This is a genomic window from Bacillus sp. CECT 9360, assembly GCF_918741275.1.
Classification (GTDB): Bacteria; Bacillota; Bacilli; order Bacillales; family DSM-1321; genus Peribacillus.
On the sequence record NZ_CAKKNA010000007.1, the window covers coordinates 172,203 to 226,190 of the forward strand.

The following is a 53,988-nucleotide window of genomic DNA, read 5'->3' on the forward strand; positions in this document are numbered from 1 at the left end:
CCCCTTATCTTTATTGTAAAGGAATATAAAATAAAGTAAATACGTGTTTTGCGGACACAAGCCGATTTTCGGGAAATTTAGTGATTTTAGTATAAGCATATGTAATTATTAGAAATTATTCCGTTACTTATATTGGAAAAATGTTTTCAAGGAGAAGAGCCTTGACAGAAGTCGTGGTGAAGGGTTAAATGGATACGTATTCTGTGTGTGTTTGGCGGTAAAATAAAAGCAGCATTGAAAGTAAGGATGTGGAAAAAGTGAAAATTGTATTTTTTGATATAGATGGAACATTGCTTGATGATGATAAAAAGCTTCCATCGTCAACGAAAGAGGGCATCAAGGCATTGCAGGAAAACGGGACTTTCGTTGCGATTTCAACTGGCAGGGCTCCCTTTATGTTTGAATATTTACGGGAAGAACTAGACATTGATACATATGTTAGTTATAACGGACAGTATGTTGTATTTGAAAACGAAGTCATTTATAAAAATCCGCTATCTGAAACTCAGCTGGCGCAGCTCCATAAAGATGCGACCAATCATACTAACACGCCGATGATTTTCATGACAGAAAAGACCATGAAAGCAAGTGTAGATCATCATGAAAGAATAGAAGAAGCAATGGGGAGCCTCCATTTTCCGCACCCGGAAAAGGATGATACGTTTTATCGCAACAGGGAGATTTATCAGTCCTTATTATTCTGTACAGATGAAGAGCAAAAACTGTACGAAGGAAAATATGGACAGTTCCGGTTCATCCGCTGGCATGAATATTCTTTGGATGTTTTGCCAAAAGGCGGTTCTAAGGCACAAGGAATTAAGAAACTCATCGAAAGGGCAGGATTCAAGCTTGAGGATATCTATGCTTTTGGCGACGGTTTAAATGATGTCGAAATGCTTGAGACAGTCGGTCATGGCATTGCGATGGGGAACGCCATGGATGAGGTGAAGAAATTTGCCGATTATGTAACCGATGATGTAAATGACGATGGAATTTATAAGGGGTTAAAGCATTTTAATTTAATCTAAAAACAGGAGCCCGGCACACGCCAGGCTCCTGTTTTTCATCTTTCAATCGCTTTTGCTTCCCTTAAGGTTTCAAAGGGGTCATCTTCATTGATATGATCGTAAAACATTATCCCGTTTAAATGATCAATTTCATGCTGAAAAACGATGGCAGGAAGACCTTTTAGACGCAAGGTGATTTTCTCTCCTTCCAACGTTGTTCCGGTTACGGTAATTCTTGCGTAACGCGGAACAAATCCTGGGACCTGCCGATCGACAGAAAGACATCCCTCACCTGAGGTTAAATAGGCTTTCTCGATGGAATGGCTGATGATTTTAGGGTTAAATAAGGCATAACTGAATGGTTTCTCATCGTCATCGGCAAGATGGACGGCGAGCATCCGTTTAGAAATATTGATTTGCGGAGCAGCGAGGCCAATCCCGGGTCTTAACCCGTATTCTTCAACCATATCGGGATCCTGACTGTTTTTGACATACTCAATCAAGCTGGCAAGGGTCGCTTTATCTTCCTTTGAAGCGGGGAGAGAAACCTCTTCAGCTGTTTTGCGGAGAGTAGGATGCCCCTCTTTAATAATATCTTTCATTGTAATCATGATTGCACCTCAATTTAATTTAAGTATCTATATATAATATGTAGTCTACCAAAACAGTTTGCAAAAGTTAATTAATGCCGATTAAAAGAGGTGATTGAACTTATATGTCTATTCAATCACCTCAGGACAAAAAACAAGAACTTGCTTACCATTCTTAATCATGGGTATATATTAGGGAATGGTCTAGGATTAAAATTTACAGAATGCACCTACTATAATAAGCAAAATGAACAGTACGACGATTAAGGCAAAATGATTGCCACCATCATTGTCGCAATAGCCATATCCTGCAACAGGGTAGCAACAGTCCTGCCCGGAATAAGGTGAAACATTATACATGTCGTTACCGTGACCTCCATGATACATGTGGGATTCCTCCTGAATTTTAGTTAATCATCCCTTTTGGAACGATGTACTACAGCCTATGCTCCCGGTAGGATTTTGTATAGGCCAAAGCCTAGTACATAAATAAATTCCAATGGCATATAATGGTCTGGTATCCTTTAAAAAGGGAATGTTGCGGACTACTTGAAAATTTATCCAGATGGCAGGTGATAGTCTGCTATTGTCAAAGCCTTCGGATATCCAGTATAGTAGAAAATGTGATCAATTGGGGGGATTAGTAGTGTTAAAGGGCTTTAGTAGTATCGCTGTGATATTGTTTTCAACTGTTTTAATTTCCGGATGTAGCGCACCGGAAGAACAAATCCATTCCATCCTTGAGGAAGCGGTGGACAAAGAGATGGGATTTGAAGAGCAGCAAACGCCAATTACAGAATCAGAAAAAAAGGAAAAGCAATTATATGATCAAATTATCAAGCTGGGCATGAAGGAATTCGACCAAATTGTCAAATTGTCCGATGAAGCGTTGAAAAATATTCAAGAACGCGAGAAGCTGATAGAAAAAGAGCATACTAGCATTAAAGATTCTGAGGAAGAGTTCAGTAAAATAGCTGACGAAATTAATGATATCGATGATCAAAAACTCAAGGAGCAGGCTGAAGAGCTTAAAACGACCATGGAAAGCCGCTACGAAGCTCACGAGGACGTGTACAAGTCCTATAAAGAAAGTATTGCTCTTGATAGAGAGCTTTATGAGCTATTCAAAAAAGAAGACTTGAAGATGGACGAGCTCCAGGCGCAAATTGATAAAATCAATGTAGCCTATCAAAAGGTCCTGGAAGCAAGCGAAAAGTTCAATACTGAAACCGAGCAGTACAATCAAGAGAAGAAGGCTTTTTATGAAAACGCCGGAATTGAAACCGAAGATACTAAATAAAAAAGCAGGCTCAAATGAGCTTGCTTCAGACTGTAGACAAACTGGATGAAATCGAGTTTGCCTGCAGTTATTTTTTTATTTGGCCTGTTAATGGGGTCTGTTGATTTCCGTTCCAGGCGCTTCGCGCACCTTAGGGGCGGGCGGTGAGCCTCCTCGTCGCATGCTCCTGCGGGGTCTCACCTGTCCCGCTGCTCCCGCAGGAGTCTTCGCGCCTGGAACGAAGATCAACAGGCTTTTAAACGTTTACTATGGAACGTTCCTAAAATCTATTTTAAAATGGATACATAAAATGATTGGGGTGACGAGGCATATTTGGCAGGATTATGTAGAGGAAACAGATCATTTGCGACACCACAAGGATGTAAAACCAATCTATGCGAAACGCAAAGAAACGATAGAACGCGTATTCGCAGATGCAAAAGAAAAGCATGGCATGCGTTGGACAAAGTTAAGGGGACTTAAAAAATTGTCGATGCAGGGGATGCTTACTTTCGCTGCCATGAATTTGAAGAAGATGGCAAACTGGACATGGCAAGGTCCAGAAGTGGCCTAATAAATAAGGCTAAGTGAGGTCCATTCACACTCAAAATAAGCAAAAATAGAAATAATCACTAAAAAGGGGTTCGAAATGAGACCATTCCGAACCCCTTTTGTCAACAATCTGAAGCAGGCTCAAATGAGCTTGCTTTTTTATTATTAGGCTAATATAGCGTTCTTGATCAATATTATTTTTGGATCATTCGTGTGAACCCATAGTTTCAAAATGACCCGAAAATCTATAAACAAAGCTTATTATTAAAGCGAATAATTCTTTTCCACTTTAATAGTATGGCTGTAGATAATGATTAAAGCAAAATCCGATTGGACACCCTTTATGACGAGAGTTAAAAATTATATAAACTTAATTCTTTGTAGGCCCGGAAGCCTGAAGAAACATTTTTTATATAATACAGACTTAAAAATTATTGTATAACAGTTTCAAAAAAAGGTGATGTGTAATAAGTCATATAAAAACGCTATCAATGTTGTAAAGTTGTAATTCTAACTAATTGACGAATTAAAAGTTGTTCGGTAAAATTAAAACTGAATAAAGCATTGTACTATATTGTTTGTCATTTTAATTGGTACAGTTTATCATTAGAATAGGAATGTTTCACTGCTGTTTATTGTGGAAAATAAACACTGTTATGAACATGGGGGCAAAACGACGACATGAAAAAATGCTTTATGGTAAATATAAAACCTTATATATGGAAGGATGGGGTGATGTAAATGGCTTCTAAGACAAAAAAAGCTCAATTTGATGTAAAAAAACAGAGTGAAGCAGTTACAGAGCAGTTTCAAACGTTACAGATTTTAAATGAACAAGGTGAAATCGTTAATGAAGCGGCAATGCCCGATTTAAGCGATGATCAATTACAAGAATTGATGAGAAGGATGGTATATACGCGAATACTGGACCAACGATCCATCTCTTTGAACCGTCAGGGGAGACTGGGGTTCTATGCTCCTACAGCAGGGCAGGAAGCTTCACAATTGGCTTCTCAATTCGCCTTGGAAAAAGAAGACTTTATTCTTCCAGGATACCGGGATGTACCACAATTGATTTGGCACGGTCTTCCGCTATCACAGGCTTTCTTATTCTCAAGAGGACATTTTAAAGGGAATCAAATTCCAGAAGGCGTCAATGTCATTTCTCCACAAATCATCATCGGTGCGCAATATGTACAAGCTGCCGGTGTTGCGCTGGGCATGAAGAAGCGAGGCGCTAAATCAGTCGCTATTACTTATACAGGCGATGGAGGAGCTTCCCAGGGGGACTTCTATGAAGGCATGAACTTCGCGGGCGCTTTCAAAGCACCTGCAATCTTTGTTGTCCAAAACAACCGTTTTGCCATCTCGACGCCTGTTGAAAAACAGTCAGCAGCACAGACCATTGCTCAAAAAGCAGTCGCGGCTGGTATTCCGGGAATTCAAGTAGACGGAATGGATCCGTTAGCTGTTTATGCAGCTGTTAAGCAAGCGCGTGAACGGGCTGTAAATGGCGAAGGCCCTACGCTTATTGAAACATTGACATACCGATATGGCCCACATACGATGGCGGGTGACGATCCGACACGGTACCGCACATCTGACCTTGATAACGAGTGGGAGCAGAAAGATCCGCTTGTACGTTTCCGCAAGTTCCTTGAAAAGAAAGGGATCTGGAACGAAGAGCTGGAAAACTCCACAATTGAAAAAGCGAAAGAAGATATTAAAGAAGCAATCAAAATTGCTGATGAAACACCAAAACAAAAAGTAACGGATTTAATAGAGAATATGTATGAGGACATGCCTTATAACTTAAAAGAACAATTTGAAATATATAAAGAAAAGGAGTCGAAGTAAGCCATGGCTCAAATGACTATGATACAAGCAATCACGGATGCGTTACGTACAGAGCTTCGCAATAATGAAAACGTGCTTCTATTCGGGGAAGATATTGGCGTAAACGGCGGTGTTTTCCGTGCGACAGAAGGATTGCAGAAAGAATTCGGTGAAGACCGTGTTTTTGATACTCCGCTTGCTGAATCTGGTATAGGTGGGTTAGCTATTGGGTTAGGCCTTCAAGGCTTTCGTCCAGTTATGGAAATCCAATTCTTTGGATTTGTGTTCGAAGTAATGGATTCCATCGTTGGCCAAATGGCTCGTACACGCTACCGTTCAGGTGGCCGTTATAGCCAACCAATAACAGTACGCTCACCATTTGGGGGAGGAGTTCATACTCCGGAAATGCACTCAGATAGCTTAGAAGGGCTTATGACTCAATCACCTGGCCTTAAAGTTGTCGTTCCATCTACTCCATATGATGCCAAAGGGTTACTAATCTCAGCAATCCGGGACAATGATCCGGTTATTTTTCTTGAGCACTTGAAATTATATCGTGCCTTCCGTGCAGAAGTTCCTGAAGAAGAATACACAATTGAAATTGGCAAGGCGGATGTTAAACGTGAGGGATCCGATTTATCAATTATCACTTATGGAGCAATGGTTCATGAATCATTAAAAGCTGCCGAAGAGCTCGAGAAAGAAGGCTATTCAGTTGAGGTAGTCGATTTGCGGACAATTCAGCCGCTTGATATTGAAACAATTATTGCATCTGTTGAAAAAACAGGACGTGTGGTTGTTGTACAGGAAGCTCAAAGGCAGGCTGGTGTAGCGGCAAATGTTGTCGCTGAAATCAATGAACGTGCTATCTTAAGCTTGGAAGCTCCGGTATTGCGTGTAACTGCTGCTGATACTGTTTACCCATTCTCTCAAGCAGAAGGGGCTTGGCTTCCGAACTTTAAGGATATTATCGAAACAGCGAAGAAAGTATTGAACTTCTAAACATGTATAAACTATCTGTTTAGAGGCTCCCAAATCCTTTAGGCAGATTACTTGAATGACTGGTCGGACTAATGACATGATTGAATAATAGGAGGTTGAATTCAGTGGCATTCCAATTTAGACTCCCTGATATCGGAGAAGGTATTCACGAAGGTGAAATTGTTAAGTGGTTTATTAAACCAGGTGATAAGGTCCAAGAAGACGATGTGCTTTGTGAGGTTCAAAACGATAAAGCCGTTGTGGAAATTCCGTCACCTGTTGAAGGTACTGTCGAAGAAATTCTAGTTGAAGAAGGTACAGTGGCAACAGTTGGAGATGTGCTCGTTACATTAGATGCTCCAGGATATGAAAACCTGCAGTTCAAAGGTGATCATGAAGAGGAAGCTAAAGGTGAAAGCAAGACAGAAGCACAAGTCCAGTCAACTGCAGAAGCAGGGCAGGAAGTGAAAAAAGAACAAGCTCCTGGGCAAGCAGCAACCGGTGCAACAGGCGCAGGTGCTCAGCCTCAAGTTGAAGTGGAGGATCCTAACCGTCGCATAATCGCGATGCCTTCTGTTCGTAAATACGCGCGTGAAAAAGGCGTTGAAATCCGCCAGGTAGCAGGAAGTGGAGACAACGGACGTATCATGAAAGATGATATCGATGGCTTCCTTAACGGAGGTGCCGCAATTCCTGCTAATGCCGAGGAAGCGAAGGCTGGACAACCTGCAGAAAAAGCAACGGAAAAAACGGCTGCTACAATTCCTGCTGGACAGTATCCCGAAACTCGTGAGAAAATGAGCGGGATAAGAAAAATGATTGCAAAAGCAATGGTAAATTCTAAGCACACAGCGCCGCATGTGACATTAATGGATGAAATCGATGTAACCAAATTGGTGGCTCACCGTAAGAAGTTCAAGGAAATTGCAGCGCAAAAAGAAATCAAGCTTACATTCCTTCCTTACGTTGTTAAAGCATTGACAAGTGCATTGCGTGAATTCCCTGCTTTAAACACTTCTATTGATGATGAAGCAGGCGAGATCATCCAAAAGCATTATTACAACATTGGGATCGCTGCAGATACGGATAGAGGACTTCTTGTTCCGGTTGTTAAGGATGCAGACCGTAAATCCACCTTTGCTATTTCTAACGAGATCAATGAACTGGCAGGCAAAGCACGTGACGGCAAATTAGCTCCAGATGAAATGAAGGGCGCTTCTTGTACGATCACAAATATCGGTTCCGCAGGCGGCCAATGGTTCACACCTGTAATCAATCATCCTGAAGTGGCCATCCTTGGAATCGGCCGCATCGCTGAGAAGCCAATCGTTCGCGACGGTGAAATCGTTGCCGCTCCAGTATTGGCATTATCATTAAGCTTTGACCACCGAATCATTGACGGTGCGACAGCACAAAATGCATTAAATCACATCAAGAGATTGCTTAACGATCCAGAACTATTGTTAATGGAGGCGTAATAAAATGGTAGTAGGAGATTTCCCAATTGAAACAGATACTATAGTAATTGGTGCAGGCCCCGGCGGTTATGTTGCTGCTATCCGTGCCGCCCAGCTTGGACAAAAAGTTACAGTCGTAGAAAAAGGGACGGTAGGCGGAGTGTGCCTTAACGTTGGCTGCATCCCATCTAAAGCTTTAATTTCTGCGGGACACAGATTTCATGAAGCACAGCATTCAGAGGATATGGGGATTACAGCTGAGAATGTGAAGGTAGACTTTTCTAAAGTCCAGGCTTGGAAAGGCTCTGTCGTTAATAAACTGACTGGCGGTGTTGCCGGACTTCTGAAAGGAAACAAGGTTGAAACGGTCAGCGGAGAGGCTTACTTTGTTGATGGCAATACCCTTCGCGTTATGAGTGAAACTTCCGCTCAAACGTATACATTCAAGAATGCGATCATCGCAACAGGCTCAACTCCTATCGAGTTGCCTGCGTTTAAATATTCTAAGCGCGTCATTAACTCTACCGGCGCTCTTGCTCTGGAAGAAATACCGGCTTCCATGGTTGTAATCGGCGGCGGTTATATTGGAACAGAACTTGGCGGCGCGTTTGCCAACTTCGGAACCAAGGTAACCATTTTGGAAGGCCTCGATGAAATTCTTATGGGCTTTGAAAAGCAAATGTCATCACTTGTAGCAAGAAACCTTAAGAAAAAAGGCGCTGAAATCGTTACGAAAGCGACCGCAAAAGGTGTGGAAGAGACAGAGAACGGCGTTGTTGTCACGTATGAAGCAAAAGGCGAAGAAAAGAAAGTCGAAGCTGATTATGTATTGGTAACTGTTGGACGCCGTCCAAACACTGACGAACTAGGACTTGAGCAAATTGGAGTCAAATTGACTGAAAGAGGCCTTGTTGAAATCGACAAACAAGCCCGTACAAGTGTTAGCAATATCTACGCAATCGGAGACATTGTCCAGGGACCTCCATTGGCCCATAAAGCCTCATATGAAGGTAAGATTGCCGCTGAGGCAATTGCCGGACAAACTTCTGAAATTGACTATCTTGCTATCCCTGCCGTTGTTTTCTCTGAACCGGAACTTGCTTCTGTAGGGTATACGGAAAAGCAAGCGAAGGATGAAGGAATTGAAGCAGCAGGTGCGAAATTCCCATTTGCAGCTAACGGACGTGCTCTTTCTTTAAATAACGCAGATGGTTTCATGAAGCTCGTAACCCGAAAGGAAGACGGGCTGGTAATCGGTGCACAAATTGCCGGGCCTGGAGCAAGTGACATGATTGCAGAACTAGGACTGGCTATTGAAGCTGGCATGACTGCTGAAGATATCGCCATGACGATTCACGCTCACCCGACATTGGGTGAAATCACTATGGAAGCTGCTGAAGTAGCCCTGGGCAGCCCAATCCATATTATTAAGTAAATGCTAAAAAAGCACACTTACCATTTGGTAAGTGTGCTTTTTTTTGTTTTTCAGCCATATAATTGGATATAATGGACAAGTTTGAGCCTTAAAAAAGAGTGGAAGCATGTTTGAAAACATGTAGAAAGGTTATAGAAAAATAAAGGATCTTACTAAAGTGAGGCTGAATACTTTGAAAAATTACATTGTATTCCTCTTTCAAATAATCGTCTGGAGTGGTTATACTGTAGTAGAGTGGTTATCGGATCACGACCGAATGCTTTTCAAAGTGTTGATGTTTTTAGTGTTTTGCTATCTTGCCTCCTATATCGGAAAAGCGATTCTGAAGTCAAATAGAAGCACGATCCTTATTACCTGCACCAGTTTAATCAGCTATGCCTTCTTACAGCTTCTTCTTAAAGAATTTCTGCCATATTGAATCGAGCGGGAGGTACATCATTGAGAAAAAAACGACTACTTCTAAGTACTGTTTTCTTTTGCTTTCTTTTAACTGGGTGCAGCGGGAACCAGGCTTCCTCGGAAGTAGAAAGCAAAGAAAAACTGCAAACTAAAACGGAACAGAAAGAAACGAAGGATGAACAAAAAGAGCCGTCTAAACATGAGAACGAGGAGAAAGGGAACATTGAAGATGAAGAGACGGAGCAGGTGGTGAAAAATGTAACACCGCAATACCGTCTTAATCCGGCTAATTCGTCTGTCAATCCTATTTCTAACGCCAACGCAAAGGTGGTCCTATTAACTTTCGATGATGCGCCGGATAAACATTCGTTAGAGATCGCAAAAACGCTCAAATCACATAATGTGAACGCGATTTTCTTTGTAAATGGACATTTCCTAGACAGTGAAGAAGAAAAGGCAGTTCTGAAACAAATTCATGAGATGGGCTTTGCGATCGGAAACCACACGCAGAGTCATGCTACATTAAAGGACTTGTCCGAATCTGAGCAAAGAAATGAAATCGTGAAACTGAATGATGCGGTTGAAGCGATAATCGGGGAGCGGCCGAAGTTTTTCCGCGCGCCGTTTGGCATGAATACCGATTTTTCCAAGAAACTTGCAACCGAGGAAAAAATGCTGGTCATGAATTGGACGTATGGCTACGACTGGGAGAAGAATTATCAATCAAAAGAGGCACTGACCCAAATTATGGTGAACTCACCATATCTGATAAACGGAGCCAATCTGCTTATGCATGACAGAGCTTGGACTAGCGAGGCAATTTCCGGAATCATTACGGGGCTGCAGGCAAAAGGCTATGAAATGCTCGACCCTGAATTGATAGAAACTCCTTGAAAAGAAAGGCTTCAGGTTAATTTCCTGATGCCTTAAACGTTCCCCTACTTTCGAGGATAATAATACATAATCCTTTTGTTGAATAAGTGCAGCTCGCCCTTTAGCTTTTTTGCGAGAAATTTGCAAAACTCATTTGCTTTTCCTTTATCCCCGTATGTTGCTGATTCAGGAAGTGTCACTTGTATGTAAGATTGTATTCTTTCATGGTTTGAATCATCGGTGATTTTCTCTTGATCGATTCCAAGTAAAATGACATTATAACGATCTGAAGCAGATTGAAGATACATCCATTCCCCTTTTGAATCAAGCGTTTCTTTCATTTCATATGGAAAAGCCTGGTTTTCATAGTTCCATGCTAACTGAGCACCAGTCTTTGATGTAATCTCCTTATAATAACTAAATAATTCTTTTACCTCGTCAAGTGTTATCGTTTCTTTGTCTGAACCGGGAACCAGTTTTATATAGGCATTTTCGGTCATTCTCATTCCCCCTATAAAATGAGTCTTTATGTATTCGTTTTCATTCTAGCATTCTTTTACAGCTTTATACAATAGTATTAGCAAGGGTTTTCACTTGAATAATATGGTTATCTGAATTATAATAATATTCTAATAATTGTTTAAAAAGGAGGTAAATATGGAACTTTTCGAAAAACTATATGATGAGAACGAAACTGTCAAGGTCAGGTTTGTTGGATTTACCGCAAGTGAAACCAGATTTGATTTTGGAATCGTCTATACGAATATGTTTTTTGGAAAGCCGTTGGTAATATGTATGCAAACAGGTCGTTCTACCCTCCTGGAATTAAATGACAGTCAGGACTTGGAATATTTACAGGCTGCTTTTAAAATTGAACGCGCACATGCTGTTGAATTAGCGGAATTTTTTAAAGAAACCTTGCCGGAGATCCCGTTTCAATCCCAATATGAATAATAATCGAAAGAGCCATAATTGGCTCTTTTTCCTTTCTGCATAAGGGCAACTACGTCTAAACTCCGCCTTACGACTCGTCAGTCGACGAATTTTCTTTAAATAATCTGCCAAAAAGAATCATTCTGATATACCTTATTTGGATTAAATTTGAAAAAGATCCAAAATAAACACCGAAAACATTTAATGTGACATACAATTAAAGCTTGAAAAAGTAATTGTGTTATATTATTATAGATTTATAAAGATAAAGCGTTTTCATTTAATTTCTACTAAAACTAATCATTAGGAAGGGGATTGAAAAATGGGAACAATCGTTTGTCAACAATGCAATGTCACAATGGATCATTATGAGGATGAAAAAGTGAACGTGCTTTACTCAAATTGCGGCTGCGGGTCAGAGGATCATACGGAAGAATAATTATAAGAAGAGCCGGCTTCTCGAATGCCGGCTCTTTTGGATAAAAGGAAGTAAAAACAAAGGTTCCAATCTGAGATAAGTAAACTCCGCCTTTGCTTCCGCCTTAAAAAGCGAAGGCGGAGGCGAGTTTTCTTTATCATGATTAATTCATTATCGTATTGCTTTGAATTCCTTAATGACCCGGAGGAATTTTAGCTCGCTGTCTTCAGGTCCCTGAACAGGTAAGCCGACTTCGATATTTTTCTTAATGTATTCGACGTTTTCTTTTGTGATAATTTCCCCTGGAATAAAAATCGGAATTCCTGGGGGATATACCATGATAAACTCGGCACTGGTCCGGCCGATGGACTCGTCGATTGGTACGATTTCGGTGTCGGCATAAAAAGCGTCCCGTGGTGTTACCGTAAGGGTGGGAATATTAGGCAGCAACACTTCGGTTTCCGTTTTGCCTTCCTTTGCTGTATATTTTCGGAACTCTTCAGAAATATCCTTGAGGGCATTGATTAATAGGTCTGCCTCTTTCTTCGTATCCCCAGGTGTAATAATACAGAGGATGTTGTATAAATCGGACATCTCCACTTCGATATTATGCTTTTCGCGAAGCCATTTCTCCACATCATAACCGGAAATACCAAGATCTTTCACCGAAATAATCAGCTTGGTAGGGTCTAGGTCAAAAGTTGCTTTGCTGCCGAGAATTTCCTTGCCAATACAATGCAGGTCTGAAATTTTGTTGATTTCTCCGCGTATATAGTCAGCAAGAGAAATCGTTTGAGCAATCAATTCCTTGCCGCCGGTGGCGAGCTGTTTTCTGGCTACATCCAGAGAAGCCAGCAACAAATATGATGTAGATGTTGTTGTGAGCATGCTCAGGATCGATTGCACTCGATTTGCTGAAACAAGGCCTTCCCGGACGTTCAAGATCGAGCTTTGTGTCAGGGAGCCTCCGAGTTTATGAACGCTCGTGGCTGCCATATCCGCACCCGCCTGCATGGCTGACAGTGGCAAATCATCATGAAAATGGATATGAACCCCATGGGCTTCGTCCACAAGTACGGGAACGTCATAGGAATGGGCAATTTCGACGATTTTCTTTAAGTCTGCTGAAATCCCGAAATACGTTGGATTAATGACAAGCAATCCTTTTGCATCAGGATGTTGCTCTAGTGCGTGTTCCACAGATTCAGTCGTAATCCCATGGGAGATCCCGAGGTTTTTGTCAATTTCCGGATGGATAAATATCGGCACGGCTCCCGAAAAAACGATAGCAGACATAACCGATTTATGAACGTTTCTTGGAACAATAATCTTGTCTCCAGGGCCGCAAACCGCCATCACCATCGTCATGATCGCGCCGCTTGTCCCTTGAACGGAAAAAAAAGTATGATCTGCTCCAAAGGCTTCTGCCGCCAGATCTTGGGCTTGCTTAATCATTCCTTTTGGTTGATGGAGATCGTCTAATGGAGCGATATTGATCAAGTCGATCGATAGCGCATTTTCACCTATGAATTCGCGAAAATCCGGATCAATGCCCGCCCCTTTCTTATGTCCGGGTATATGAAATTGGACTGGATTTTTTTTTGCGTGCTGGATTAAACCTGTGAATAAGGGTGTATCATATTGTGACAATTCTTCATAACACCTCTTCTGAAAAAAAATTAGCATAAAACAAATGAATTATAGCATCTATTATAGTGTTTGCAAAGAAATTACATTCTACTTTAAAAAATGTGCGAAAGGATAGTTCTGGTTTTCTTGACAGAATTTCTTTAAACTGAAAAAAGGAATGATACACGAATGGAAGGGGAGTTTTCATGGACTGGAATACGAGGGTAACAGAATTGCTGGGCATTACATATCCGATTATACAAGGCGGGCTTGCCCATTTGGCTTATGCCGATCTTGCTGCAGCTGTTTCGAATGCGGGAGGGCTTGGGCAGGTCACCGCGATGAGCCTACAGACGCCCGAGGATCTCCGCGCGGAAATTCGTAAGACAAAAAGCATGACTGACAAACCGTTTGGAGTTAATTTTGCAATCGGACAGCATGGGAGAACGTTTGAGAACTTTCTCGAAGCGGCAATGGAGGAAGGAATTTCTGTAGTTTCCATTACTGGCGGCAACCCGGCTCCTTTTTTTGATTTATTAAAAGGGACAAATGTGAAGAAGCTCGTTCTCGTTGCAGCAAAAAGGCAGGCAGTCAAGGCAGAAGAATTGGGTGCGGATGCCGTAATGGTTGTCGGGCAGGAAGGCGGCGGCCATTTAGGCAGGGATGATATTGGCACAACCGTACTGATTCCCCAGGTGGCCGATTCGGTGTCGATACCGGTTATTGCTTCAGGGGGCCTCGGCGACGGACGCGGGTTAATGGCCGGTCTCTCACTTGGAGCAGAAGGAATTGAGATGGGTACGAGATTTATCGCGACGAAAGAATGTGTGCACGCTCACACTCTTTATAAACAAGCCCTCTTAGAAGGAGATGAAAATGGAACGGTTGTCATCAAACGCTCCATTGGTGCACCTGCAAGGGTAATCTCCAATAGCTGGACTGACAGAATCCTTGAAATTGAAAAAGAACGCGGCGAGTACGAAGTGTTAAAGGATTACATAAGCGGGCAGGCAAACAAACGCTACATTCATGATGGAGTTCTTGATGAAGGATTCGCCTGGGCAGGACAGGTAATGGGGTTAATCCACGATGTACCGACAGTTTCCGAGCTATTTGACAGAATGATCAAGGAAGCGGGAGCAATCAGGCAAAAATGGGCAACATAATCAAACGGACACTTTGGGAAGGTGTACTACTATTCTTAAGCAGGTGGCACAAATGGATTATCAATATCCAATGGATATGGACTGGACAACTGAGGAAATCGTTGATGTCATTCACTTTTTTGAAGCGGTGGAAAAGGCATACGAAAGCAAAGTCCTGAAAGAAGAAATCATGTCCGCTTATCGCAGGTTCAAAGAAATCGTTCCCGGTAAGGCGGATGAAAAAAACTACACCGACGAATTTGAGTTAGTCAGCGGTTATTCAGCTTATTTGGTAATGAAGAAGGCCAAAGAAGTACAAGATGGTGAATGGATTTCGATGAAATAGTTTACACAAAAAATTCAAAATCTTTCGAGATAATTCTTGACTTAGTATGTTCAGACGTTTTATTATGTTTAATAAGAATTATTTATAAACGGCATTGACGAAGAAGAGTAGCTTAATGGATGCATTTTAGAGAGCCGGTGGCAGGTGTGAACCGGTATGTATCGTTTAGTGAATGGACTTTCGAGCCCCAAACCGAAACCGCTCGCGGAAGTAGGCCTTGGCGAACGCGCCTTATCGTTACAAAAGGCAGGCAAATTATTATTGCCGTAAAGTGAGCTTTTAAAGCTAATAAAGGTGGTACCACGGGTTCCTCGTCCTTTTGGATGAGGGCCCTTTTTGTGTTTTTTAAACTGAATACGCAAATCGTTGAGTAAGAGTAGTAGCCATTTTAGATGCGATACAGAGAGCCGGGAAAGGTGGAAACCGGTACGCTAAAAAGTGGTGAATGGACTTATGAGAGGCGCCTTGAATGAATAGTAGGGGAGCCCGGATTCCACCGTTACAGGGATAGGGTATAAATAAAGATGTACCCGAAAAGCGGGAAGGCGATAAAAAGCCTTCCAAGCTGAGGTGGCACCGCGGTCAATAATCGTCCTCTGCAAACAGGAATTTTCTGTTTGCAGAGGACTTTTTTTTTAGAAAAAGAGGGGACGTGATGATGTGAACAATAAGCTTAACTGCAAGCTGGAGACATTAGACGGGGACACACATACTCCGGTTTCCTTATTTCAGAAGTTAGCCGGAAAGAAGAAATTCTTGCTGGAAAGCTCTAACAAGCATGAGGGTGATGGCCGTTATTCATACTTAGGAAGCAACCCGGCCTTCGAAATTATCTCTTTGGATAACGAGATAACTCTTACGGATTTGCGGAATAACTCGGTGGAAAGCCATAAAGGCAGGATCCTCGACTTTTTAAAAACAGAGTTGTTAACAGAAACAGGTGCTGAATTGCCATTTCCGTTTTATGGCGGGGCGATTGGTTATCTTGGATACGATGTCATCCGCCAGTATGAAGAAATCGGTGAGGTTCCTGATGATGAACTGAATATGCCTGAAGCTCATTTCATGATTTATAAGGAAGTGATTGTTTTCGATCATGCCTTGCAAAAAGTCCATCTCGTCGCTCTTGATGAATCTGAAACTGTGTTACAGGATCGAATCGATAAGATGAAGGAGCTCCTAATACAGGAAAAACCCGTTATCGGTCGGGTTAAAACAGCACTTAAGTTCCGTCCATCCATACCTAAAGAGAAATTCGAATCACTTGTGAAGGAAGCGAAAGAATCAATCATTGCCGGCAAAATTTTTCAAATTGTGCTTTCCCAGCGTTTCACATCAGGATTTGACGGAGATCCATTCGAGGTCTACCGCAAGCTGCGTGTTAAAAACCCTTCTCCATATATGTTCTATCTTGATTTTGAAGACTATGCCGTCCTCGGCTCATCACCGGAAAGCATGATGAAAGTGAGCGGAAGAAAGGTTGCTTTAAATCCAATTGCCGGCACAAGGCCAAGGGGAGACAGCGAGGAAGAAGACAGTCGGTTGGAGAAAACCTTGCTCTCAGATGAGAAAGAAATCGCTGAACACATGATGCTTGTTGATCTGGGCAGAAATGACCTTGGCAGGGTCAGCAAGATCGGTTCGATTGACATTACGGCATCGATGCTGATTGAACGCTATCAATATGTGATGCATCTTGTTTCCGAAGTGTCCGGTGAACTGGAGGATGGCATCTCCGGATTGGATGCATTGGCCGTCTGTCTGCCGGCGGGAACAGTTTCAGGCGCCCCGAAAATAGAAGCGATGAAAATCATTAATGAACTGGAGAACGTAAAGCGCGGCCTTTATTCGGGAGCAATCGGTTATATCTCATTTAACGGTAATCTCGATATGGCACTCGCGATCCGAACGATGATTATTAAAGATAAAACGGCATATGTCCAGGCGGGAGCGGGAATTGTCTATGATTCAATCCCCGAAAAAGAATATGAGGAAACGATGAATAAAGCAAAATCACTAATGGAGGAAAAAGAACATGATTTTGTTAATTGATAATTATGATTCATTCACCTATAACTTGTACCAGTATCTTGCCGAACTCGGTGAAACTATTGTCGTCAAGCGGAACGACGCGATTACGCTTGAAGAAATAGACGCCCTTAAGCCAGAAACGATCGTAATTTCACCCGGACCTGGCCGTCCAGAGGAAGCGGGGATCTGCATCCCTTTGGTCAACCGTTTTTATCAATCGATTCCGATTCTTGGCGTGTGCCTCGGGCACCAGGCAATTGCTGCCGCATTCGGGGCGGAAATCATCACAGCTAAACGGATTTGCCATGGTAAGACCTCGCTTATTACGCATAATGGGAAAGGGTTTTTTGAATATCAATCACAGCCGATCGAGGTGATGAGGTATCACTCCCTTGTCATCGACAGGGAGACCCTGCCTTACGAATTTGAAGTAATGGCTAGCGATATGAACGATGGAGAAATCATGGCCATCCGACATGTTACGTTTCCAGTTTATGGCGTGCAGTTTCATCCGGAATCGATCGGGACGAAGACAGGCAAAAAAATGTTACATGAATTTATTCTTCAAGCTAGGAGGGAAAAAAAGAATGAAATTGATTCTTGAAAAGTTATCTGAGCAAAAAACTTTATCAGAGGAGGAAATGAAACTAGCGGCGGAATCTTTGTTTTCAGAAGAAATAACCGATAGCGAAATTGCAGCTTTCCTTGTCTCCTTGAAATCAAAAGGGGAAACAGCAGATGAAATCGCTAGTCTTGTCCAGGTTTTACGTAATAAAGCGTTGCGCATTACCCATAACCTGGAGAATGTGATGGACAATTGTGGGACGGGAGGAGATGGTTCACAAAGCTTTAATGTCAGCACAGCTTCCGCTTTCGTAATCGCGGGAGCTGGTATTACAATCGCGAAACACGGGAACAGGAGTGTTTCGAGCAAGACAGGAAGCGCTGACGTACTGGAAAAGCTGGGCGTGGATTTACAAGCCGCACCGTCTCAGATTGAAGAAATGTTGATGGAGAATGGGATTGCCTTCTTGTTTGCTCCGCATATCCATCCAAAAATGGCCCGGATTATGAAGATAAGGAGAGAATTGAAAATCTCGACGGTCTTCAATTTAATCGGTCCATTAACGAATCCGGTGGAATTGACTTCACAGTTGCTTGGTGTTTATCGGAACGATATGCTGGAGCCGTTTGCGAAAGTGCTGGATTCACTCGGAAGAAAACGGGCAATCATTGTAAATGGAGCAGGCAGTATGGATGAAGCAAGCCTTCAGGGATCAAACAGCCTTATCTTACTTGAAAATGGCGAGATTACCAGCTTTACTCTCCACCCGGAAGAAGTGGATCTTCCGATTTATGATAATACGGCAATTAGAGGCGGAGATGCGATGGAAAACAGTGAAATTCTTTTAGATGTATTAAAAGGGAAAAAGGGCGCTCACCGAGATACGGTCCTGCTTAATGCCGGACTCGGCATCTATGCGAACGGCAAGGCCTCCACTATAAAGGAAGGGATTGCGTTAGCGCATGAGAGCATCGATAGCGGCAACGCTCTTAGAAAATTAGAAACACTCATATCCTATAATCAATCCAAAAGCGGGGTGGTGTAAATGCAGGATATTTTATCGAAAATATTGGCGCGCAAAAAGGAAGAGGTAAGCGAACTAAAGAGGAGCGGCTATGTCATGAGCAAGGAATTCTTGACCCCTTGCCGTTCGCTGTATACAGACATTAAAAATAAAGACTCCATTGGCATCATAGCGGAAATTAAGCGGGCATCCCCTTCCAAAGGAGATATCCATCCCGATGTGATTCCTGCCCAGCAGGCTGACATTTATGAAGCTCATGGCGCTTCAGGTATTTCCGTTTTGACAGATACGGATTTCTTTAAAGGCTCTTTTTCTGATTTAGAAGCAGTCCGGGCGAAAGTTATGGTACCGCTCCTTTGCAAAGATTTCATGATTGACGAAATCCAGATAGACCGGGCGAGAAGGGCAGGTGCTGATGTCATTTTATTGATTGCTGCGGCTCTTTCTGTACAGCGCCATCAGGAATTGTACCGTTTTGCCAAATCATTAGGTCTTGAAGTGTTAACGGAAGTGCATGATGAACATGAATTGGATCGGGCGGTCAGCTTAGGCGCGGAAATGATTGGCATCAATAATCGGGATTTAAAAACATTTCAAGTTGATTTGGCTGTTACAGAAAGGCTGGCGAAGGAACTTGGAAAATCTTCAAGCGCGCTGATAAGCGAGAGCGGGATCAAGACAAAGGAAGACGTGCTGCGTGTAAAAGCAGCCGGGGCAGACGCGATTTTGGTGGGCGAGACCTTCATGAAAAGTGAAGACCTGCCGAATAAACTAGCTGAATTTCAACTATAGATTTGGGGTTTTTACATGTTAGTTAAAATCTGCGGAATTACGACTAGTGATGCAGCACATGCGGCAGTGGATGCCGGCGCTGATTTAATCGGCTTCGTCTTTGCCGAAAGCAAGCGCCGCATTGTTCCTGAACAGGCGGCGGAGATCATGAAAAGGGTCAAAGGCAAGGTCAGGGCTGTTGGAGTTTTTGTTAATGAAGATGTGGAAGAAATAAAGAGAATCGGTTCCATCGTTGGCCTTGATTACATTCAGCTCCACGGTGATGAAAATCTGGAATATATAGAGGATATCCCGTTTCCCGTCATTAAAGCATTTGGAATTGGAGTTCACGAAGACCTTGAGCAAATCTCTTCTTTTCAGTCGGATTTTTACTTGCTTGATAGCCCAAAAGGCCAGTATCATGGCGGAAATGGTGTAGCCATTAATTTGGATTTATTAACAAATAACAACCTACCCGAAGATAAGGTCATCCTTGCCGGAGGACTTACACCGGAAAATGTCGCTTGGGCGATTCAAACCGTCAATCCGGGCGGCGTTGATGTCTCAAGCGGTGTCGAAACAAACGGTTCAAAGGATCTTGAAAAAATTTATCGATTTGTACGCAATGCAAGATTATCTTAAAGGAGATGGAGTCTAATGAACAGCTATGTTCAACCAGACAAAAACGGCCATTTTGGACCATACGGTGGTAGGTTTGTGCCTGAGACATTAATGACCGCTGTCATTGAATTAGAAAATGCTTATGAAGAAGCACGTAAGGACGAGAGCTTTCAGAAGGAATTGGAATATTATTTAACTCAATACATCGGGCGTGAAAACCCGCTCTACTATGCAAGCAATCTAACCAAAAAAGCAGGCGGGGCGAAGATATATCTTAAACGTGAAGATCTGAACCATACAGGTGCCCATAAGATAAACAACACAATTGGCCAGGGACTTTTGACAGTGAGAATGGGCAAGAAAAAGGTGGTTGCCGAGACAGGGGCAGGCCAGCATGGAGTTGCCACGGCGACCGTTTGTGCACTGTTGAATTTAGAATGTGTTATTTTTATGGGAAAAGAGGATATCGCTCGCCAGAAGCTTAACGTTTTTCGTATGGAGCTGTTGGGAGCCAAGGTAGTTTCTGTGGACCAAGGGAGCGGCACACTTAAGGATGCCGTTAATGAGGCGCTCCGATACTGGGTCGCCAATGTAGATGATACCCATTACATAATGGGATCAGTACTGGGACCCCATCCTTTTCCAAAAATTGTCCGAGATTTCCAAAGTGTCATCGGCACGGAAACAAAAAGGCAATTTGACAAAGTGGAAGGCGGGCTTCCTGAGGCAATCGTAGCTTGTATCGGCGGCGGCAGTAACGCGATGGGGATATTCTATCCGTTCATTGAGGATAAAGAGGTTTCCTTGATTGGCGTGGAAGCGGCAGGCAGCGGAGTAGATACAGAAGAGCACGCTGCGACCCTGACAAAAGGAAAACAAGGGATTCTTCACGGAGCGTTAATGTATGTATTGCAGGATGAGGATGGCCAAATTCAGGAAGCTCATTCCATATCAGCGGGACTTGATTATCCGGGAGTGGGGCCCGAGCATAGCTTCTTAAAGGACAGCAACAGAGTTCAATATACTTCTGTGACTGATGATGAAGCAATAGGTGCCCTCGTGTTGCTGTCACAGACAGAAGGAATCATTCCGGCTTTGGAAAGCTCACATGCGATTGCGCACGCGGTGAAGCTTGCAAAAAAAATGAAGTCAGATGAGAGCCTGGTTATTTGCCTATCAGGCAGAGGCGATAAAGATGTCGAAACGATACAAAAGCGGATGGGAGAGCTTTCGAATGGGTAAACAGCGAATTGATGAAACATTGCAAAAGTGCGCCGAAAAGGGCGAAAAAGCTTTCATTCCTTATATTATGGCCGGTGATGGCGGACTTGATCAATTAAAGCAGCATTTGCTGTTTTTTGAAAAAGCAGGTGCTGATGCCGTAGAATTAGGAATTCCGTTTTCCGATCCTGTCGCTGACGGTCCGGTCATTCAGCGTGCAGGGAAGCGGGCGCTTGACTCCGGTGTATCATTGAGAAACATCATGGGAAAATTAATCGAAATCCGCAATGAAATAAACATTCCGATTATCTTAATGACCTATCTCAATCCGGTTTTTGCATATGGGATTGACCGTTTCTCCCGAGATTGCCAGAAAGCTGGAGTCGATGGCTGTATCTTTCCGGACATGCCGTTGGAAGAAGAACAAATGGTTTCCAAACATATGAAACAGTCAGAAATCGCCATCATCAGGCTCGTAACTTTAACAAGCCCGGAAGCAAGACTCAGAAAAATCGCCGATGGAGCGGAAGGCTTTCTCTATGCGGTTACCGTAAAAGGGATAACGGGAGCGAGAGATCATTTTGCAGAAGATACAGGTCGTTTTTTAGAGCGTGTTAAGGCATTAAGCTCGGTTCCGGTTATGGCCGGGTTTGGTATTTCCACACCGGAGCATGTGAAGGAAGCCGGCAGATATTGCGATGGGACTGTCGTGGGAAGCAAGGTGATCCAATTCCTGGAGAATGGGGACTATGAAGGGATTTCCAATCTGATTGAAGCAGCAAAAAGCAAGGTACTCGCCTGAAAAATGAAATAGATTGCTTAAGATAAATAAAAGAAGGGTTGGAATGTCATTTCCAATCCTTCTTTTATTAGTAGCTTTAGCTAACGTTCATTTAACGGAGTTTATGTTTAAGCCAATTTATATAGGGGTAATAAATGGTCAAACGCATCACTAATTGCTTGCACGAATACTTCATCTGATAATTTGATGGCATCTTCCCGGGGAATCTGGATTCCGCAAAGAATTTCAGCCTTTTTGACAGTTTGCAGCCGCTGGAACATTGCCTTCAAATCAGTGACAGAAAGATCATTATGAGGAATGACATCAGGTTTTGTATGATCGGTCGACCAAACAAATTCATTCGGAATCATATCTTTCAATTTTTTAGCATTTCGTTCCAAGGCTTTTCCGAAGTCAGCCTTATTGGGAGCTTCATAAATGACTGCAAACCAAATGAATACGTGAGTTTCCCATAACCCGATTTGGAAATGAGGCATCATCTTGTATCCTCTGCTGTTGCTGGCAAAAGCAACCCAAGTGTCTTTTGGAGGATTGATTGTTCTTCTGGCGTGTTTTGCGACATGAGCGAACATTTCATCCCCGGTTTTAACTGAAAGTTCTGCCGAGAAGCTTTCACCGAGTTGACTCAGCTTTGGTTGAATCCGGTCTTTTAAAGCTTCCATACGCTGGTCGAGACCATCTATTTTAAACACATTAAAGTCACTTGCACTAAAGGTTGTATGTACCATTTGTTTCCTCCTACAATTCTAAATCTAAGATTATTGTAGCATAGCGGAACAAAAAACTGAAAAGTTTTGCTAACAATGTCTACCACTAACTTCCTGCTGGGTTTTCACACAAATTTGTTGCGGTTTTAGGGTGGACGACATAATATATATTAAAAATAAAACTGAAAATTTAGTCACTTACTTGAGAGGGGAAGATTACCATGAAACAAGTTATGAATCAAGCCTTAAAAGCGAAAGAAGTAGAAAAACATAGGGCAGCAGTATTAAGAATGGAAATGGATTATGAGCTAGCCACTTTATTCGAAGCAATAGGGGAAAACAATGAAAAGAAGCAGACACAATGCAAACAAAAGCTTGAAAGAATCCGACTTGAGCTATTAAGGCTTAAAGCACTATAAGTTTGAAGGAGAAAAACAGCTGTCAAATGAAGGTATATAATTATAGAGTCGTATATAGGGTTTAAGGCGGACATTTTTCGGATACGAAAAAAATGTCCGCCTTTTATATAAGGAAGACACCAAGCTTGTAGAATGAGGGAGCTTGCAGTAATCTTTAATAATAAATATGGATTTTTGCAAAACTATCAGTGTGTTCATTAAATGAGCGGAGGATTCAGGAATGACAAATTGGGAGAAAATCGATACATATGCAAAAGAGTGGATAAAGGAAGCAGGGGAAAGGCTAAAGACTTCATTTGAAGAAAAGCTAAACATTGAAACAAAAACAAATCCTAATGATTTAGTAACGAACATGGATCGCGAAACGGAACAGTTTTTCATGGGCAAAATAACAGAGCACTTTCCGGAGCATAGGATTTTTGGAGAAGAAGGAATGGGTCATCATGTCAAAGATTTGACAGGGATTGTCTGGGTTGTCGATCCGATCGATGGGACGATGAATTTTATTCATCAGCAGCGGAATTTTGCGATATCTATCGGGATTCTTGAAGAGGGCAAAGGGAAAATCGGGCTTGTCTATGATGTCGTCCATGGTGAACTGTATCATACTTTTCGCGGCAAGGGAGCTTTTATGAATGATAAGGAGTTGCCGACGCTTAAACCTGTGCCCATTAATGAAACCATTCTTTCATTAAATGCCACATGGGTTACCGAGAACAAAAGAATTGATCCTTCTATACTTGGAGCGCTTGTACGGGATGTCCGTGGAACCCGTTCATACGGTTCGGCGGCTTTGGAAATGGCTTTTGTCGCAGCAGGCAGGCTGGATGCTTATATATCACTAAGGCTTGCCCCTTGGGATTTTGCGGGCGGTGCGATTTTAATCGAAGAGGTTGGCGGAGAAGTAAGCGACTTGCATGGCAACCCGCTCGACTACTTAAAGGGCGGCCCTCTATTTGTGTCGAAGCCGGGCTTGCATAAGGAAATTCAGGAAAAATACTTAAAGAGCCTTTAAAAAAATCGCCGCAGAAAGTAGCGGCAATTTTTTAAAGCTTTCCTTTTTCCCGCTTTTTCTTCTTTGTGGCAAAGCCGAAGCCCATAATTACAAAGAGTGCGACTATACTAAGTACGATGCCAATTATGCTCCTTTCGGCAATTGCGATGCCTGTCCAGGCCAGGCTAGCCGTCGCTAATAATGCAAGAATTAAGAAATTCCATTGTACGTTTTTCATTGTCTTCACCCCATATTTTCTTATTGTACAGAATTTCTTGCTTTGTTTCTACTATGTTTGTGATATAATATGTAAGTTAATGGCATAGACCAATTTATACTAGGAGTGAATTTATTGAAATCTCGTAATGATATTCGCAACATAGCGATCATTGCCCACGTTGACCATGGGAAAACGACGCTTGTAGACGAACTGTTGAAACAATCAGGTACATTCCGTGCGAATGAGCACGTTGAAGAACGCGCAATGGATTCCAACGACCTTGAAAGAGAACGTGGAATAACGATCTTAGCGAAAAATACAGCTGTTCAATATAAAGAAACAAGAATCAACATTCTTGATACACCGGGACATGCCGATTTTGGCGGCGAAGTGGAGCGTATCATGAAAATGGTTGACGGTGTTTTGCTTGTTGTTGATGCTTATGAAGGTACAATGCCCCAAACACGCTTTGTATTAAAAAAAGCACTTGAACAAAAAATCACCCCGATTGTGGTTGTAAACAAAATTGACAAAGACTCAGCCCGTCCAGAGGAAGTTATTGATGAAGTCCTTGACTTATTCATCGAACTTGGTGCCAGTGAGGAACAGCTAGAGTTTCCTGTTATTTATGCATCGGCCATTCAAGGCACTGCAAGTCCGGATCCGGATCCTTCTAAACAGGAAGAAAACATGGAGTCGTTGTTTGAAGCAATTGTTGAAAACATACCTGCTCCAATTGATAACAGGGAAGACCCGCTTCAATTCCAAGTTGCTTTGCTTGATTATAATGATTATGTGGGACGTATCGGAATTGGACGCGTATTCCGCGGAACGATGAAAGTAGGCCAACAGGTTGCTCTTATGAAGCTGGACGGCTCAGTTAAACAGTTCAGGGTTACGAAGATCTTTGGCTTTATTGGCTTGAAACGAGTAGAAATTGAAGAGGCAGTTGCAGGTGATCTTATTGCTGTTTCCGGAATGGAAGACATTAACGTAGGGGAGACAGTTACACCAGTAGAGCACCAGGAAGCACTTCCGGTACTCCGTATCGATGAGCCTACTCTGCAAATGACTTTCCTTGTTAATAACAGCCCTTTTGCCGGCCGTGAAGGTAAATTTGTTACTTCAAGAAAAATTGAAGAAAGACTGAAAAGCCAACTGGAAACAGATGTCAGCTTGCGTGTGGAAGATACGGATTCACCGGATGTGTGGGTTGTTTCCGGACGCGGCGAGCTTCATTTATCCATCTTAATTGAAAATATGCGCCGTGAAGGCTTCGAACTTCAGGTATCCAAGCCTGAAGTAATCGTTAAGGTCATTGACGGTGTTCGCTGTGAGCCTGTGGAACGCGTGCAAATTGATGTCCCGGAAGAACATACAGGATCGATCATGGAATCCATTGGTGCGCGTAAAGGCGAACTGCTTGATATGATTAATAACGGAAGCGGCCAGGTTCGCCTGATCTTTAATGTGCCTGCCCGCGGCTTAATTGGTTATTCAACTGAATTCCTGACCATTACACGTGGATATGGGATCATGAACCATACTTTCGACAGCTACCAGCCGATGCAACAAGGACAGGTTGGCGGAAGAAGACAAGGTGTCCTCGTTTCCATGGAAACAGGAAAATCAACTCAATACGGAACTATGGGCGTAGAAGACCGCGGTGTCATTTTTATTGAACCAGGTACTGATATCTATGAAGGCATGATTGTCGGTGAACATAACCGTGAAAACGATTTGACCGTCAATATCGTAAAGGCAAAACAAATGACCAACATGCGTTCGGCGAACAAAGACCAGACAACTACCATGAAAAAACCAAGAATCATGTCTCTTGAGGAGTCTTTAGAGTATCTGAACGATGATGAATATTGCGAAGTTACCCCGGAATCCATCCGCCTTCGTAAAAAAGTACTTGATAAGAACGAACGTGAAAAATCGGCTAAAAAGAAAAAATACGTCGAAACAAACTAAGTTTGGTCCAGGGGAGGAACAGGAATGATCCAGGAGCGATTGTCCTTTTTTGCGGCATTGTTTAATGTGGATAAAAATCCCGAGGCAGGAATGTGGTATTTATATATCGCTGTATTTTTGCTTTGTATAATCGTGTATCAGCTCGGTTTTGCAAAAAAGTTGCCGGTTTTAAAAAATGTCATTATCTATGCGGTGATGGCATTTGGGTGCACGCTTCTTTCATTCCTCGCCGTCTTCCTGCCGGTTGCGGAAGGACTTGTAATTGCCGTGTTCGTTCTCGGGATCTACAAACTGCGCCTCCACAACCATAAGAAAGAAGAACAGGCCTAACATGCAGTCTGTACAGGATGCGTTATATAACTGGCTTACGATCAAAGTTGTTTGCGATGCAAGGCCTAATGATACGGCTGCCCGTGACACGAGGGAATTGTTTGAAAACCTGCTTCATGATGAACATCAACTGGAAATCATCGAAGTGCGGAAAGAAGATCCGTTCTATTTCGTTGAATACAGTGTACATTTGGAAAAAAAGACCCAGCGTTTTCCGATTGAACTGATCGACGTGATGTTACACCAAATAAACGCCGAACCGGAAAAATATAAAAACTACCAAGATTAAAAAACCGTGCGCTTCTCTATAGCGCACGGTTTTTTAGGTATTAATCAAAGGGGAAGAATCAGGGCGTAGACAACATGTGCAGCGCTCCATAGCAAAAAGGAGAATAGATCTGCCGCAGAAGTTATTTCTGATCGGGATATGTAAGAAAGTGGGAAGTAAAGCAAGATTGCCGGAAGAATAAGCAAGAACGTTAAGACCCTTTTATTTGCAAATTTAGGTTTAAGCAGAACAAAAAAGACACCAAACCCTGAGGAAACGAGCAAGTGAAGTACGAGTTCGATTGGTTCGTTTCCTTGGATCCGTTCTGTAAGCGGGATGAAATCAATATTAAGGAGCAGCGAGTAGATTTTCTTTTCTGTATACAGTTCCACATACTTCATGATAATTGCCAAAAGGATGCCGGACCCCAGCCCCGCCAACATTCCCTTAAGAATCGGTTTTACCATTCATCATCCTTTGTCACACTGCGGTATAAGCGAAAGTTGCCTGAATCAATTCGAGCTTTTGTTTTTTCTTCGATTCTTTGGTTGCATGACTGACACATGAATGTATGGATCGGCCGGTTGCGAAGCTTTTTGGCTTCAGGGGAAAAATCCGGAATGGATTCAATGTTATCGCAAATTACACATTTAACCCTCATTAAAATGAACCTCTTTTCTTCTATACGAATCAGTTGATATATGTAAGTTAGTATATCATTTTTATCTTTATTAGGCGAGAATACCTCCTACTTCAACCGAGTTTAACTATTATTAAGCCAACGATATGTGGAAGCTACCTTTCAGTACACGCATAAGTCAAAAATATGATAATCAACATGATCCTTAAACAGAACCTTTAATATAAGGAAATAGAAAAGCTCGCCGATTGGCGAGTTTTTCTATTGCTTATCATTCGACTGTTTCTTTTGTTCTCTTTCCAGTGTCTTTCTTTCCTTCTGATTATCGATGCTACTTTTTTCTTCATCTGAAGCTCTTGTTGGTGTTGGCGTTAGTGCATCACCGGGTATATCTGGAATGATTCTGCCTGTGATATCAGCTAGCTCATTCATGATCCCTCGTACAGGCTGTCCGTTTTGGATATCCTGTGCCACCTCCCGGATTCTCTCGTTCATATCCGGATCAGCGACTATTGCGGCATTTGCGCCGTATGGATCGTCCTTTAACGCTTCCCCTACAGAATATTTAATCGTCCCTACCTCTGAACGGTCAACATTACCATCGATATCAATTCCTACTACGGCATAATCGCCAAGGACTGCAGCTGTTGCATCATTTACATGGGGGACCTTTTCGGCGAGATCGACGAGCCTTCTTGCGATTTGCTGGCTGCTTTGCCTGTCACTTTCCTCAATTGTCGAGTCCTTTACCTGCGTAACATTGTTATTGTTGTTCTCCCGATTTTCCCCGGCGTTGTCATTCGCGTTGCAGCCGGCAATAAACAAAAATGCCGCTGCCATAAACAAAAGTCTTTTCATTGTACAGCCTCCATTCCTGACATTTTGTTTATAGTCTGCAATTGTTCTTCTATCTTTATGCAAAGATACATATATTTTAGCAACAGTCTCGTCCACGACATAAGCTATATTAGCAACGACGCAGGCATTTTCCAGAATGAACAGGCAGGAGGCGCAATTTTGAGCAAAATCTATGTGTTGGATACCAATGTCTTGCTCCAGGACCCATATTCAATTTTCTCTTTCGAAGAAAATGAAGTAGTCATCCCGGCTGTTGTACTGGAAGAAGTGGATTCGAAGAAAAGATACATGGATGAAATCGGGAGGAATGCAAGGCAAGTATCAAAATTGATTGATGGCTTCCGGGAAATTGGGAAGCTTCATGAGAAAATTCCTCTGCACAATGGCGGTGTGCTCAGGATTGAATTAAACCATAGGTCTTTTCATGAGCTTCAGGAAATCTTTGTTGAAAAAACAAATGATAATAGAATTTTAGCCGTTGCCAAAAACCTTGCCCTAGAAGAACAGACAAAGGAAAAGGGAAGAAAGGTAATCCTTGTAAGCAAGGACACGCTCGTCAGGGTCAAGGCAGACGCAATCGGCCTGAACGCACAGGATTTCCTGAATGACCGGGTAGTAGAGATGGATCATATCTACAGTGGCATTCAGGAGCTATTTGTCCAAAAGGAAATCCTGGATAGGTATTATGAGAAAGGAAGTCTTCCACTTTCGGACATCACAATCAATAAGCTCTTTCCAAACCAGTTTGTCTTGATGAAAGATGTGTTGGGAGGTTCTTCATCAGCGATTGGTATCGTTGATCAGTCGGCGACAATCGTAAAAAAGCTGATTTTTGACCAGGAACATATTTGGGGAATTAAAGCGCGAAATGTCCAGCAGACGATGGCGATGGAGATATTACTGCGATCAGACCTGCCGCTCGTTACATTAATCGGGAAAGCAGGAACAGGTAAAACCTTGCTTGCCCTGGCTTCGGGGTTAATGCAGACTGAAGATCTGGGTCTGTATAAAAAATTGCTGGTTGCAAGACCGATTGTACCCGTGGGAAAGGATATTGGCTACTTGCCGGGAGAAAAGGGAGAAAAATTAAGGCCCTGGATGCAGCCGATTTTCGATAACCTGGAGTATCTTTTTAACACAAAAAAACCGGGGGAACTGGATGCGATTTTAGCGGGGATGAATTCTATAGAAGTGGAAGCATTAACATACATCAGGGGAAGAAGCATACCGGATCAATTTATCATCATTGACGAGGCGCAAAACCTAACAAAGCACGAAGTAAAAACGATTCTGACCCGGGTAGGGGATCGGAGCAAGATTGTCTTGATGGGCGATCCGGAACAAATCGATCACCCTTATCTCGATGAGTATAATAACGGATTAACTTATGTTGTGGAAAAATTCAAGGATCAAAGCATAGCGGGGCATGTAAAGCTTGTAAAGGGAGAACGGTCAGGGCTTGCTCAATTAGCGGCTAATTTATTGTAAGAAAGGCAGCCATTGTCCTTGATAAGGGCTGCCTATCACCTAATTATAAATGGCCATTATTCAATTCGAAATGCTTTCACTTTCTTAATCGGATTTTTAAGATTGGAGCCGTCTCCGAAATAAATGTGCACGGGTCCGTCTTCACTCAAAGGTTTACCGTTAATGGAGAAGCCAAGAATGAACGTCTGGGCATCCGTCAAAGGAAAAGCCTGCTCTCCGTTTTCCGTTTCAATGACTATTGTGGCGGCATCTTCATAGGGCTCCGCGTTTCTGAGAAAGCTTTCGAATGGGATACCGAATGTACCCGTCAAGATTTTTTGTTTCTCGTATTTTTTTTCGGTTTTAAGTGTAGGCGGGGAAACCGAACCTTCCTGGATTTCCCTGTCCCAATGCTTCGAAGCAGCTTTCGTATATTCCTCTAGCTCGTCTGTCTGCTGTTGTTCCGACTGAAAATATGTTTCCAAATCGACTTTACGGTCATCGAAAATCCATACACCCGGATCGAGTGTGATTAAGTATTTTACCTTCCCTTTAATGAATACGATCGATTCCAAACCTTTCATCCCTTCCTGTCTTACACTATGATACAAGTATAGCTGTAAAGGTAGGTATATAACAATAAGTTCGCCTTGCTTTTTTAAACAAGTAAGGGTAAAATTTATAGATAAGATTTAATCGCTTCTTGAGCGGGGGGATTTAATATGGCATCTGAAATGCTTGTCAATCATCGAGAAAAAGCCTTTGCTTTATTAAAAGCTGATGCTGACAAGATATTAAAACTCATTAAAGTGCAAATGGATAATCTTACTATGCCTCAATGTCCTCTATATGAAGAGGTTCTTGATACACAAATGTTCGGCTTATCTCGTGAAATAGATTTTGCTGTTCGTTTAGGTTTAGTGGAAGAAACAGAAGGAAAGTCCCTTGTGGGAACATTAGAGAGGGAGCTATCAGCTTTGCACGAAGCTTCTCTGCGTAAATGATACAGGCAGCATAATGAACCAACTCAAACAATTCAGTACGATTGTTTGGGTTTTTTTTATATCATTCATAGGTATAAAAAAAGAGTATAACACTTTTATAAATAGTATGACATATTAAAAGGTTTGTGCTATTATTTATATATACATTCAGTAAATAGAGTGACTTTCTTGGTTTTATAGGATAGTATATAAGAATATTTACAAAATTGCGATAATTGGGTACTATCGTTAGATAAAAACTGCCTTTATTTGTCTGGTCCTGATAAGGTTTTTTTAAAAAAATAAGAAAGTATAAAATTTTCAACATGTATTGATGTCTAGCGTAAGCAGCCCAGCTTCTCGAGGTCATAAGAGGCAGGTGTTCTTCCTGCCCCTCTCCGGACTTCCACAGGATGTGGTGACGTCAGCGTTCGTCACAGGACGTGACGGATTTTAGCTGATGGTCCTTACTAGGCCCTCCTACGAGGTGCGCCTTATGCTTGTCGGAGGCCCACAGGATGTGGGTCAGAACGACGAAGACATAACGATGTGGCGGTCTTAGTCGTTCTTCCTTACTTGCAGGGCGCTTGCGCTTTTCTCGCTGTCATTTCGGGTACATATCTTCAAGTATTATAGGTAGACAGGAAAAGGATTTTTGTACTATCTTTGAATGAAACTACTAAAGCTGATACTTTGCTCAAAAATTAATCTGTGAAAGAAAAGCAGTGAGAGTAGTCTCACTCTTTTTTCAATAAAAATGAAAATACATAAAAGTAGGTGTAGGGAATGGGACGACGTATTAAAAAGGTTCTTGCCGCAAACCGCGGAGAAATTGCCATCCGTATTTTCCGCGCGTGTACGGAACTCGGAATACGCACAGTAGCGGTATATTCTAAGGAAGATTACGGCTCTTATCACCGTTATAAAGCAGATGAAGCATACCTGGTCGGGGAAGGCAAGAAACCGATAGACGCTTATTTAGACATCGAAGGAATCATTGAAATTGCTAAAACAAGCGGTGTGGACGCAATCCATCCCGGTTATGGTTTCCTCTCCGAAAATATTGAATTCGCCCGCCGCTGTGAGGAAGAAGGCCTGATTTTTATCGGTCCGGAAACCAAACATCTCGATATGTTTGGTGACAAAGTAAAAGCACGCCAGCAGGCAATGCTTGCGGACATTCCGGTTATCCCCGGAAGTGATGGTCCAGTTCAGGAGCTTGAGGAAATCATCTCATTCGGGAAAACACATGGCTTTCCGGTCATTATAAAAGCGTCTCTTGGAGGCGGAGGACGAGGCATGCGAATCGTCCATAAGCTTGAAGAGGTGCGTGAAGCTTATGACAGGGCAAAATCAGAAGCAAAAGCGGCTTTTGGAAACGATGAAGTGTACGTCGAAAAGTTCGTCCAAAATCCGAAGCATATCGAGGTACAGATTCTTGGAGACAAGCACGGAAATATTGTCCACTTGTACGAACGCGACTGCTCTGTCCAAAGAAGGCATCAAAAGGTCGTCGAAGTGGCTCCTTCCGTTTCATTATCTGAAGAACTGCGTCTTCGCATTTGTGAAGCGGCCGTTCATTTGATGAAAAATGTCGACTATGTCAATGCGGGCACAGTTGAATTTCTCGTTGCGAACGATGAATTTTACTTTATCGAAGTCAACCCGCGGGTTCAGGTTGAACATACGATCACGGAAATGATTACCGGCATCGATATCGTCCAATCACAAATATTGATCGCCGAAGGAAACCGGCTGCACGAAGCTCCACTGGATATTCCCGCCCAGGAAAACATCCATACAATCGGATATGCGATACAATCAAGGGTAACAACAGAGGATCCTTTAAATAACTTCATGCCTGATACCGGAAAACTCATGGCCTACCGCTCAGGGGGCGGGTTTGGGGTCCGCTTGGATGCCGGGAACGGCTTTCAGGGAGCCGTCATAACCCCCTATTATGATTCGTTGCTTGTAAAGCTTTCGACACAAGCCCATACGTTCAAACAGGCTGCCTCGAAGATGGAAAGAAACTTGAAAGAATTCCGGATCCGCGGCATCAAAACGAATATCCCGTTTCTTGAAAATGTCGTAAAGCATGAGAAGTTTCTAACGGGAAAATACGATACATCGTTCATTGACACCACACCTGAGCTGTTTACTTTCCCTGTCCGTAAAGACCGGGGAACGAAGATGCTCAGCTATATTGGCAATATCACGGTAAATGGTTTCCCGGGCATCGAAAAAAAGAAAAAACCTGTTTTTGATCAGCCTGCCATCCCGAAAATCGACCATGAAGTGAAGGTGCAGGACGGCACGAAGCAAATTCTTGACAATAAGGGAGCCGAAGGACTTGCAGGATGGGTCAAAGAGCAGAAAGAAGTACTGCTGACAGATACGACTTTCCGTGACGCCCATCAATCTTTGCTGGCAACGAGGGTCCGCACAACGGATTTGCTGCATATTGCCGAGCCTACATCTAAACTTATGCCTAACCTGTTTTCCCTGGAAATGTGGGGAGGGGCAACGTTTGACGTGTCCTACCGCTTCTTGAAGGAAGATCCATGGGACAGGCTGTTATCGATGCGTGAAAAGGTCCCGAACGTATTATTTCAGATGCTTTTGCGCGCATCTAACGCGGTAGGCTACAAAAACTATCCGGACAATGTCATTCAAGAGTTCGTCGAAAAATCCGCCTATGCAGGTATTGATGTATTCCGTATCTTTGACAGTTTGAACTGGGTAAAGGGGATGGAGGTAGCCATCGATGCAGTCCGGCGTTCAGGGAAGCTTGCGGAAGCAGCGATTTGCTACACGGGTGACATCAATGATCCGGCCAGAGGAAAATATGACATCCAATATTATAAAAATCTCGCCAGGGAGCTGGAAAACCAAGGGGCGCACATCCTCGGCATAAAAGATATGGCCGGTTTATTAAAACCGGAAGCAGCCTACCGTTTAATTTCTGAACTGAAGGAAACAATCAATATTCCAATTCATCTGCACACACACGATACGAGCGGTAACGGTATTTATATGTATGCCAAGGCGATTGAAGCGGGAGTCGATATTGTAGATACGGCTTTAGGCTCCATGGCCGGATTGACGTCCCAGCCAAGCTCACAAACGCTGTATTATGCGCTTGAAGGAACATCCAGGCAACCCAAGGCCGATATTCATTCCCTTGAGCAGCTTTCCCATTACTGGGAAGGCGTCCGAAAATACTATAAAGATTTCGAAAGCGGTATGAATTCCCCTCACACGGAAGTATATAAGCACGAAATGCCGGGAGGGCAATACAGCAATCTGCAGCAGCAGGCAAAAGCGGTAGGTCTTGGCGAACGCTGGGGAGAGGTCAAGGAAATGTACGAGCGGGTAAATGCGATGTTCGGTGACATCGTAAAAGTGACCCCTTCTTCAAAAGTGGTCGGGGATATGGCTTTATTCATGGTCCAGAATGAATTAGATGAAGAGTCCGTGTTAACGAAAGGCAAATCGATCGATTTCCCTGACTCGGTGATCGAGTTATTTGAGGGATACTTAGGCCAGCCGTATGGCGGATTCCCAAAGGAGTTACAGACTGTTATCTTAAAGGGCAGAGCACCAATCACTGTGCGCCCTGGAGAACTTCTTGATAATGTCGACTTTTCGAGTTTGAAGGAAGAATTATTCAAAGAAATCGGGCGGCCTGTAACAAGCTTTGATGCATTGGCATACGCGCTTTATCCAAAAGTATTCTTAGACTATGAGAAAACCATCGAGCAATTTGGGAAGATTTCGAATCTTGATACGCCTACTTTCCATTACGGGATGAGACTGGGTGAGGAGATTGAAGTTGAAATCGAGACAGGGAAAACCCTGATAGTCAAATTGGTTTCAATCGGTCAGCCTCAGCCTAATGGGACAAGAGTTGTTTATTTTGAATTGAATGGACAGCCCCGTGAGGTGGAAGTGAAAGACGAAAGCATCAAGTCGAGCGTTCAGGCTAAAGTAAAGGCTGACTCGAAAAATCAATCCCATATTGGCGCGACCATGCCGGGAACGGTCATCAGGGTCGTTGCAGAAAAAGGGGAAAAGGTAAATCAAGGAGACCATTTAATCATTACCGAAGCGATGAAAATGGAGACGACTGTACAGGCGCCATTCTCGGGCACGGTGAAAGAGATACATGTTTCAAACGGTGAAGCGATCAGCACCGGTGATTTACTGATCGAAATCGAAAAATAATAAATTTGCCGAAGTAGACAATCAATAGATTTGAACATGAAAAAAATAGGCTGACTCCAAAGGTTTCAAGAGAATACCTTTGGGTCAGCCTATTTTTTACGCAATTATTTGGGGGTCTTTGTAATCAGTCTCGTTTCTTTTTAACGTCGCCGAATTTTTCTTGCTTCTGGATGATAATAGAAGCAGATAGCTCATCACACCGAAAAAGCAAGATATGAACAATGCATGACTTAACGCGATTAAGAGATTAAGCCGAGAAAAAATAATCAAAGCTCCGGCGATTACTTGGAGAGAGACAAGGATCAGCGATGCAACCCATCCCCAATACAAAACCTTTTGATGCTTATAATGCCTGGTAGCGATAATCGCCGCATAGAGAACCCAAATGAAAATGAGGCCGGCAGCGGCTCTGTGTCCCATTTGTATCCATTCATACAAGTTACCGGGAAGACCGGGACTGGAATTGACACAAAGAGGCCAATCTTTACAAACGAGGCTTGCGTTCGTATGCCTCACCAATGCTCCCGTATAAACGACGAGAAAAGAGTAAATCATAATTCCTTTAATATGGAATTTCATTCTCGTATCAACGATCAACTTCTCCGCCTCAAACTTCTTGTCTACTTCAAAAATGAGTAGTGTTAACAGAAGTACCGATGCAAAAGAAATTAAAGAAATTCCAAAATGCAAGGCAAGTACAAAATCAGATTGGCCCCAGATAACCGCAGCCGCTCCGATCAATCCCTGTGCTACCAAAAATAAAAAAGATAAAAGCGAAAGAAATTTCGTTTCTCTTATATGTCCGATCTTACGCCAAGACCAAACAGAAAGGATTAGAACCATCAAGCCGACAATGCCTGATACGAGACGGTGTGCAAATTCGATAATAAGTTCCGGGGTTATATCCGTTGGAACAAACTCGCCGTTGCATAAAGGCCATGACCTGCCGCAACCCATTCCTGAATCTGTTTTTGTGACAAGGGCTCCGCCAAGCAGGATAAAAAGCATGCCGATTGTAGTCAAAACTGCAAACCATTTCAATGCCCGATGCAAAGTGTTTTCACCTTCTTTGTTAAATTGCCAAATATAATATTTTCCGCGCAATAAAAACGCTCTATTTTCCTTCTAGATATTACACAACTTGTTGCTAATTGACAAGGTGTTTAACGTTAGGGTTCTAAGTTTTTATGATAAACGGTTTTTCTCTTAAATACACAAACCGGAATGATCACAACAGGGTACAGAAAGGTGATTATTAAGAAACCGCTTCACAAATAAGACAAAAATTATACGAAAAAAGTTCACAAAATCTCATTAAAGTGTGATTTAATATACAGGAGAAGGATAGTTTATGGCATCTATTATCTAATAAACACTATTCTTAGCATATTTAAGGGGAGCATCTTGGTTTAGCCGGTAAGGTTCTTAATGTTCTATCACACATGTTTACCGCTTTAATAGAAAAGCAGCCCAAAATGCTTTATAGTATAGATTGTATGGTTTAGTGGGGATTTTTGAAGGAGGAATAAATATGTCTAATCCAAGGGCTTTGTCTGAACCTGTCATTCAAGGCAGTAAAGCAAGCCTTCAAGCAGGCATACCGGAGACGACGGCCTGGAAAGATTTCATGGCATTAATCAAAGTCGGTATTGTCAATTCAAACATGATTACTACCTTCACAGGTTTGTGGTTGGCGCTGTATTTTTCTGAAGAGCATTTCTTTTCAAACCTTGATACGCTGTTTTTTACGCTTGCCGGGTCAGCACTTATTGTAGCGGGATCTTGCAGCTTAAATAATTATATTGATCGCGACATTGATCATCTCATGGAAAGAACGAAGAGTAGACCGACTGTCACGGGAAAGGCGAATCCAGCGAAGGTTCTTACATTAAGTTTGGTGCTGATTGCCTTAGGGACTGTTCTACTGGCATTAACAAACATTACAGCTGCAATCATCGGTCTCATCGGTGTTTTTACGTATGTTGTTCTGTATACGCTCGTTTCAAAGCGAAGATACGTCTCCAATACCATTGTAGGGAGTGTTTCGGGCGCAGTGCCGCCGCTTATCGGCTGGGCCGCTGTTGACCCTGATTTAAGCGTCATGGCATGGATGCTGTTTCTCATCATGTTTATCTGGCAGCCGCCTCATTTTTACGCAATCGCGATGAAACGCTGTGAAGAATACAGGGCGGCCGGCATTCCGATGCTTCCGGTTGTTAAAGGATTTAAAAGAACGAAAAGGTCGATGACTTTATGGGTGGCATGCTTGCTTCCTATACCAATCTTCCTGACACAACTTGGCATGCCGCTTGTTGTCCTCGCCACAATTTTGAATGTTGGATGGCTTATTCTTGCCATAAGTGGGTATAAAATGAAGGATGACTTGAAATGGGCAAAGCTGATGTTTGTTTATTCTTTGAATTATATGACGATTTTATATGTAGGAATGGTAATTGTTACGTTAATATAATTGCAATCTCTGAATGAAATAGCTGCCGTCTGTGCCGTTTGCCAAAATAGGCACAGACGTTCATCTTAGCAAGGGCGTTTTCGGAGCAATAATGCTTCGCATGGCCAGATTTATCGATACATATTAGATTGTTTATAAAATGAAATTGATTAGCAACCAGTATTCCTACTTAATTAAGGAATTCTTTCTTTTAATAGAAATTAATATAGAGAGAATTTTTCACAGCCAGCGACATTATTTGACTTGTGAGAAAATTTTTACGAAAGCGGGGTTTCTAAAGCTATGAAAAAAAGGCTGCACAAATGGCGTCTGCTATCATTGTTTGCAATGCTGGCGCTTGTATTAGCGGGTTGTGGAGAACCGTTCTTATCCACTTTGAAGCCTGCTGGAGAAGTGGCGCAAACTCAATATGACTTAATGATCCTAAGTACTTTGATTATGGTATTGGTCATTGTTGTGGTTGTTGTTATCTTCTTGTATGTAATTTTCCGTTTCCGCCGTAAAAAAGGCGACGAAAACAAAATACCAAAACAAATTGAAGGAAGCCACAAACTTGAACTTATCTGGACTGTTATCCCTATCCTTCTTTTGTTGGTTTTAGCAGTACCGACTATTGCCGCTACTTTTGATTTAGCTGACACTAAAGCTATGGAAAAGAAAGACAAAGACGGAAAAACAGAAGATGTACTTGTCATCAATGTACGTGCAAATCTTTACTGGTGGGAATTTGAATACCCGGACCTTGGGATTGTAACCAGCCAGGATTTAATAGTACCTACTGATGAAAAGGTTTACTTTAATTTAATTGCTTCTGATGTGAAGCACTCATTCTGGATTCCGTCTGCTGGCGGTAAGATGGATACGAATACTGAGGGTGAAAACCAGTTCTTCCTTGAATTCGACAGCAAAAAAGCTGCCGAGGTGCAAGACGTATTTTACGGTAAGTGTGCCGAGCTTTGCGGACCTTCCCATGCTTTGATGGATTTCAAGGTGAATACAAAATCCCGTGCTGAATTCGATCAATGGGCCGCCGATATGAAAGCTGTTAAAGAACCTGCGGCAGAAGGCGCTTTGGCTCAGCAAGGGGAAGAGGTTTTCAACCAAAGCTGTATCGGATGTCATGCTGTAACACCTAATGACAGCAGACCTGAACAGGCTCGCCAGGCTCCAAACCTTGCAACATTTGGTGAACGCGAACGTATTGCAGGGGTGTTGGACCATAACGAAGAGAACCTAAAAAATTGGATCAAAGACCCTGAAAAATACAAGCCAGGCAACACAATGACAGGTACTTATAAAGTGACTGACGAGCAAGTTGACGCACTGGCTGCTTATTTAATGGGCTTAAAAGTTGAAGAAAAATAAGAGATAGATTGATTGATTAGGGAGGTTTGATCGTGAGTACCCACGCTACGAAAAAAGGATTTGGCGCTACAATTTGGGATTATCTTACAACAGTAGACCATAAGAAAATCGCCATTCTTTATCTAATCGCAGGCGGATTTTTCTTTGTTGTCGGCGGCCTGGAAGCGATGTTCATTAGAATTCAGCTTGCAGTACCGAACAATGACTTTCTCAGTGCCGGATTGTTTAACGAAATGATTACGATGCATGGTACGACCATGATTTTCTTGGCGGCAATGCCTTTGGTTTTTGCCTTTATGAATGCGGTTGTTCCATTACAAATAGGGGCGCGCGACGTTGCGTTTCCATTTCTTAACTCACTGGGATTCTGGTTGTTTTTCTTTGGTGGGGTTTTCTTGAACCTATCATGGTTTTTAGGAGGGGCTCCAGATGCGGGCTGGACGAACTATGCATCCCTTGCGATGAGTTCCCCGGGCCACGGTGTCGATTTCTATATCCTGGGGCTTCAGATTTCAGGATTGGGTACATTAATAGCAGGCATTAACTTCCTGGCGACGATTATCAATATGCGTGCACCTGGGATGACTTATATGCGTATGCCATTATTTACTTGGTCAACATTTGTCGCATCCGCACTTATTTTGTTTGCCTTTCCGCCATTAACCGTAGGACTTGTTCTTGCGATGTTCGACCGTATGTTCGGTTCGAATTTCTTTGATGTGGCGGCAGGAGGTAATACGATTATCTGGGAGCATATGTTCTGGATATTCGGACATCCTGAAGTATATATTCTAATATTACCGGCCTTCGGTATTTTCTCAGAGATTTTTGCTACATTCTCTAGAAAAAGGCTTTTTGGTTATTCTTCCATGGTATTTGCAACGGTACTGATTGGTTTCTTAGGTTTCATGGTGTGGGCTCACCATATGTTTACGGTTGGTTTAGGTCCGATAGCCAATGCGATTTTCGCAGTAGCTACAATGGCAATTGCTGTCCCTACGGGTATAAAAATCTTTAACTGGCTCTTTACGATGTGGGGAGGAAGCGTGAAATTCACCACTCCGATGCTTTATGCCGTTTCCTTCATCCCGTCTTTCGTTGCCGGTGGTGTAACAGGAATCATGTTAGCTGCAGCGCCTGCGGATTATCAGTACCATGATTCTTATTTCGTGGTTGCGCATTTCCACTATGTTATTGTCGGTGGAGTCGTTCTAGGCTTATTGGCAGCAACACATTTCTACTGGCCAAAGATGTTTGGAACCTTGTTAAATGAAACATTAGGCAAAATCACTTTTTGGTTATTCCTAATCGGCTTCCATTTAACATTCTTTATCCAGCATTTCCTTGGGTTAATGGGTATGCCTCGCCGTGTATTCACTTTCCTTCCGGGACAGGGCTTGGAAACAGGTAACCTTGTGAGTTCGATAGGTGCAGCCTTTATGGGCGTTGCAGTCATCATATTGCTCATTAACATTATTATGACTTCGGTTAAGAATGTGAAGGTTGGAAATGATCCTTGGGGAGACGGACGTACTCTTGAATGGGCAATCGCTTCACCACCGCCGTTCTATAATTTCAAGCAGCTTCCGCTTGTCCGTGGTTTGGACGCTTACTGGGTAGAAAAGATGGATGGCAAAAAAGGGATGACTCCTGCGGAACCGCTAGGCGACATCCATATGCCGAATTCGTCCATTATCCCTTTTGTTATCTCATTCGGATTGTTCGTTGCGGCGTTCGGTGCGTTGTACAATACTGATAATAAAGACTGGACTCTACCGGTAATGATTATCGGATTACTTATTGCTTTTGGAGCAATGTTTGTTCGCTCAGTTAAAGATGACCATGGTTTCCATATTCATAAAGAAGATCTTTTAGAGGATGAAGATAAAGGAGGGAAGGCATAATGCAAGCAGAAGAAAAATTCACCGATGCTACATGGCCTGCTTCTCCCGAGAAGGCTACCCTCGAAGGAAAGAATAAATTTATAGGGTTTTGGTTATTTCTAGGAGGAGAGACCGTATTATTCGCATCCCTCTTTGCGACTTACCTTGCTTTAAAAGATAAAGTGCCAAACGGGGAGCATAAGCTCGCCCAAGACATGTTTGAGCTTCCGTTGACGTTTGTCATGACCATGCTGCTTTTAACGAGCTCTTTAACTAGCGTCTATGCCATGTATCATATGAAAAATAACCATTTCCAGAAGATGCAGGCATGGCTGTTAATCACTGTTTTGCTTGGTGCGGCCTTCCTTGGGCTGGAAGTGTATGAATTCAATCACTATGTCCATGAATTTCATCATACATTTACAAGCAGTGCATTTGGTTCCGCATTTTATACTTTAGTAGGTTTCCACGGAGCCCACGTTGCTTTTGGGCTAGTTTGGATCCTTACGCTGATGGTGCGAAATGCTAAACGTGGTTTAAACTTGTATAATGCACCAAAGTTCTATTTGGCCAGCCTTTATTGGCACTTTATTGACGTAGTATGGGTATTCATCTTTACTGTAGTATATTTAATGGGAATGGTGGGATAAACTGATGGCGAACAATCAATCAAATTCAGCTAACCCAAATGTGGATCTTAAATATCGACGCAAAAAAAATGCTGAGGAGATGAGACATCAGGTCGTCTCTTTCACCTTGATGATTCTCCTTACGCTTATCGCTTTTTTTGCGGTTGGGTATGATGGATTTTCACACTGGTTCATTAAACCTTTCATTTTGTTGCTTGCTGTAGTTCAGGTTATTTTCCAGCTATACTATTTTATGCATATGAAGCATAAAGGACATGATACAATTTCGTTGTTCCTCTACTCGGGATTATTGGTTGGGGCAATAACGGTGCTAACGTTTGTAACAATTATTTGGATTTAATCAGTAAGAAGAAAATCGGCTATCAGATAGCCGATTTTCTGTTTATTAAGAGGTTTCCATTTCAATTTATACATAAAACGCTTTGGATTGTCCCTTACAGCCGCCATCGGGTATAATGAAAACGATATAAACGTAAAAATTCAGAGGTGATATCTCATGTCAATCGATATTTTTGGCTTCCGAGCGTTATGGAGTCCTTACTACTTTGTCGCCCTGGTTTTGATAACTTTTGCTTATTTTTTACTGGTAACCAAGTTTCGAAACAAATTTGCAGGGAGTGAACGGTTAACAACGAGACAAAGTGCATTGTTTATAACTTTCATGGTTTCATTGTACGCAATAAAAGGATCGCCTTTGGATTTATTGGGACACATCATGTTTAGCGCCCATATGATTCAAATGGCTCTCTTATATTTGGTATTGCCTCCTTTGTTGATCCTAAGCATACCTAACTGGCTGTGGAGACAATTATTTTCCGTGAAATTTATTGATATGGTCTTTAAGGCTTTTACAAAGCCTTTGATAGGTCTGGTCATATTTAATGGAATGTTTTCTTTTTATCACATTCCTCTCATCTTCGACTTTGTCAAAACTGGTATGTGGATTCATGCATCTTATACAGTTGTGCTATTTTTTACGGCGATATTCATGTGGTTTCCACTCGTTAACCAGCTTCCTGAGAAGGAGAGCCTTTCCGGTTTATACAAGGTAGGCTATATTTTCGGGAACGGCATTTTGCTGACACCTGCATGTGCCTTGATTATTTTTGCGAGTAACCCGCTGTATACTACTTTCACCGATGCGACAGCCTGGGCACAGGCCATGGAATTATGTGTGCCCGCATCCGCTCTTTCCGGACTTAACTTAAGCGGTCCCGAGTTATTTAATGGGATGCCGCCCCTTGAGGATCAGCGGACCGGTGGAGTGCTAATGAAGATTATCCAGGAAATTGTATACGGCATTGTGTTAGGCTATGTATTCTTTGCATGGTATCGTAAGGAAAGCGGAGGACCTAATAAAATCGATCCGCTGCCGACGGAGATTCAAACGGCAGAATGAACTTCGTCTAATTCCCGCCTTAAAAGGCTCGTCAATCGACGAGTTTTCTATAAAGAAGGCTCTGTTAAACGATAATGTTGTTTTTGGGAAGGGAATCTGCGAGACTCCTGCGGAAAAACGGGCTGGCAAGACCCCGCAGCGAGGTACGAGTGAGGAGGCTTGCCAGTTCGTCCGCGGAAAGCGAGTAGATTCCATGACCATTTGAAAATCAACAATGGAATTTAACAGAGCCTTAAAGAAAAGAAAGTATATTATTTTCAACATGTATTGATGTCTAGCGTAAGCAGCCATGCCCCGACGCACAGGGCGTGACGGATTTTAGCTGACGGTCCTTATTTGGCCCTCCTTCGAGGTGCGCCTTATGCTGGTCGGAGGCCCACAGGATGTGGGGCAGAACGACGAAGACATAACGATGGCGGTCTAAGTTGTTCTTCATTACTTGAGGGTGCTTGCGCTTTTCTGATATGAATGGTGTGGAAAAATCAGGGGAATATTTGATCATTCTGTTAATAATAAAGAATTTCATTGTAATTTCTTTCTTCCTTATAATAAAATGGGGAGATGATATACATATAATAGAGAGGGCGTTCTAATCGATTATGTCTTTACCACTTCTTCCAACAATAAGTACAGCATTTATTGTATTAAGCGCGATAACTGTTGCGATCGGCTGGTATCAAATTAAGCAGCGAAAAATAGAGACGCACAAAAAAACGATGATTACGGCAGCTGTTTTTGCTTTGATTTTCTTTGTGATCTATGTTTCCCGGACCATATTTATCGGAAACACCTCCTTTGGCGGGCCGGACGATTTGAAAATCTATTACACTGTCTTTTTAGTCTTCCATATTACGTTGGCAACGACCGGGGCTGTATTTGGAATTGTCACTCTTTTGGCTGGATTCAAGAACAATTTAGTCAGGCACAGGAAGCTCGGACCGATCACAAGTGTCATCTGGTTTTTTACCGCTATTACAGGTGTCGCTGTTTATCTTTTGCTTTATGTATTTTATCACGGCGGGGAGACAACTTCAGTCATACGAGCTATCCTAGGTTATTAGGATCGAAGAAGCAGCGGATTTGGGAAAATCCCCTGCTTTTTTTTATGGATAGGAAAATATAAAACTTTCTGCCCGCACAATCGACGAGTTTTCTTTATATGAAAAAAAGCAAAATAAAAAACGCATGAATACTCATGCGCCTTTCGCGTTTCGCTTAAAGACCGGAAAATTGTTCAAGCTCTGCCTTTACTTCAGCGAGAATTTGTTCACATTGCTTAACAAGGGAAGCAGGGAAAGTTTCACCCTCTCCATATTCAACACCAAATGGATAATAATGTTTACCAAGAGTTGGTGTCATAAGTTCGATAACCGCTTTGTGTGCGCCGACATCGCCTTCAACCGCAAAGCCCTGGACACGAAGATAAAAGATGCCATCTTTCAATTCAAATTTACGATCATAGTTTACTCTTTCATAATCCCATTGTTCACCGCGAAATAAACCATGCTCCGGCATAACTTGATCAAGTCGGTTTAAATCGGCTGAAAAATTTTCAAAACGATAGTCTTCAAATTTCACGAATATACCCTCCTATTTTGCAAATCCCATGGAGAAGTAGTCCGAATGACTCCCTGAATCCTCCAAGTATGTTACATATAGATAAATTTCCCTCATATTTTATAATAGTACGAAATTATACAAGTTGCAATGAAAGTTTGATATATATAAATGCGATACAAACAATGATATAATTGATATGTAACATGATTAAGGAAAAAAATCAATATTTTTCTATATAGATTGAGAGAGGGGGAGTCTTCCTCTGCGGACATTTCTAAAGGTTATTGTGCTTTCAACTATTTTTTTCATCATCGGCATATACTTTAATGTTGGCCTGAATAACGATGAAAACTCGATTCTTTTTGGAGAAAAGGGGATTAAGCCGGAAAATCAGGAAGACATACAACAAAACGATAAGGAAGATGATGAAAACGCAGGGATACTTTCCGCAAAAGGTGGAATTGCAGCCTCTATCGGGAAAAAAACGTCTGAGGTTGAAAAAATATATGGGAAACCGGTTAGAATCGATCCATCCTCTTATGGCTATGACTGGTGGATTTACAACCACGATAAGAACAAATATTTTCAACTGGCGGTTGAAAACGGAAGAGTCGTTTCATCTTATGGAATCGGCAAGGATATAAATATAGCGCCATTCAAAATTGGACAGACAATTGATGAGATTTATTCAAGTGTATTTGTTGAGACATCGGTTGATATTGAATTGGAAGGCAGCTCTTATCGATTCGAACTGTCTGAAGAGGATATGAACATGAGACCTTTGATAAAGCTGGGGAAGGTATATGTCCAACTTTACTTAGATAAGTTTACAGGAAAGGTTTCCAGTGTGCGATTTCTTAATGAAGAAACCCTTCTCAAGCAGAGGCCGTATGAAATAACATACAGTGGCGAAATGCTCGAAGAAGAGCCTCTCAGCGATGAGGAATGGACGGAGATCGAAATCGGGAACAGACAGCAAATTTTTGATATTTCCAATATTATGAGGGACCGCTTTAATTTACGAAAATTGAAATGGGATGAACCAATGGCTGAGGTAGCTTACCTTCATAGCATGGATATGTCGGAAGGCAGCTTTTTTTCCCATACATCTCCAACAAAAGGTGAATTGAAGGACAGGCTCGAAAAAGGCGAGATAACATATACTCTCGCCGGGGAGAACATTGCAGCAAAGTATTCTGATGCCATTTCGGTCATGGAAGGCTGGATGAACAGCAAAGTACACCGGGAAGCGCTGCTAAACGAAGAATTTACTCATTTGGGCGTAGGCGTACATCAGAAATACTACACGCAAAACTTTATTGCTAAATCAGAATGAAAAAAGCAACCGTCACACTTTCGCTTGATAAGCATATGCTGGAATAGGTGTATGTCATGGTGTGAGGTGAACAATTGTGGCTCAAAAAAAAGTCCGTCCGTCGGTTGAGGAATTTAAGCGGTTTGTAAAGAAGCACCCGACGCTAAGACAGGAAGTTAAAAAGGGTAACTATTCCTGGCAAGAATTATTTGAGGAATGGCACATGTTAGGCGGCAACCATGAACAATGGGATGCGTATAAAGGGGAAATGGCGAAAGCTAAAGAATCCAATCAATCGAACGAAGTGAACAAGAGCGATTTTGTATCTGTCCTTCTACAATCCTTTAAAGATATGGATATGAATCAAATTCAGCAATATATTTCAAGTGCTAATCAGGCTCTCGGTGCCATTCAAGGTGTCATTTCTTCTTTTCAAGGGGATAAGCCGACAGAAGAGGTACCAGAAGTAGACGAAACGGTACGGAGACCACGGCCCAATCCATTTGCTTTTAGAAAAGATTAAAGGATTTTCTTCGGGAGGGACTATGAGACAGGATGTATTCGAGATAATAGAAGCCAACGAGGATTTGAAAATGTTTATCCGGCTCCAACCATACTGGTACAGGGAACTAATGAGAAATCCTTATCAACTGGAGAAAATGGAGACGGAAGCAACCTTTTTCTTTAAGAAATCCATTCAGCATCGAGTTACAAAGTTTTCAGATGGAGTACAAATGACCTACATGTTGCTTCATATGGTTCAAGCAATGAATTCTGAGCCTTAAGCTGATTTTTTTTCGATATGGCTAATCTCTGCTAAATTAGACGTAAGAGTAAAATGTTTCTCTTTGCAAATAATAATGGCAAAAGGAGGCAGAACTCATGAAATTGTTGATCAGCTTATGTGCCTTGTTTATGATCGTTTCAGCTTGTGGTCAAAAAATACCTGAACCGGAAAACGGGAGTAAGAAAATGGGGTTTATTGAACATCCTGCTGCTCAAGTTGCTTCGTTCAAGATAAAAAGTCTTGAAGAATTCGAAGTTAAACACTTTATAAAAGGCAACTCTCTCTATGTAGAATGCTTTTTGAAGAATTACGCCTTTTCTCAATCGTCCAAGAAACGAAGGGCTTCCACCCGCATGTTTTTGGACGGGAGAAAGATCAATGATTATCATACAGCTGCGTTTGTTGTAAAGGGAATACCGTCCGGCAAGCATGAAGTGAAATTGGAAATCTACGATGACAACGGAAAGCCGGCAGGATTGGTGAAAAAATTCATCGTTGAAATCCACTCTACCATCTAAGAAAAAGTTAGCATCTGTTTTTCAAAAATGATAAAATGATGGTGGAGGTGAGCTACTTCATGCTTGCTACTATGGAAAGTGTGTCGATTATTCAATTCGCCGATAAACTGGCAGAGATGGTATTACAATCTGATGCGGGAGATAATTACCTGCTAAGCTTATATAAAATGCAGAACGATCGGGAGGCCCAGCAAAAAATCCGCGCATTTGCTTCTCTTAAGGATCTTTATGAAGAGGTCCAGCGTTTCGGAAAGTATCATCCGGAATACAAACGGGTAAACCTTGAGATAAGAGAATTAAAACGGGCAATGGATCTTCATCCCACTATCGCAGATTTCAAGAGGGCAGAAACAGAAATCCAAGGTATCCTTGATGAAATTAGCAGTAAAATCGGACATGCTGTTTCTCCGAACATTAAAGTACCTTCCGGAAATCCGTTTTTCGACTCGCTTTCGAGCTGTAGTGGAGGATGTGGCTCCGGCGGTGGCTGCAGCTGCTCTGCATAATATAAGAGGAGTTAACGCCTGGTCCATGGACCAGGCGTTTTCTTATTTATCTTCAAATCTGATGCAGTCCAGACACAAATTCCCGCAGCAAAACATTTTGCGTTGAGGCACATAAAACCGGTGCCGAAAAACCATCATATTCCTCTCGGACCTGACGAAGACTGTCTCACTTTGCAGCTGCTTGCCACGCATCGATTTCGCCGAAGCTATTTTTATCGAAGCTATCACTTCATCCATTTCCGTAATATCGCTAAGCTGGACGTAAAGAAAGGGAATACCCGCTGACTTCTTATATGAAACGTCTTCAATTCCCTCATAAGCAGCCAGTTTATAGATAAATGAAGACCAAATGCTTTCCAAATCCATTGGCTTTACACCACCCATTCTCTAATCCAAAATATCTCTGCTTGAAAGAAAAGTTTAAGCTGTGCTACACTTAATAAAACACTTACGCTTATACGGGCATAATGCGGTCGGAGCGAAGTTTTTAAAAAGGGAGTTACATTATGTTTGGAGCGAGACAAGGAGTCATCGTATATTTACATACATTGAAGCAAGCGAAGATGCTCAGGAAATTCGGTAATATTCATTACGTTTCCAAAAAGCTGAAATATGTCGTTATTTATACGGACATGGAGGACGTGGAAACACTTTCTGAGAAACTAAGAAGCTATTCTTTCGTTAAAAAGGTGGAGCTTTCCTATAAGCCTTTTATAAAAATGGAGTATGAAAACTCCAAGCCTGACAAAGCGAAGGAATATGATTATAAGATGGGTATTTAAGAGGGAGGGGCCTGACTTACATAAGTCCAGGCCCTTTTTTCTTTAAAAGATAAAAAAGTATATAATTTTCAACATGTATTGATGTCTAGCGTAAGCAGCCATGCCTCGACGCACAGGACGTGCTAGTGCCGACGAAGACATAAGGATGTGGCGATTTTAGTCGTTCTTCTATACTTCCAGGGCGCTTCCGCTTTTCTTATTTTAAAGGTGCTAGATAACGGTTCACCCGTAATATTCCGATTAGATACTGATAATAGAGCTGTTTTTCCTTGAATGACACCGATGGCTTAACATCCAATTCGATGATGGGTTTATCCAGTTCACGTGCCAGCTGCTCAAAAAGTTCAGAGCGCTTATTCGGTGTGACCCGGGGATTCGGAATGCCCTCCCGGCAAATATACAAAGGCTGAAAATCGCCAGGGCTGGTTGGCTCAAGGACAATCACCGGAGATGTCAGTTCTTTTTCATTTATCAGAGTATGAAAAGAAAGCAGGCGGGCAACTCGATGACGGTTTGACTTGCCGATTTCAATCAGTTCATATATATCTGTATAACCTTCCCCTAATTCGATAAAACGCTGAATCAAAAAAATCTCTCCTTCTTTGTTAGATACTCCTACTTTATCATTTCCAAGATGCAAATAGAAAGTAAAGAAAACCGTCGAGTGACGAGCCGTAAGGTGGAGATTAGACGTAGTTAGGCCCACTACTGGATGTGGGTCACAAAGGCGGACGTGGCGCACTTAGCCTTTGTTCTGCAAAAAAAAGCCCCGCAGATTATTCTGCAGGGTCCTTCTACGTACCTTAAATAAGGCTAGAAGGCAAAGGGAGAGGAGAAACCGGAGGAAGAACTTATGGGGAAACGTAAGTCTTCTCCGCGGTTGGCAACAACACCTACGATAGTGATGTTGTTACTAGTATTATGGCCAAAATTATCCTTATTATTCAAAAACCGGCTACTTTTTTGTGCTCTATCTAAAAAGAAAAGGACTGCCTGGTAGCAGCATGAATATGTCCGGGTAACAGGAATATACGCTCCATTAGACGGTTATCAGGATTGTAGGGCGAAAAGTTTTTTAAAATGTTGGCTGCCTATATGGATTATGGTAGGATTATTGGGTAACAGAAATTTGTCAAAAAATGTGGTGAGAAATATGCGGGTCGTTTCCGGTTCATGCAAAGGTAGGCCTTTAAAATCAGTCCCGGGTACAGGAACCAGACCCACGACTGATAAAGTAAAGGAATCTGTGTTTAATATCATCGGACCTTACTTCGATGGAGGTGCCGTGCTCGACCTTTTCGCGGGGAGCGGAGGACTTGGAATCGAAGCGCTGAGCCGCGGAGTCGAAAACGCTATTTTTGTAGACAGGGAGCACCAGGCAATCCAAACCGTGAAAGCGAACCTAAAAGCGTGTGGATTTACGGAACAAGCAGAGGTATATAGAAATGACTCCGAACGAGCGCTAAAGGCAATCATAAAAAGAGAGCTCACTTTCCGGTTAATCATGCTGGATCCACCATATAAAAAACAGAGACTTGTTTCTTTGCTGGAGCAAATACATAACGCAAGGCTGCTTGACTTGCAGGGGTATATCGTTTGTGAACATGGCAGTGAGGATGTTCTTCCAGATAAAGTGGCTGATTTTAAAAAGATACGAAATGAAGTATATGGGACTATCGCCATATCGATTTATCAATGGGATCAGCTGGATTTTGAATAGAGGGGGTTTATGATGTCTAAGATCGCCGTTTGCCCGGGTAGTTTTGACCCGGTTACCTATGGTCACCTGGATATTATCCAAAGAGGTGCAAAGGTTTTCGATGAAGTATATGTAACCGTTTTAAACAATTCGTCCAAAAATTCGTTATTTACGGTAGAAGAGCGTTTAGCGTTGATTAAAGACGTAACGGCCCATATTCCCAATGTGAAAATAGATTCCTTTCAGGGATTGCTTGCGGACTATGCCAACCGTATTAATGCGGACGCGATCATTCGCGGACTTCGTGCGGTATCGGATTTTGAATATGAAATGCAGATCACTTCCATGAACAGATTGCTGAACGAAAAGGTGGAAACCTTTTTCATCATGACCAACAATCAATATTCTTTCTTAAGCTCAAGCATCGTTAAGGAAGTTGCCAAATACGGCGGCGATATATCTGAACTGGTACCGGAAAAAGTGAGGCAAGCATTGCTCGTAAAATACCAACAGCAAGAAGGTAAATGAAACAAAAAGGAGCACATCAAATAAGATGGGCTTCCTTTTTATTTTAAAAGATAAGTATAAATCTTCAACATGTTTTGATGTCGAGGGGCTGAACAGGGCGCTTGCGCTTTTCATAATCTGAAACATTTAATTTCTATTCGTGTAGATTCTTGAAGCGTAGATGAAAATGTACAACATTAAAGAGGCGATAGTGATGATCGGTCCGTATGACACGAGATATTCATAAATGTTTATATTCCAGCCGGAGTCCCATGGAGCAAACACTGGGTAGGAATTTGAATTGCGTTCCATCCAATCAATTCTTTCATATACGGGCTTCCACAGAAGCAGGGTAAAACCCGCAGAAAAAAAACCTTGCATCACTCTTGAAATAAAGAATGGAAGGAAACGGATGTCCGTTTCGGCCAGAATACTGGCAACCTGCGCCTGTATGCTGAGTCCGCTGAAGGCAAGAAGGAACGAAATCATCACAGCTTGCTCAAGCAGTGTTACACTTGGGATTTGGCTCGTCATTTGGGCGCCCATCGTCATTTCAAATATTCCGGAAATAAAAGGGACGCTTAAAGATTCAGGAAACTGAATGGCTGAAAGAATATATTTAATTCCCGCTGCCAGAATCTCGGTGACATTTAAATGATAAAGCATTTTATTGATCACTGAAAAAAGAATGATAAAACCACCGATCATCAATAAAGTATGGATGGAAGAAGTAACGGCGTCCCCTAGCTGTTTGCCTAAGGGCCTTTTTTCTTTTAACCTTGCCCGGTGCATTTCGGCGAGGGCTGCTCGAATCGAGACTGGCGTCGTTTTTTCAAATACGGTTACAGCTTCTGATTTTCCGTGAAACCTCATGATCAGGCCAACACAAATATTCCCTAGATAGTGGCACAGGGCTAGCATGATTCCTAAATGTTGATTATGGAAAAAGCCTACTGAGACAGCGCCAAAAATAAATAAAGGGTTTGCGGAGCTTGTGAAAGAAACGAGCCGCTCCGCTTCAATTTTTGTGATTTGTTTTTCCTGTCTCAATCTTGCGGTATACTTTGCTCCAGCAGGATTCCCCGAAGCCATGCCCATTGCCCAGACAAATCCGCCGACGCCGGGCACCCTGAATAAAGGTCTCATCAGTGGCTCCAACAAAATGCCGATGAATTTAACGACCCCGAACCCGATTAGTAATTCGGACAGGATAAAAAAAGGCAGTAAAGAAGGAAAAACAATTTCCCACCATATATTTAATCCCCTGATGGAAGCTTCAAAGGATTCTTCGGGCAAGGAGATGAGCGCTCCTGCCATCACTGTAACCGAGGCAGCAAGCAAAATTGATTTGATTTTAGATTTTAACAAGAACTAGTCCTCCTCATGAAAGGAATCTGCTGGGCATCTCTCTTCTTAAATGATAAAATGGGAATACTATGAATGAGTGGAGAATGTATATCGTACTTCAAGTGGCGGATTTAGCCGGCCTTGTCCTGTTATACACAATATGCTTATACAAAAGCACTTTAGACCATAAGATTGGAAGAGCGTTATTTAGGTAGGGAGGGATTCCGTTGCAGGAGCCGAAAATAGGGCTAGCACTCGGCTCTGGAGGAGCAAGGGGCTTTGCCCATTTAGGTGTCATCAAGGTTTTAATGGAAGAGGGAATCCCGGTCGATATGATTGCCGGAAGCAGCATGGGTGCCCTCGTAGGTACTTTTTTTGCGGCCGGAACGGATGATATAGAAAGGCTATATAAATTATCCCGTGTATTTAAAAGAAGATATTATTTGGACTTTACCGTACCTAAGATGGGTTTTATTTCTGGAAAGAGGGCAAAGGAACTCATCAGGGTTTTTACCTATGGGAAAAATCTCGAGGATCTTGATATTCCTGTAGCCGTCGTGGCCACGGATATTAAGGCTGGTGAAAAGGTCGTTTTTAAAGAAGGACCAACTGCCGATGCAGTAAGGGCGAGCATTTCGATACCGGGAATATTTGTCCCGGAAAAGATCGGAGGGCGCTTATTGGTTGACGGGGGAGTCGTTGACCGGGTGCCCGTTTCGGTCGCCAGGGAAATGGGTGCTGACATCATTATTGCTGTTGATGTCGCGCATGTGAAACAGGATCAGGAAATATCATCGATTTATGATGTGATCATGCAAAGCCTGGATATTATGCAGATGGAACTAGTGGAAAGCAGAAAAATTGCTTCTGATGTGATGATCCGCCCGCGTGTCGAGCAGTACAATTCTAAATCGTTTACAAACATTCTGGAGATTATTAGTATTGGAGAAGAAGAAGCTAGACGAAATATTAAGCAGATCAAAGAATCAATCGAGAAATGGAAGGAGTCTCACCGAGATGAGCCGTAAAACTTACATTCGCTCTTTCCTTATCGTTGTTGTCCTTCTCATTGCATCATCTTTCTACTATTTGCCTTACTACGTATCCAAACCCGGAATGGCAAAAAATTTGGAACCCCTTGTTGAAGTTGAGGGGGGCGATGATGCTTCCGGAAACTTTATGCTGACAACCGTAAGAATGGGCAAGGCGAATATCTATTCATATGCCATGGCGAAATTCAACAAATACCATGAGATTTATCCCGAGGCTGCGATTCGGGGTGAAGGTGAAACGGATAAGGAATTTAATGTCCGACAGCTTCACCTGATGGATGGATCCAAAAACAATGCGATTCAGATTGCTTATGAAAAAGCCGGGAAGCCGATATCGTTTGAATATTTGGGTGTGTACGTACTTAATGTGCTTAAAGGAATGCCGGCAGATGGAAAATTACAGCCGGGAGACCAGATTATAGAGGTGGACGATCTCAAATTCAAATCGTCTAAGCAGTTTATTGATTATGTAAGTGGAAAGAAAGCGGGCGACACCGTCACCCTTGTATATAAAAGAGAATCAGAAACGGAAACGGTGGTTTTGAAGCTTAAACAGTTTGAAGAGGATAACAAAAAGGTCGGAATCGGCATTTCTCTGGATGATGACAAAAAGGTGATTACAGATCCTGTTGTTTCTATGGATACCGATCAAATTGGCGGTCCATCCGCTGGCTTGATGTTTACCCTTGAAATATACAATCAGCTTACTGAAGGAGATATTACAAAAGGCTACCAGATAGCCGGTACAGGAACGATGTCCGAGGATGGGACGATCGGCCCGATCGGCGGCATCCAGCAAAAGATTGTCGCAGCTGATAAGGCCGGTGCTGATATTTTCTTTGCCCCAAATGAAAATGGCGCTGAGCGGTCCAACTATCGGGAGGTACTTATTGCGGCAAAGGATATAAAGACGGATATGGAAATTGTCCCTGTCGATACTGTAGATGATGCCTTGAAATATCTTGAGAAATTAAAGTAAAAGATTGAAGGACTAAAAAAGCCGCTCCTGGCGAATCTGAACTGTGACCTATAAAGTGGACAGTGTAAAAAAGCACCTAGTAATTTACGCTGTTAATAGATGGCTCCGGTATTGTACCGGAGTCATTTTATTTAGCGTCCATTGATAACGATAGTTATTGTATT

General features: G+C 42.4%; 59 protein-coding genes, 1 pseudogene and 2 other annotated features. Of the genes and pseudogenes, 44 read left to right on the forward strand and 16 right to left on the reverse strand.

Annotation, left to right across the window (positions count from 1 at the left end):
- Positions 1–248: 248 nt before the first annotated feature.
- Complete coding sequence (locus LQ216_RS10705) at positions 249–1,028, forward strand: Cof-type HAD-IIB family hydrolase (protein WP_230129297.1); 780 nt, start codon at positions 249–251, stop codon at positions 1,026–1,028.
- A 35-nt stretch (positions 1,029–1,063) separates the two neighbouring features.
- On the opposite strand, the gene def is transcribed toward LQ216_RS10705, so the two are convergent.
- Positions 1,064–1,618, reverse strand: coding sequence for a peptide deformylase (def, locus tag LQ216_RS10710; protein ID WP_230129298.1), 555 nt, complete (start codon positions 1,616–1,618; stop codon positions 1,064–1,066).
- Between the two features lie 189 nt (positions 1,619–1,807).
- Positions 1,808–1,984 (reverse strand): YjcZ family sporulation protein, encoded by a 177-nt coding sequence (locus LQ216_RS10715; protein WP_354958858.1) that lies wholly within the window; start codon positions 1,982–1,984, stop codon positions 1,808–1,810.
- A gap of 259 nt (positions 1,985–2,243) precedes the next feature.
- On the opposite strand from LQ216_RS10715, the gene LQ216_RS10720 reads away from it, so the two are divergent.
- The 7 genes and pseudogenes from LQ216_RS10720 to LQ216_RS10755 all read left to right on the forward strand — a co-directional run bounded on the left by LQ216_RS10720 (position 2,244) and on the right by LQ216_RS10755 (position 10,430).
- Complete coding sequence (locus tag LQ216_RS10720; RefSeq protein WP_230129299.1) at positions 2,244–2,897, forward strand: YkyA family protein; 654 nt, start codon at positions 2,244–2,246, stop codon at positions 2,895–2,897.
- Positions 2,898–3,195: 298 nt separating this feature from the next.
- Positions 3,196–3,450 (forward strand): annotated as a pseudogene (locus LQ216_RS10725) (transposase); the annotation flags it as partial.
- A gap of 719 nt (positions 3,451–4,169) precedes the next feature.
- A complete protein-coding gene (gene pdhA / locus LQ216_RS10730; protein WP_230129300.1) occupies positions 4,170–5,285 on the forward strand; it encodes a pyruvate dehydrogenase (acetyl-transferring) E1 component subunit alpha in 1,116 nt (371 codons plus the stop codon).
- Positions 5,286–5,288: 3 nt separating this feature from the next.
- Positions 5,289–6,266 (forward strand): alpha-ketoacid dehydrogenase subunit beta, encoded by a 978-nt coding sequence (locus LQ216_RS10735; RefSeq protein WP_230129301.1) that lies wholly within the window; start codon positions 5,289–5,291, stop codon positions 6,264–6,266.
- 104 nt (positions 6,267–6,370) lie between these two features.
- Positions 6,371–7,723 carry a dihydrolipoamide acetyltransferase family protein gene (locus LQ216_RS10740; RefSeq protein WP_230129302.1) on the forward strand — a complete coding sequence of 451 codons (1,353 nt, stop codon included), beginning with the start codon at positions 6,371–6,373 and terminating at the stop codon, positions 7,721–7,723.
- Positions 7,724–7,727: 4 nt separating this feature from the next.
- Positions 7,728–9,137, forward strand: a complete 1,410-nt coding sequence (lpdA, locus tag LQ216_RS10745; RefSeq protein WP_230129303.1) for a dihydrolipoyl dehydrogenase — start codon at positions 7,728–7,730, stop codon at positions 9,135–9,137.
- Between the two features lie 438 nt (positions 9,138–9,575).
- On the forward strand, positions 9,576–10,430 hold the full coding sequence (locus tag LQ216_RS10755; protein ID WP_230129304.1) for a polysaccharide deacetylase family protein: 855 nt from the start codon (positions 9,576–9,578) through the stop codon (positions 10,428–10,430).
- 44 nt (positions 10,431–10,474) lie between these two features.
- Here LQ216_RS10755 and LQ216_RS10760 read toward each other — a convergent pair whose 3' ends face one another.
- On the reverse strand, positions 10,475–10,909 hold the full coding sequence (locus LQ216_RS10760; protein WP_230129305.1) for a DUF1885 family protein: 435 nt from the start codon (positions 10,907–10,909) through the stop codon (positions 10,475–10,477).
- 157 nt (positions 10,910–11,066) lie between these two features.
- Here LQ216_RS10760 and LQ216_RS10765 point away from each other — a divergent pair, with 157 nt between their 5' ends.
- Together LQ216_RS10765 and LQ216_RS10770 are read left to right on the forward strand one after the other, a co-directional pair.
- Positions 11,067–11,363: a DUF3055 domain-containing protein gene (locus tag LQ216_RS10765; RefSeq protein WP_230129306.1), complete on the forward strand. Its 297-nt coding sequence runs from the start codon at positions 11,067–11,069 to the stop codon at positions 11,361–11,363.
- A gap of 301 nt (positions 11,364–11,664) precedes the next feature.
- Positions 11,665–11,781 (forward strand): GapA-binding peptide SR1P, encoded by a 117-nt coding sequence (locus LQ216_RS10770; protein WP_230129307.1) that lies wholly within the window; start codon positions 11,665–11,667, stop codon positions 11,779–11,781.
- A 150-nt stretch (positions 11,782–11,931) separates the two neighbouring features.
- Here LQ216_RS10770 and LQ216_RS10775 read toward each other — a convergent pair whose 3' ends face one another.
- Positions 11,932–13,410, reverse strand: coding sequence for an aminotransferase class I/II-fold pyridoxal phosphate-dependent enzyme (locus tag LQ216_RS10775; RefSeq protein ID WP_230129308.1), 1,479 nt, complete (start codon positions 13,408–13,410; stop codon positions 11,932–11,934).
- Between the two features lie 185 nt (positions 13,411–13,595).
- On the opposite strand from LQ216_RS10775, the gene LQ216_RS10780 reads away from it, so the two are divergent.
- From LQ216_RS10780 to trpA, 9 genes are all read left to right on the forward strand, one after another.
- Positions 13,596–14,555, forward strand: a complete 960-nt coding sequence (locus LQ216_RS10780; protein ID WP_230129309.1) for a nitronate monooxygenase family protein — start codon at positions 13,596–13,598, stop codon at positions 14,553–14,555.
- 52 nt (positions 14,556–14,607) lie between these two features.
- On the forward strand, positions 14,608–14,880 hold the full coding sequence (locus LQ216_RS10785) for a UPF0223 family protein (RefSeq protein WP_230129310.1): 273 nt from the start codon (positions 14,608–14,610) through the stop codon (positions 14,878–14,880).
- Between the two features lie 85 nt (positions 14,881–14,965).
- Positions 14,966–15,202, forward strand: a binding site (T-box leader).
- 35 nt (positions 15,203–15,237) lie between these two features.
- Positions 15,238–15,480, forward strand: a binding site (T-box leader).
- 60 nt (positions 15,481–15,540) lie between these two features.
- Positions 15,541–16,932, forward strand: coding sequence for an anthranilate synthase component I (gene trpE, locus LQ216_RS10790; RefSeq protein WP_230129311.1), 1,392 nt, complete (start codon positions 15,541–15,543; stop codon positions 16,930–16,932).
- Positions 16,916–17,515, forward strand: coding sequence for an aminodeoxychorismate/anthranilate synthase component II (locus tag LQ216_RS10795; protein ID WP_230129312.1), 600 nt, complete (start codon positions 16,916–16,918; stop codon positions 17,513–17,515). The genes trpE and LQ216_RS10795 overlap by 17 nt, the downstream gene beginning before the upstream one ends.
- Positions 17,499–18,521, forward strand: coding sequence for an anthranilate phosphoribosyltransferase (gene trpD, locus LQ216_RS10800; protein ID WP_230129313.1), 1,023 nt, complete (start codon positions 17,499–17,501; stop codon positions 18,519–18,521). The genes LQ216_RS10795 and trpD overlap by 17 nt, the downstream gene beginning before the upstream one ends.
- Positions 18,522–19,292 (forward strand): indole-3-glycerol phosphate synthase TrpC, encoded by a 771-nt coding sequence (gene trpC / locus LQ216_RS10805; protein WP_230129314.1) that lies wholly within the window; start codon positions 18,522–18,524, stop codon positions 19,290–19,292.
- A gap of 15 nt (positions 19,293–19,307) precedes the next feature.
- Complete coding sequence (locus LQ216_RS10810) at positions 19,308–19,913, forward strand: phosphoribosylanthranilate isomerase (protein ID WP_230129315.1); 606 nt, start codon at positions 19,308–19,310, stop codon at positions 19,911–19,913.
- Positions 19,914–19,928: 15 nt separating this feature from the next.
- Entirely contained in the window at positions 19,929–21,134 is a 1,206-nt protein-coding gene (gene trpB, locus LQ216_RS10815) for a tryptophan synthase subunit beta (protein ID WP_230129316.1), read from the forward strand.
- Complete coding sequence (trpA, locus tag LQ216_RS10820) at positions 21,127–21,915, forward strand: tryptophan synthase subunit alpha (RefSeq protein WP_230129317.1); 789 nt, start codon at positions 21,127–21,129, stop codon at positions 21,913–21,915. Before trpB ends, trpA begins: the two co-directional genes overlap by 8 nt.
- Positions 21,916–22,022: 107 nt before the next feature.
- On the opposite strand, the gene LQ216_RS10825 is transcribed toward trpA, so the two are convergent.
- Positions 22,023–22,643 (reverse strand): DUF1054 domain-containing protein, encoded by a 621-nt coding sequence (locus LQ216_RS10825; protein WP_230129318.1) that lies wholly within the window; start codon positions 22,641–22,643, stop codon positions 22,023–22,025.
- Between the two features lie 200 nt (positions 22,644–22,843).
- Between LQ216_RS10825 and LQ216_RS10830 the strand changes: the two genes are divergently transcribed.
- Both LQ216_RS10830 and LQ216_RS10835 read left to right on the forward strand, forming a co-directional pair.
- Positions 22,844–23,041, forward strand: coding sequence for a hypothetical protein (locus tag LQ216_RS10830; protein ID WP_230129319.1), 198 nt, complete (start codon positions 22,844–22,846; stop codon positions 23,039–23,041).
- 220 nt (positions 23,042–23,261) lie between these two features.
- The gene (locus LQ216_RS10835; protein WP_230129320.1) at positions 23,262–24,056 is read left to right on the forward strand and encodes an inositol monophosphatase family protein; all 795 of its coding nucleotides are present in this window, start codon (positions 23,262–23,264) and stop codon (positions 24,054–24,056) included.
- A 31-nt stretch (positions 24,057–24,087) separates the two neighbouring features.
- Here LQ216_RS10835 and LQ216_RS10840 read toward each other — a convergent pair whose 3' ends face one another.
- Positions 24,088–24,273: a DUF5325 family protein gene (locus LQ216_RS10840; RefSeq protein ID WP_230129321.1), complete on the reverse strand. Its 186-nt coding sequence runs from the start codon at positions 24,271–24,273 to the stop codon at positions 24,088–24,090.
- 114 nt (positions 24,274–24,387) lie between these two features.
- Between LQ216_RS10840 and typA the strand changes: the two genes are divergently transcribed.
- The 3 genes from typA to LQ216_RS10855 are packed head-to-tail and all read left to right on the forward strand — an operon-like array spanning position 24,388 to position 26,851.
- A complete protein-coding gene (typA, locus tag LQ216_RS10845; RefSeq protein ID WP_230129322.1) occupies positions 24,388–26,232 on the forward strand; it encodes a translational GTPase TypA in 1,845 nt (614 codons plus the stop codon).
- 24 nt (positions 26,233–26,256) lie between these two features.
- A complete protein-coding gene (locus LQ216_RS10850) occupies positions 26,257–26,562 on the forward strand; it encodes a YlaH-like family protein (protein WP_230129323.1) in 306 nt (101 codons plus the stop codon).
- Position 26,563: 1 nt separating this feature from the next.
- Entirely contained in the window at positions 26,564–26,851 is a 288-nt protein-coding gene (locus LQ216_RS10855) for a hypothetical protein (RefSeq protein WP_230129324.1), read from the forward strand.
- 44 nt (positions 26,852–26,895) lie between these two features.
- Here the strand turns inward: LQ216_RS10855 and LQ216_RS10860 are convergent, their stop codons facing one another.
- The 3 genes from LQ216_RS10860 to LQ216_RS10870 all read right to left on the reverse strand — a co-directional run bounded on the left by LQ216_RS10860 (position 26,896) and on the right by LQ216_RS10870 (position 28,328).
- Complete coding sequence (locus LQ216_RS10860; protein ID WP_230129325.1) at positions 26,896–27,297, reverse strand: hypothetical protein; 402 nt, start codon at positions 27,295–27,297, stop codon at positions 26,896–26,898.
- Positions 27,291–27,491: a YlaI family protein gene (locus LQ216_RS10865; RefSeq protein WP_117308932.1), complete on the reverse strand. Its 201-nt coding sequence runs from the start codon at positions 27,489–27,491 to the stop codon at positions 27,291–27,293. The genes LQ216_RS10860 and LQ216_RS10865 overlap by 7 nt, the downstream gene beginning before the upstream one ends.
- 240 nt (positions 27,492–27,731) lie before the next feature.
- Complete coding sequence (locus tag LQ216_RS10870; protein WP_230129326.1) at positions 27,732–28,328, reverse strand: YhcN/YlaJ family sporulation lipoprotein; 597 nt, start codon at positions 28,326–28,328, stop codon at positions 27,732–27,734.
- Between the two features lie 159 nt (positions 28,329–28,487).
- Here LQ216_RS10870 and LQ216_RS10875 point away from each other — a divergent pair, with 159 nt between their 5' ends.
- Positions 28,488–29,816: a PhoH family protein gene (locus tag LQ216_RS10875; RefSeq protein WP_230129327.1), complete on the forward strand. Its 1,329-nt coding sequence runs from the start codon at positions 28,488–28,490 to the stop codon at positions 29,814–29,816.
- Positions 29,817–29,872: 56 nt separating this feature from the next.
- Here LQ216_RS10875 and LQ216_RS10880 read toward each other — a convergent pair whose 3' ends face one another.
- Entirely contained in the window at positions 29,873–30,370 is a 498-nt protein-coding gene (locus LQ216_RS10880) for a peptidyl-prolyl cis-trans isomerase (RefSeq protein WP_230129328.1), read from the reverse strand.
- Positions 30,371–30,517: 147 nt separating this feature from the next.
- Here LQ216_RS10880 and LQ216_RS10885 point away from each other — a divergent pair, with 147 nt between their 5' ends.
- A complete protein-coding gene (locus tag LQ216_RS10885; RefSeq protein ID WP_230129329.1) occupies positions 30,518–30,799 on the forward strand; it encodes a YlaN family protein in 282 nt (93 codons plus the stop codon).
- Between the two features lie 765 nt (positions 30,800–31,564).
- Positions 31,565–35,005 (forward strand): pyruvate carboxylase, encoded by a 3,441-nt coding sequence (pyc, locus tag LQ216_RS10890; RefSeq protein ID WP_230129330.1) that lies wholly within the window; start codon positions 31,565–31,567, stop codon positions 35,003–35,005.
- A 96-nt stretch (positions 35,006–35,101) separates the two neighbouring features.
- Here the strand turns inward: pyc and LQ216_RS10895 are convergent, their stop codons facing one another.
- Positions 35,102–36,058, reverse strand: coding sequence for a heme A synthase (locus LQ216_RS10895; RefSeq protein ID WP_230129331.1), 957 nt, complete (start codon positions 36,056–36,058; stop codon positions 35,102–35,104).
- Between the two features lie 478 nt (positions 36,059–36,536).
- Here LQ216_RS10895 and cyoE point away from each other — a divergent pair, with 478 nt between their 5' ends.
- The 7 genes from cyoE (at position 36,537) to LQ216_RS10930 (ending at position 43,833) form a co-directional block, all read left to right on the forward strand.
- Complete coding sequence (gene cyoE, locus LQ216_RS10900) at positions 36,537–37,475, forward strand: heme o synthase (protein WP_230129332.1); 939 nt, start codon at positions 36,537–36,539, stop codon at positions 37,473–37,475.
- 282 nt (positions 37,476–37,757) lie between these two features.
- Entirely contained in the window at positions 37,758–38,840 is a 1,083-nt protein-coding gene (coxB, locus tag LQ216_RS10905; RefSeq protein ID WP_117308535.1) for a cytochrome c oxidase subunit II, read from the forward strand.
- A 32-nt stretch (positions 38,841–38,872) separates the two neighbouring features.
- Entirely contained in the window at positions 38,873–40,744 is a 1,872-nt protein-coding gene (ctaD, locus tag LQ216_RS10910) for a cytochrome c oxidase subunit I (RefSeq protein WP_230129333.1), read from the forward strand.
- The gene (locus LQ216_RS10915; RefSeq protein ID WP_230129334.1) at positions 40,744–41,373 is read left to right on the forward strand and encodes a cytochrome (ubi)quinol oxidase subunit III; all 630 of its coding nucleotides are present in this window, start codon (positions 40,744–40,746) and stop codon (positions 41,371–41,373) included. The genes ctaD and LQ216_RS10915 overlap by 1 nt, the downstream gene beginning before the upstream one ends.
- Positions 41,374–41,377: 4 nt before the next feature.
- Complete coding sequence (ctaF, locus tag LQ216_RS10920) at positions 41,378–41,713, forward strand: cytochrome c oxidase subunit IVB (RefSeq protein WP_230129335.1); 336 nt, start codon at positions 41,378–41,380, stop codon at positions 41,711–41,713.
- Positions 41,714–41,869: 156 nt separating this feature from the next.
- A complete protein-coding gene (gene ctaG / locus LQ216_RS10925; RefSeq protein WP_230129336.1) occupies positions 41,870–42,772 on the forward strand; it encodes a cytochrome c oxidase assembly factor CtaG in 903 nt (300 codons plus the stop codon).
- A gap of 599 nt (positions 42,773–43,371) precedes the next feature.
- Complete coding sequence (locus LQ216_RS10930) at positions 43,372–43,833, forward strand: DUF420 domain-containing protein (RefSeq protein ID WP_230129337.1); 462 nt, start codon at positions 43,372–43,374, stop codon at positions 43,831–43,833.
- Positions 43,834–43,987: 154 nt separating this feature from the next.
- On the opposite strand, the gene LQ216_RS10935 is transcribed toward LQ216_RS10930, so the two are convergent.
- The gene (locus tag LQ216_RS10935; protein WP_230129338.1) at positions 43,988–44,350 is read right to left on the reverse strand and encodes a YugN family protein; all 363 of its coding nucleotides are present in this window, start codon (positions 44,348–44,350) and stop codon (positions 43,988–43,990) included.
- Between the two features lie 268 nt (positions 44,351–44,618).
- Here LQ216_RS10935 and LQ216_RS10940 point away from each other — a divergent pair, with 268 nt between their 5' ends.
- The 5 genes from LQ216_RS10940 to LQ216_RS10960 all read left to right on the forward strand — a co-directional run bounded on the left by LQ216_RS10940 (position 44,619) and on the right by LQ216_RS10960 (position 47,458).
- Positions 44,619–45,668, forward strand: coding sequence for a CAP domain-containing protein (locus tag LQ216_RS10940; protein ID WP_230129339.1), 1,050 nt, complete (start codon positions 44,619–44,621; stop codon positions 45,666–45,668).
- Positions 45,669–45,744: 76 nt separating this feature from the next.
- On the forward strand, positions 45,745–46,170 hold the full coding sequence (locus tag LQ216_RS10945) for a YlbD family protein (RefSeq protein WP_230129340.1): 426 nt from the start codon (positions 45,745–45,747) through the stop codon (positions 46,168–46,170).
- Positions 46,171–46,192: 22 nt separating this feature from the next.
- Complete coding sequence (locus LQ216_RS10950; protein ID WP_230129341.1) at positions 46,193–46,432, forward strand: YlbE-like family protein; 240 nt, start codon at positions 46,193–46,195, stop codon at positions 46,430–46,432.
- A gap of 97 nt (positions 46,433–46,529) precedes the next feature.
- Positions 46,530–46,952, forward strand: coding sequence for a hypothetical protein (locus LQ216_RS10955; RefSeq protein ID WP_230129342.1), 423 nt, complete (start codon positions 46,530–46,532; stop codon positions 46,950–46,952).
- A gap of 59 nt (positions 46,953–47,011) precedes the next feature.
- The gene (locus tag LQ216_RS10960; protein ID WP_230129343.1) at positions 47,012–47,458 is read left to right on the forward strand and encodes a YlbF family regulator; all 447 of its coding nucleotides are present in this window, start codon (positions 47,012–47,014) and stop codon (positions 47,456–47,458) included.
- Between the two features lie 42 nt (positions 47,459–47,500).
- Here LQ216_RS10960 and LQ216_RS10965 read toward each other — a convergent pair whose 3' ends face one another.
- A complete protein-coding gene (locus LQ216_RS10965; protein WP_230129344.1) occupies positions 47,501–47,824 on the reverse strand; it encodes a hypothetical protein in 324 nt (107 codons plus the stop codon).
- Between the two features lie 140 nt (positions 47,825–47,964).
- Here LQ216_RS10965 and LQ216_RS10970 point away from each other — a divergent pair, with 140 nt between their 5' ends.
- Positions 47,965–48,240 (forward strand): YlbG family protein, encoded by a 276-nt coding sequence (locus LQ216_RS10970; protein ID WP_117308280.1) that lies wholly within the window; start codon positions 47,965–47,967, stop codon positions 48,238–48,240.
- A gap of 196 nt (positions 48,241–48,436) precedes the next feature.
- On the opposite strand, the gene LQ216_RS10975 is transcribed toward LQ216_RS10970, so the two are convergent.
- The gene (locus LQ216_RS10975; RefSeq protein ID WP_230129345.1) at positions 48,437–48,826 is read right to left on the reverse strand and encodes a methylthioribose kinase; all 390 of its coding nucleotides are present in this window, start codon (positions 48,824–48,826) and stop codon (positions 48,437–48,439) included.
- Positions 48,827–49,393: 567 nt separating this feature from the next.
- On the opposite strand from LQ216_RS10975, the gene rsmD reads away from it, so the two are divergent.
- Both rsmD and coaD read left to right on the forward strand, forming a co-directional pair.
- Positions 49,394–49,960: a 16S rRNA (guanine(966)-N(2))-methyltransferase RsmD gene (rsmD, locus tag LQ216_RS10980; protein ID WP_230129358.1), complete on the forward strand. Its 567-nt coding sequence runs from the start codon at positions 49,394–49,396 to the stop codon at positions 49,958–49,960.
- 12 nt (positions 49,961–49,972) lie between these two features.
- Complete coding sequence (gene coaD, locus LQ216_RS10985) at positions 49,973–50,467, forward strand: pantetheine-phosphate adenylyltransferase (protein WP_117308277.1); 495 nt, start codon at positions 49,973–49,975, stop codon at positions 50,465–50,467.
- A gap of 126 nt (positions 50,468–50,593) precedes the next feature.
- On the opposite strand, the gene ylbJ is transcribed toward coaD, so the two are convergent.
- A complete protein-coding gene (gene ylbJ / locus LQ216_RS10990) occupies positions 50,594–51,814 on the reverse strand; it encodes a sporulation integral membrane protein YlbJ (RefSeq protein WP_230129346.1) in 1,221 nt (406 codons plus the stop codon).
- Between the two features lie 206 nt (positions 51,815–52,020).
- On the opposite strand from ylbJ, the gene LQ216_RS10995 reads away from it, so the two are divergent.
- Positions 52,021–52,821, forward strand: coding sequence for a patatin-like phospholipase family protein (locus LQ216_RS10995; RefSeq protein ID WP_230129347.1), 801 nt, complete (start codon positions 52,021–52,023; stop codon positions 52,819–52,821).
- Positions 52,811–53,824 carry a SepM family pheromone-processing serine protease gene (locus LQ216_RS11000; RefSeq protein WP_230129348.1) on the forward strand — a complete coding sequence of 338 codons (1,014 nt, stop codon included), beginning with the start codon at positions 52,811–52,813 and terminating at the stop codon, positions 53,822–53,824. Before LQ216_RS10995 ends, LQ216_RS11000 begins: the two co-directional genes overlap by 11 nt.
- Positions 53,825–53,908: 84 nt before the next feature.
- Here LQ216_RS11000 and LQ216_RS20515 read toward each other — a convergent pair.
- Positions 53,909–53,988 (reverse strand): IS3 family transposase (locus LQ216_RS20515; protein WP_354958877.1); only part of this gene is annotated, 80 nt, incomplete at its 5' end.

Bases quoted from the DNA above. Each gene is read 5' to 3' on its own strand.
- LQ216_RS10960 (WP_230129343.1), top strand. From the start codon at position 47,012: ATGCTTGCTACTATGGAAAGTGTGTCGATTATTCAATTCGCCGATAAA.
- lpdA (WP_230129303.1), top strand. From the start codon at position 7,728: ATGGTAGTAGGAGATTTCCCAATTGAAACAGATACTATAGTAATTGGT.
- LQ216_RS10765 (WP_230129306.1), top strand. From the start codon at position 11,067: ATGGAACTTTTCGAAAAACTATATGATGAGAACGAAACTGTCAAGGTC.
- ctaF (WP_230129335.1), top strand. From the start codon at position 41,378: ATGGCGAACAATCAATCAAATTCAGCTAACCCAAATGTGGATCTTAAA.
- LQ216_RS10955 (WP_230129342.1), top strand. From the start codon at position 46,530: ATGAAATTGTTGATCAGCTTATGTGCCTTGTTTATGATCGTTTCAGCT.
- LQ216_RS10795 (WP_230129312.1), top strand. From the start codon at position 16,916: ATGATTTTGTTAATTGATAATTATGATTCATTCACCTATAACTTGTAC.
- trpB (WP_230129316.1), top strand. From the start codon at position 19,929: ATGAACAGCTATGTTCAACCAGACAAAAACGGCCATTTTGGACCATAC.
- LQ216_RS10825 (WP_230129318.1), bottom strand. From the start codon at position 22,643: ATGGTACATACAACCTTTAGTGCAAGTGACTTTAATGTGTTTAAAATA.
- ctaG (WP_230129336.1), top strand. From the start codon at position 41,870: ATGTCAATCGATATTTTTGGCTTCCGAGCGTTATGGAGTCCTTACTAC.
- coxB (WP_117308535.1), top strand. From the start codon at position 37,758: ATGAAAAAAAGGCTGCACAAATGGCGTCTGCTATCATTGTTTGCAATG.
- LQ216_RS10855 (WP_230129324.1), top strand. From the start codon at position 26,564: ATGCAGTCTGTACAGGATGCGTTATATAACTGGCTTACGATCAAAGTT.
- LQ216_RS10950 (WP_230129341.1), top strand. From the start codon at position 46,193: ATGAGACAGGATGTATTCGAGATAATAGAAGCCAACGAGGATTTGAAA.
- LQ216_RS10715 (WP_354958858.1), bottom strand. From the start codon at position 1,984: ATGTATCATGGAGGTCACGGTAACGACATGTATAATGTTTCACCTTAT.
- LQ216_RS10780 (WP_230129309.1), top strand. From the start codon at position 13,596: ATGGACTGGAATACGAGGGTAACAGAATTGCTGGGCATTACATATCCG.
- pyc (WP_230129330.1), top strand. From the start codon at position 31,565: ATGGGACGACGTATTAAAAAGGTTCTTGCCGCAAACCGCGGAGAAATT.
- LQ216_RS10760 (WP_230129305.1), bottom strand. From the start codon at position 10,909: ATGACCGAAAATGCCTATATAAAACTGGTTCCCGGTTCAGACAAAGAA.
- LQ216_RS10840 (WP_230129321.1), bottom strand. From the start codon at position 24,273: ATGAAAAACGTACAATGGAATTTCTTAATTCTTGCATTATTAGCGACG.
- coaD (WP_117308277.1), top strand. From the start codon at position 49,973: ATGTCTAAGATCGCCGTTTGCCCGGGTAGTTTTGACCCGGTTACCTAT.
- LQ216_RS11000 (WP_230129348.1), top strand. From the start codon at position 52,811: ATGAGCCGTAAAACTTACATTCGCTCTTTCCTTATCGTTGTTGTCCTT.
- LQ216_RS10850 (WP_230129323.1), top strand. From the start codon at position 26,257: ATGATCCAGGAGCGATTGTCCTTTTTTGCGGCATTGTTTAATGTGGAT.
- LQ216_RS10835 (WP_230129320.1), top strand. From the start codon at position 23,262: ATGACAAATTGGGAGAAAATCGATACATATGCAAAAGAGTGGATAAAG.
- LQ216_RS10865 (WP_117308932.1), bottom strand. From the start codon at position 27,491: ATGAGGGTTAAATGTGTAATTTGCGATAACATTGAATCCATTCCGGAT.
- trpA (WP_230129317.1), top strand. From the start codon at position 21,127: ATGGGTAAACAGCGAATTGATGAAACATTGCAAAAGTGCGCCGAAAAG.
- rsmD (WP_230129358.1), top strand. From the start codon at position 49,394: ATGCGGGTCGTTTCCGGTTCATGCAAAGGTAGGCCTTTAAAATCAGTC.
- cyoE (WP_230129332.1), top strand. From the start codon at position 36,537: ATGTCTAATCCAAGGGCTTTGTCTGAACCTGTCATTCAAGGCAGTAAA.
- LQ216_RS10810 (WP_230129315.1), top strand. From the start codon at position 19,308: ATGTTAGTTAAAATCTGCGGAATTACGACTAGTGATGCAGCACATGCG.
- pdhA (WP_230129300.1), top strand. From the start codon at position 4,170: ATGGCTTCTAAGACAAAAAAAGCTCAATTTGATGTAAAAAAACAGAGT.
- LQ216_RS10970 (WP_117308280.1), top strand. From the start codon at position 47,965: ATGTTTGGAGCGAGACAAGGAGTCATCGTATATTTACATACATTGAAG.
- LQ216_RS10830 (WP_230129319.1), top strand. From the start codon at position 22,844: ATGAAACAAGTTATGAATCAAGCCTTAAAAGCGAAAGAAGTAGAAAAA.
- LQ216_RS10885 (WP_230129329.1), top strand. From the start codon at position 30,518: ATGGCATCTGAAATGCTTGTCAATCATCGAGAAAAAGCCTTTGCTTTA.
- LQ216_RS10735 (WP_230129301.1), top strand. From the start codon at position 5,289: ATGGCTCAAATGACTATGATACAAGCAATCACGGATGCGTTACGTACA.
- LQ216_RS10785 (WP_230129310.1), top strand. From the start codon at position 14,608: ATGGATTATCAATATCCAATGGATATGGACTGGACAACTGAGGAAATC.
- LQ216_RS10930 (WP_230129337.1), top strand. From the start codon at position 43,372: ATGTCTTTACCACTTCTTCCAACAATAAGTACAGCATTTATTGTATTA.
- trpC (WP_230129314.1), top strand. From the start codon at position 18,522: ATGCAGGATATTTTATCGAAAATATTGGCGCGCAAAAAGGAAGAGGTA.
- def (WP_230129298.1), bottom strand. From the start codon at position 1,618: ATGATTACAATGAAAGATATTATTAAAGAGGGGCATCCTACTCTCCGC.
- LQ216_RS10860 (WP_230129325.1), bottom strand. From the start codon at position 27,297: ATGGTAAAACCGATTCTTAAGGGAATGTTGGCGGGGCTGGGGTCCGGC.
- trpD (WP_230129313.1), top strand. From the start codon at position 17,499: ATGAAATTGATTCTTGAAAAGTTATCTGAGCAAAAAACTTTATCAGAG.
- LQ216_RS10965 (WP_230129344.1), bottom strand. From the start codon at position 47,824: ATGGATTTGGAAAGCATTTGGTCTTCATTTATCTATAAACTGGCTGCT.
- LQ216_RS10870 (WP_230129326.1), bottom strand. From the start codon at position 28,328: ATGAAAAGACTTTTGTTTATGGCAGCGGCATTTTTGTTTATTGCCGGC.
- LQ216_RS10915 (WP_230129334.1), top strand. From the start codon at position 40,744: ATGCAAGCAGAAGAAAAATTCACCGATGCTACATGGCCTGCTTCTCCC.
- LQ216_RS10770 (WP_230129307.1), top strand. From the start codon at position 11,665: ATGGGAACAATCGTTTGTCAACAATGCAATGTCACAATGGATCATTAT.